We start from the raw sequence: 57671 nt of genomic DNA, 5'->3' as shown, positions 1-57671 counted from the left end.
TGCGTGCGCAACGGTACGGTCAGCTTGTCGACCGCGCCGGAACCGGGTTCCAAGTGCGAAGCCAAGCAGGTAGAAGACGATACGGCCAAGGTCCCCAACCTGTGGGGATCGATGGGCGTGTTCAGCGGCACTTTGTACCAGCGCGAACAGGACGGGCAACTGGTCTACGGCACGCGCAAGTTGCCGGGTTCCACCGTGTACCTGAAATTCACCGTGGAAACGCCGCCCGGCGAACCCGCGCATCCGGGATTGGGCAAAGTGGGCAAGCCGCGCCTGGACATGTACGCCAAGCAATTCAAGGCCGCAGCCAAATCCACCGGCGTGGAGGATGCGTGGTTGCGTTCGATCGCCCATGCCGAAAGCGGTTTCGACGCCAATGCGCTTTCACCGAAGGGCGCGCAGGGCGTGATGCAGTTGATGCCTGATGTGTCGAAGCAATACGGGGTGGTGGATCCATATTCGTCCGTCGAATCCATTAATGCCGGGGCCAGGCACCTGAAGTCGTTGCTCAAGCGTTACAAGAACGATCTGACCCTGGTCGCTGCTGCCTACAACGCCGGCATCGGGGCGGTCACGCGCTACAAAGGCGTGCCGCCGTATGCGGAAACGCAGGCTTACGTGGAAAAGGTGCAGGCGCTGCATCAGCGCTACCGGCTGGCGCTGGGGCCTGCGCCGTTGCGGCCGGCCGATGCGGTCCAGCAAAAGCTCAAGGCTTCGGTGCCGTAGGAGCAGGTAGAGGTGCGTAGGAGCGACGTAAGTCGCGAACCGGCGCGCCCTATTCGCGACTCACGTCGCTCCTACGTCTTTCCTGATGGACTGAGCTTCAGCAATCTTCCGCCCGAGCCGGGCTTCTCGTCCTCCAGCAACCACAGGTTGCCGTCGGGTCCTTGTTCGACTTCGCGGATGCGCTGGTCCATGTCGTAGCGCGCCGCCTCGTGCGCCTGGATGCCGTCGAATTCGATGCGCACCAGCGACTTGGACGAAAGTCCGCCGATGAAGGCATCCCCCTTCCAATCCGGGAACGCGGTGCCGGAATAGATCAGCAGGCCCGCGGGCGAAATCACCGGGTTCCAGCTGATCTTCGGCGCTTCGAATTCGGGACGGGTGGGGTGGTCGGGAATGTCGCGGCCATCGTAATGGTCGCCGTTGGAAACGATGGGATAACCGTAGTTCTTGCCGCGTTCGATCAGGTTCAACTCGTCGCCGCCCTTCGGACCCATCTCCTGTTCCCACAGACGCCCCTGCGCATCGAAAGCGATGCCCAGCGCGTTGCGATGCCCCAGCGACCATACCTGCGCCGCCACGCCGCCCTGTTTGGCGAAGGGATTGTCGGCCGGCACGCTGCCGTCGTCGTTGAGGCGGACGATCTTGCCCAGATTGGATTTCATGTCCTGGGCGGGAGTGAACTTCTGCCGCTCGCTCGAAGTAATCCATAACTTGCCGTCGGGACCGAAGGCGATGCGATGGCCGTAATGCCCATTGCCGGAAACCTTCGGCACCTGACGCCAGATCACCGACAGACCGGACAGCGTGCCGCCCCCTTTCTCATCCAGCACCAGCTTGGCGCGAGCGACCGCGCCGCCGCGCGCATCGCCTTCGCCGGCCTCGGCATAGCTCAGGTAGACCAGGCCGTTGCTGGCGAATTGCGGATGCAGTACGACATCGCCGAAACCGCCCTGGCCGCCATAGGCCACCGCCGGTACTCCGCTGATGTCGCCGATTCTGTTTTCGGCGGGCGTGGCGCCCAGGGCGACCAGTTTCAGCGCGCCTTTCTTCTCGCTGACCAGCAGGCGTCCGTCGGGCAGGAAGGTCATCGCCCACGGCTCATCGAATTGGCCCATCGGGGTCGACTTGAATGGCAACGGCGTTTTTTCCTGGGCGGCGCAGCCGGTCGAAAAGAGCGCGAGCATCGCAGTCGCGCAGGCGACGGTCAGCAGATTGCGGGGCATGCGGATTCTCCTGAAGGATTGACGGGTTATTGCATGGGTTGCGTAAAGGGCGCGTTTCGGTTCGTTACCCCAATACAACAAGTGACCTCTGGCACCTAGATTACCGTGGCGGCGGGCATACTCTGGATAGAGTCCACGCGAGATCCAGCCATGTCCGCCGCAGTCCTTCCCGCCCTCACTCCTTATCTCGCCACCGCCGGCATCGGCTGGCTTTACTACCGCCGCATCCGGCGCAGCTTCGGCCGTCAGCTTTGGCAGCCCAAGCGCACCATCGCCCGCTTGGTGCTGGTGTCGCTGGTGGCGGCCAGCCTGGTCTGCGCGGCTGTTTTCCTGCCGCATGTAGGCGCAGGTATTGCGGTCGGCGCGGTATTGGGAGCCGCGTTGGGCGTATTGGCACTGAAGCACACCCGCGCCCAAGCGACCGATGGGAAACGTTATTACACGCCCAACCCCTGGATCGGCGGCGGTCTGACCTTGCTGCTGTTGGGACGTTTGGCCTGGCGTTGGAGCCAGGGTGCCCTGACCGGGAGTTCGGCCCAGATGGGGCAACAAGTCAGCCCGCTGACGCTGGGCATTGCGGCGACGCTGATCGCTTACTCCCTGGTCTACAGCAGCGGCCTGCTGTTGCGCATGCGCAAGCTGGCGCCGGAACGGATCGCCGGCGATTAGGGCACGTGTTTTGAAGTCCGCGCGTTCAAGTCAACGCGGTGGTGCCCTCGTACGGTAGCCGCGCCGCGCCGATTCCCAGCAGGGCCGCTTCGGCGGCGGGCAGTTGCGGATCCTCGGCGTCCAGCACCACCAGAATGCGGCCCGCCTTTATCTCCTGCTCGAATTTGCGTCTGACCGGATCGTCCACCGTCGATCCCAGCAACGCCGACACCCAGGTGCCGATCGCCGCGCCGCCTATGGTCAGCAGTGCCACCCCGGCTGCGCTCACTCCCAACAGCGGGAACGCCATGGCCACCAGCCCGGCCACCAGGCCGACGGCGGCTCCGGTGCCCGCGCCGCGCAAGGCGGCCGGCATGAAATCGGTGGCCGCGTCCTTGAGCAGATCCGGGATCGAGTCCAGTTCTATGTCGGCACGCGCGATCAGGGACAGGTTGTCGTCGGTAAGTCCCGCCTCGCGCGCGACGCGAAGGGCATCCTGGGCGGCAGCCAGGTCGGGAACGCTGAATACATGACGGGTTTGCATGATTTCGCCCTCCTTCTAACGACCGTTGCTATTACCCTCCTAACAAGGTTAGCCATGCGTGACGGGTCGGAGGCGCAATGGTAGAACTGTGTCCCGCAACGGCAGATCATGGACAGCCATGCTTCCTTTCGAAACCATCCTGTGCCCTTATTGCGGCGAGCCCATCGATCTGTTCGTCGATGATTCGGTGGACCATCAGCAATATGTCGAGGACTGCCAGGTCTGCTGCCGTCCGATCAATGTGTCGGTAACGACGGGCGACGATGGTGAGGTGACCGTAGTGGCGCGTGCGGAAAACGACGTGTGACCTTTTCCAAACCGATCGCCTTCTCTCTGGATTTCCGCGTGCTCAACTCTGTTATGGCCGATATCTCGTCAAACCCGATGCGTCTTCCATGAACCTGCCGCTGCATCTTGGGTTTCTGGGCGCAATAGAAGCCGGCTTGATCGCTCTGCTGGTCGGAATACTTTCGTATGGCCTGTGGAGCTGGCTGATGCGGCGCGCGGGCGCGAGCGTAGGCCACGCGATCGGCTGGGCCTGCGTGACCGCAGCGGTAGTGGCGGGAGGCATCGATGCGTGGAATCTCTTCTACCTGGGCATCATGAAGCTGGAGTCGCCTCTGTACGCGCGTCTGGCGCTGCAGGGAATCCACGATGCCGAATCGCTAGGCGCACGCGTGGTCTGCGAAGCGGCCGGCGCGCTGACCGGCGTGGCGGTCGGTTGGCAATTGTTCAGCGGCGGATTTCGTGAAAAAAACGTTTCAAAACAAGACGAAAACACCGAGAAGTCCGATTGAAATCACAAGCCCATCACAAACAAAACGCCGGACTTACTCCGCATTCACGGCTCGCTAACCAAGTGGGTAACCGCTTCTGCCGGCCTTGTGGTTAACGCAGTGTGCAATGGCGGATTAGCCTGCCTATTCGATTCAGCAGCGCCTGTGCATGGTGTGGCCGTGCGACGAATACGCACCCATACCTACGGAGTAACGACGATGAAAAACACCAACCGCAAGCCCATGCTTGGTTTGATCGCTCTTTCCGCCGCTCTGGCGATGCCGATGGCTTATGCGCAGTCGCAGACGGAAGAACCCACCCCGCAGACCGAGCAGCCGACCCCCACCGAATCGGCAACCCCGACCGACAGCGCGCAGGGCGCGGCCACGCAGCCGACCGAGCAGGCTACCGGTGCCGCATCGAGCGGCAAGCAAGGCTGGAACGATGTCGACACCGATAAGGACGGTGCCATCAGCAAGCAGGAAGCCTCTTCCAACGCCGGTCTTTCGCAGATCTTCGATAAAGCCGACGCCGATACCGACGGCAAGTTGACGCCAGATGAGTACAAGGCGTTCGTGAGCAAGAACTACGGCGAGCCGAAGGCCGACAAGTAATCAATTAATCAATCACAATCCAGCAGTCGCTTGAACCGGTGCCCTTGCACCGGACTCTGGGAGGGGGCGGCGCGAGCCGCCCCTTCTCGTTTTGAATTCGCTCGTTTTTGAATCCGGGGAAGCGGCTGCCTCCGCACCGTCTCCCGCAAATAATGAGGAAAAAGCCATGAGTACCGAAAATCCCAAGACCGCCGGCCTCCCCCTGCGTACCGCATTGCTGCTGGCGCTGGCATTGCCGGGCGCCCTGCTGGTTTCCGGCTGCAACAAGCCCGCCGAGCCGCCGCCCGGCGAAACCGCGACGCCGGCGCCCGCCGAAACGCCGCCACCGGCCGCTGATACGCCGCCGCCTACCGATACGGCGCCGCCTACCGATACGGCGCCCGCACCGGCCACGGATCCTGCCAACACGCCGCCGGCGGACCCGAACTCACCTCCTGCGGCAGAACCGTCGACTCCGCCCACGCCGGCCGATAGCGACAGCGCGCCGAAGTCCGGCAACTGACCGGCGATCGCCTGTACGTGCGCAGGCAACAGCCAGAGGAGGGCGGCCGATCGGCCGCCCTCCGTTTTTTATGGGCGCTGGTATCCTTCGCCACGGACGATGGAGTAGCCGATGGCGCAGGCAATCAGGTGGGTGGGATTCGACGGCGACGACACGCTTTGGAAGAGCGAGGACTACTACCGTGCCGCGGAATTGGCCTTCGAGGAAATCATAGGCCAGTACATCGATCTCACCGATGCGCGCAGCCTGCATCATCTGCTGGAAGTGGAGCGCCGCAACCTGCGCATATTCGGCTACGGCGTGAAGGGCATGACCCTGTCGATGATCGAATCGGCCGTGCAACTGACCGGCGAGCGCATCAGCGCGCGCGACATCCACCGCGTGATCGAGATCGGCCGCGCCACCCTGCAGCATCCGGTGGAACTGATCGACGGCATCCGCGACGCGGTGGAAACCATCGCCTCCCGGCACGAGATCGTGTTGATCACCAAGGGCGATTTGTTCCACCAGGAATCCAAGATCGAAGAGTCGGGCCTGGCTGATTTGTTCCATCGCATCGAAGTGGTGTCGGAAAAGGACGCCAGGACCTACTCGCGCGTGCTCCGCGAACTCGACGTGCCCGCCGCCGGGTTCGCGATGATCGGAAACTCGCTGCGTTCGGATATCGAACCGGTGGTCGCGCTTGGAGGGTGGGGCATCCATGTGCCGTACCACATCACCTGGGCGCATGAGGCCGAGCATGCGATTGCCGAAGGCGAGCCGCGCATGCTGCAGGTCGAAAGCGCCCGCGACCTGCCCGATGCGCTGTTGCGGCTGTCCGCTGCGGCGGCCATCGGGCTCTGACCCGGCAGACTGACGCTTGCCGGACGACTGCGGCACAATCAAGCCATGACGCACCTAATATTCCGTCTACTGTTGACCGCTGCGTTGCTTCTGGGCTTTGCTGCGCCGGCTTTGGCGCAGCCTGCCGAATCCGCCTACCAGCCCCGCACCGGCGATGCATGGCTGGACCGGCAACTGGCCGATATCAACCGCTATGCCGCACGCTACCCGCGGAGCTTCGCCGATGAGGTCGCGCGTTATTACTCGGTGCCGCGCGATTATGTGGAAGCCATGCAGCAGCAGCCGGCATGGACGTCTGGCGATATCTTCATGGCCTGTGCGCTGGCCCAGCGGGTCGCACAGCCCTGCCGTGCCGTGGTGCGAGAATGGTCGCGCGATCACGCCGAAGGGTGGGCCGGCGTAGCTGCGCGCCTGCAGGCCAAGCCGGGCACCGCGCCTTACCGCGAACTGCGCGAGGACATCGAGCGGACCTACACGCGCTGGGCGCGCCCGCTGGCGAAGTAGCCGCGCGCTGCGTCCGGTTATCGGGCGCCTTTCTTGCGATAGGTGATCAGCAGCACCAAGTCCTCATCGCCGGTCTGGCGGATGGTGTGCGTGCTGCCGGGCCGGGTCAGCATGGCGTTGCCGGGACCTACGGCGTGTTCCTTGCCGTCCAGCGTGTAGACGCCGGTTCCGCTGACCACGTAGTAGATCTCGTCATGGTCGTGCTGGTGCAGGCCGATGCCGGCGCCGCGGTGCAGGGCACGCTTGCGGAACTCGAACGACATGTCCGGCGCATCCTTAAAGAAGGGATACGCCGTGGTTTCGCCGGAGCCGCCATGCGGCCCGGCTTGTGCGACCGCGATGTCGCGTTCGTGCGCGACCAGAGAAGGATGCGCTTGCGAGGCGCGGTCGGCCAGCGCCGTCGGGCGCGCGCCGCAATCGGTGTCGCGCGCCAGGTGCGGCTTCAAGGAAGGATCGATTTTTTCCCAGCCTCCCGCTACCAGGCAGGCCACGGCGAAGGCGCCCCTGCGTTGGAAGTGGGTGTCGTCGGCCTGGCCTTGTTCCGGCACGTGCATGTAGAAGGCCTTGGACGGTTCGTCGCCCAGGGCGCGCAGCCAATCCATGCTGGCGGCGTGCAGGTCGATCAAACCGATCCGCTCGCGCGCGGCCAGATCGCGCATGGCCTGAGGATAGAGCCCGTGCGTGTCCAGCAACTGGCCGTGATCGAACTTGCGCCGCGCCACCGGCGTGATGAGGATCGGCACGGCGCCGCGTCCGCGCGCCAGCGCCACATAGCGCATCAGCCATTGCGGATAGGCCTGCAGCGGTTCGTTGTAGCGCGTCGGATCCTCGATCTTCTCGTCGTTGTGGCCGAACTGGATCAGCAGCACATCGCCCTTGCGCAGATCCCTGGCGATACCGTCCAGCCAGCCCTGGTCGATGAAACTGCGCGCACTGCGTCCGCTCTGCGCGTGGTTGCGCACTTCCCAGGTTTTGTCCAGATACGTTTGCAGTACCTGTCCCCAGCCGGTGCGCGGCGCACGCTCCGGGCCGTACTCGCTGGCGGTGGAGTCGCCGGCTATGAAGACGCGGCGGATCGGCGAGCCTGCGGAAGCGGAAATCGCCGCCGTCATGCAGACCAGGAACAATAGCCACCTCAGCATATCGATTCGCCTCCAGATTTGAATCAGGATGTGAGCCGGGCGTGGGAGCGGCCTCCGGCCGCGAGCTCTTCCGGTGGTGGATGCAAAAGGCTCGCGGCCGGAGGCCGCTCCCACGAGTTCGCTAGCGGGCCAGCCAGCCGCCATCGACTGGAATCACCGCGCCGTTGACATAGTCCGATGCGCGCGAAGCCAGGAACACGGCGGTGCCGCCCAGATCCGCCGGCTCGCCCCAGCGGCTGGCCGGAATGCGGTCCAGGATCGCTTTGCTGCGCTCGGCGTCGGCGCGCAGCTGCGCGGTGTTGTCGGTGGCCATGTAGCCGGGCGCGATGGCGTTGATGTTGATGCCCTTGGCGGCCCATTCGTTGGCCAGCAAACGGGTGATGCCGGCGATGCCGGATTTGCTGGCGGTATACGAGGGCACGCGGATGCCGCCCTGGAACGACAGCATGGAAGCGATGTTGATGATCTTGCCGCTGCCCTGTGCGATGAAATGCTTGCCTGCGGCCTGCGACATGAAGAAGGCGCCCTTGATATTGACGTTCATCACGTCGTCCCAATCCTTTTCGCTGAACTCCACCGCATCGGCACGGCGGATCAGGCCGGCGTTGTTGACCAGGATGTGCAGGCCGCCGAGACCTTTCATGGTTTCGGCGACGATGCGTTCGACCGGCTCGATGCTGCTGAGGTTGGCTTCGATGTTGAGGAAGCGACGTCCCAGCGCCTTCACTTTTTCCTCGGTCTCGGTGGCGGCCACGATGCCTGCGCCAGCGATGTCGGCGCCCGCTTCGGCAAGCGCCAGTGCGATGCCCTGACCAAGACCGGTGTTGGCGCCGGTAACCAGTGCCACCTTGCCTTGCAGACTGAATGGGTTGCTTGCCATGGGTTGCCTCGATGAGTGGGTTGGTTTCGGCTGCGATTTTCCGCTGTGATTTATTTTGTAGAGCCGAGCTTGCTCGGCTGCTTCTGGCTTGCGGGTAAGGCTTCAGCCGAGCAAGCTCGGCTCTACAAAGACTAAGGTCTGCGTTACTTGAGCTGGCAGATGTCGAGCACGTTCATATCGGTGTAGTCCAGGTTTTCGCCGCCCATCGCCCAGATGAAGCAGTAGTTGCTGGTGCCCGATCCCATATGGATGGACCACGGCGGCGACACCACCGCCTCGCTATCGGCCACCACGATATGGCGCTGCGCGTCGGGTTCGCCCATGAAGTGGTAGATGCGGTCGTTGTCGCCCAGGTCGAAGTAGAAGTAGACCTCGCTGCGGCGGTCGTGCAGATGCGGCGGCATGGTGTTCCAGACGCTGCCGGTCTTGAGCACGGTCAGGCCCAGCAGCAACTGCGAGGATTGGCAGGTGGCCGGCACGATGTACTGGTAGATGGTGCGTTCGTTGCTGGTTTCCAGCGATCCGCGTTCCAGCGAAACCGCGTTGGCGATGGCCAGCGGCTTGGTCTCGAAGCGCGCATGCGCCGGCGTGGAGGTCAGGTAGTAGCGCGCAGGATTGGCGGCGTCGTCCGAGGCGAAAGACACGTCCGCGCTGCCCATGGCCACGTACAGGCCGTCCTTCGGTCCCAGCGTGTAGGTGGTGCCATCCACTGTGACCTTGCCCGTGCCTGCTCCGACATTGATCACCCCCAGTTCGCGGCGCTCCAGGAACGGTTTGCCCGCGGCCGAAGCCGGTTCGGTCTGACGCGGCAGGTCGATGGCTTTGGAAATGGGCGCGGCGCCGCCGATCACGAAGCGCTCGTTGTGCGAATAGTTGAGCTGCACGGTATCGGCCACGAACAGGCCGCTGATCAGGTAGCGGTCGCGCAGCTGGTCGTTGCTGGCGCCGTCCATCATGTCGGGGTGGGTGGCGTGGTAGGTCTTGCAGTACATGGTCGGCTCCGGGCATGAGGGCGGCAGGAGCTGCGCGCCGGCAGGGAAGACTGGATTCTAGTGGGTTTGGTAACCGGTGTCATTTCGCGGTGCGGCAGAGGATATACATGTGGAAACCGGCATCAGGGCTGTTGCTGTTGTTTTGCCCCCTTTGGAAAAGGGGGCTACGGGGGATTTGCTCTTGGCGCGAACAGCAAATCCCCCTCGATCCCCCTTTTCCAAAGGGGGAGGTAGACGTCGCCGCTGACGCTACCGCCTGGATTCATTCCGGCGGTTGGCAGGAGTCGCGGATGACCAGGTGCGGGCGCACGCTGGCGGCGAAAGGCAGTTGCTTTGCCCCCTTTGGAAAAGGGGGCTTACGGGGGATTTGCTCTTGGCGCGAACAGCAAATCCCCCTCGATCCCCCTTTTTCAAAGGGGGAGGTAGACGCCGCCGCTGACGCTACCGCCTGGATTCATTCCGGCGGTTGGCAGGAATCGCGGATAACCAGGTGCGGGCGCACGCTGGCGGCGGACAGGGTGGAGGTGGCGTCCGGCTGCACCAGCATGGAAGCGGCCAGCCGTCCCGTGTCGCGGGTGGGGCGACGCACGGAGGTCAGCGAAGGCCACAGGCGCGAGGCCAGGGGGCTGTCGTCGAAGCCCACCACCGACAGCTGTTGGGGAATATGGATGCCCGAACGCATGGCGACCTTGTACACGCCGGCGGCCATCTCGTCGTTGCCGGTGAAGATGGCGGTGGGGCGCTGCTTGCCGGCCAGCAGTTTTTCGGCGGCCGAGACGCCAGATTCGAAGGTATAGCCCGCCTCCACGATCCTGGATTTCGGCAGCTCCAAGCCGTAGCGGCCGAGTCCTTCGACGAAGCCGGCGGTGCGTTCCAGCGCCGAACGGTAGTTGCCGGGGCCGGTGATCAATGCGATGTCGCGGTGGCCCAGCATGTGCAGGTAATCGGCCGCTTCGGTGGCGCCGTCGCGGTCGTGGGTGACCACCATGCGCGACATGTCGTCCATCGCCACCGGCGCGATGCGCACGTAGCGGCAGCCGATCTCAAGCAGCATGTCGGCCAGCGCCTGGTCTTCGGAAACACGCGGAACCAGCATGATTCCATGCAGTTTCTGCTGCTGCGCGAAACGGCGCACGCCATCGATATAGTTGGGGCTGCGGCTGTCGCAGGGGTGCACCACCAATTCGAAACCCGAATCGCGGATGGCGTCCAGCGCGCCGTACTGCATGTTGACGATGTACTGCGCGGTCGGATTGTCGTAGACCATGCCGATCAGGAACGACTTGCGGAAGGCGAGTCCGCGCGCCATCGGATCGGGCGAATACCCGACCTCGCGCATCAGCGCTTCCACTTTCTCCCGCGTGTCCTTACGCACCAGCGGCGAGTGGTTGATGATGCGCGACACGGTTTTCTTGGAAACCCCGGACAGCCGCGCGATGTCGTTGATCGTCGATGCCTTGCCGGAACCGGTCGGCTTGGCGGGCATTTCGGGCTTCTTGCGCGCGGGCATGGACGTCACTGTCTGAAGGGAGGGTCTGAGTGGATTCTAGCCCGCGCCGTCAGTCCAGCGCGCGGTAGCGGAAATGGCGGAAACGCACCGCGCCATCGCCCGCGGCGTACAGCGACGGTTTCAGGGCCAGGAAGCCGCCGGCGACGTTGTGGTGGTAGCCGGAGACTTCCATCTGCACCGGGTACTTGGTCCAGGCGACGCCGTCGGGGCTGCTGTGGATGGTGAGGACATGGCGGTCGTTGGTGACCCGCAGCCATAGCCGGCCGCCTTTCGCGCTGGCCGCAAGCGTCGCCGGGCGTTCGGTTCCATAGCGGTGCATGATGAAGTTCTCGCCATTGCTGCCCACGCCCGCGTACAGCTTGTCGTTGTAGAACAGCAGGGCACCGCCCTGCGCCCCGGGCTCGATCTCCATTTCGACTTCGAACTGGTAAGCCAGGTCGCCGGCGATGAAGCCCAGCGGCGAGCTGTCGCGCGGAGAGGTCCCCTTTCCGCGCATGGTCATGGCTCCGTCGCCGAAACCCAGCCGCGCGTACTCATCGGTTGCCGGTTTGAAGAACGCCCATTGCGGACCGAGCTTGCCACCCGAGAAGTCGTCCGACAGCGGCATGCCATGGGCGCCCGACGCGGTGCCCGCGGGCTTGCGGATCGGTCGGCTCAGGTCGCCGCCCTTGGCGACGAACCAGCCGTCGTCGGTCCATTCGATGGGCTCCAGCAACGCCTGTCTGCCCAGCGTCCAGAAATCGTGCTCGTAGCCGTGGTAGATCATCCACCACTGGCCTGCGACATCTTCCACCAGGGTGGCGTGGCCGCGCGACCACCAGTATTCGTCCCTGGATTCGGTACGCACTACCGGATTGTTGGGCGCGTTCTGCCACGGGCCGTGGATCGAACGCGAGCGCGCGACGATGACCATGTGCCCGGTCGGCGGGCCTGCGGTGCCGCCGACCGCGGTGATCATGTAGTACCAGCCGTTGTGGCGGGTGATCTTGGGGCCTTCCTGCGCGTAGCCTTCCACGTCCCATGATTCGGGGTACTTCCAACCATCGTAGACGTGCTTGATTTCGCCGACGGTGCTCAGGCCGTCGTCGGCCAGCCGCACATAATCGCCGCCGCTGAGGAACAGATAGCGCTTGCCGTCTTCGCCCACGGCATGGCCGGGATCGATATGGCCGGACAGGCCGATGTCGATGGGTTCGCTCCAGGGTCCGCGGATGTCGTCTGCCCAGACCACGAAGTTGCTCCGCGTGCTGCCTTCGGTGCCGCCGCGGCGCGCGGGAAAATAAATGTAGTAACGCCCTTCGTGCTCGACCAGGTCGGGCGCCCAGATCGATCCGACATTGGTCTTGATGCCATGCCCGATCGGCTGCCAGTTGATCAGATCACGCGAATGCCAGATGGGCAGGCCGGGATAGGCTTCGAATGAAGACAGCGTCAGGTAATAGTCTTCGCCATCGCGCAGTACCGACGGATCCGGATGATCGCCGGACAGCACCGGGTTGAGGAAGTTGCCGTTGCCCAGGTCGGCCTGGCGCTGGTTTTCGATGCCGCGCTTCCACTGCGGCTCGTCCGCTGCGGATGCCAGCGCCGGCAGGACCAGCAGCGACAGCGTGGCCAGCAGCGCTCGTAGTCTTCCCCGACTCACGACTTCAGCACCGATGGCAACCACAGCGACAGCTCAGGCACGAACGCGACCACCAGCAGCACGGCCAGTGCGGACAGCCAGAACGGCCAGATGGTGCGCAGGCATTCGCCGATGCTGATCTTGCCGATGGCGGTGCCGACGAACAACACCGAGCCCAGCGGCGGCGTGATCAGGCTGATGCCGCCCTTCAGAATCAGGATCACACCGAAGTGGATGGGGTCGATGCCGATGGCCTTGGCCAGCGGCAGGAAGATCGGCGTGCAGATGATGATCATCGGCGCCAGATCCATGAACGTGCCCAGCACCAGCAGGATCAGGATCATCAACAGCAGCATCAGGTTCTTGTCGGTGGTCAGCCCCGTAAGCAATTCCACCGCTGCCGAAGGCACCTGCAGATAGGCCAGCAGCCAGCCGAAAGCGGCGGCCGAGGCGATCACCAGCAGGATCATGCCGGTGGTGCGCGCGGCATGGGCCATGGTGCCGAGGAAGTCCTGCCAGGCCAGGTTGCGGTAGATCACCGCGGTGACGAACAGCGCATAGACCACCGCGATCGCCGCGCTTTCCACCGCCGTGAAGATGCCCGCTTTGATGCCGACGAAGATCAGCGCGACCAACAACAGGCCGGGAAGCGCGGAAACGAAACGGCGTAGGACCACGCCGAAGCCCGGAAAAAGTTCCACCACATAACCGCGGCGTTTGGCGATGACATAGGTAGTGCCCATCAGGGTGAGCGTCATCAGCAGCGCGGGAAAGATGCCCGCCGCGAACAAGTCGGCGATGGAGATGCTGCCGCCGGCCGAAGCCGAATACAGGATCAGGTTGTGCGAGGGCGGCACCAGCAGCGCGACCAGCGCTGCGGTCATGGTCACGTTGACCGCGAAATCGCGGTCGAAGCCGCGCTTGACCATCTGCGGAATCATCGCCCCGCCCACCGCCGATACGTCGGCGATGGCCGAGCCGGAAACGCCGCCGAAGAACAGCGAAGACAACACGCTGACCTGCCCCAGACCGCCGCGCACATGGCCGACCAGGGAAGAGGCCAGTCCTATCAAGCGTTCCGATATGCCGCCGCGCAGCATGATTTCGCCGGCGAATATGAAAAGCGGTATCGCCAGTAGCGATGCGGAGGCCGCGCCGGTAGCGGTCTGTTGCGCCACCACTATCGCCGGCAGCCCAAGGTAGACGAGCGTCGCCAGCGAAGCGGTGAACAGGGAGAACGCCACCGGGACTCCCATGATCAGCAGTCCCAGGAAAACCAGGAAAAGGATTGCGATAGCCATTATTCGCTCCGTTCCGCGATGGCCGTGCTCGCGAACAGCGTGCCCGCGAACAGATGGTGGAGGGAAAACACTGCGATCAACACGCCGCCCAGGCACAGCGGCAGATAGAACGTACCTTCGGGAATGCGCGCACCGGCCATGGGCACTTCCCAACTGTCGGCGGTGAGTACCGCCCCCCACCAGGCCAGCAGCGCGCCTACGGTCGCGATCACCAGGTGGCTGAAGCCGCGCATCGCGCGCGCCACGCGCGGAGGCGCGGCGTCGCGCGCGATGAAAAAGCCGAAATGCGATTCCGCACGCACGCCGACCGCCGCGCCGAACATCATCGCGGTGTTGAGCAGCAGCAGCGCCACCGGCTCGGTCCAGTCCGGGGAGGCATTCAATACGTAACGCGCGAATACCTGCCACGCCTGCACCGCCGCCATGCTGACCAGCGCCAATCCGGCTATCCAGGTGGTGAGGCGCGCAAGCTTGTCCAGCCAGCCCGAAGGGGAATTCGTTTTTGTGTCGCTCATCGGTTCTCCCGGCGATGCAGGCGGTGTTTCGAAAGTTTTTTACGCAGTCACGCCGAGGCGCGCACGTATTCGTAAAGACGCGCCAGTTGGGGTTCGCGCAAGTATTCGCGGGTGATGCCGGCAGTGGCGGCGCGCATGGCTTCGCGGTCCACGGCATTGACCTTGACGCCGCCGGCGATGATCGCTTCGCGCGCCTTGCTCTCCGAGCTGTCCCACAAGCCGCGCGCGTAGGGCACCGAAGCCGCCGCAGCCTCGCGGATCAGATCGCGGTCCTTCGGTGCCATCCGCTCGTAGGCGGTGCGCGACATCAGCAGCACGTCCGGCGTAAAGGTGTGCTGGGACTCGGACCAGTAATGCGCCGCTTCGAACTGCCGACTCGAATGGAAGCTCTTGATGTTGTTCTCGGCGCCATCGATCAGATGCGTCTGCAGCGCGGAGAAAACTTCGCCATACGGCAATGGAGTCGCATTGGCGCCCAGTGCGTGGATAAGACGCACGAATATCTCCGACACCGGCACGCGCAGCTTGAGGCCGCGCAGATCGTCGGGGGTATGGATCGGCCGCTTGGTGTTGTAGATGCTGCGCGAGCCCGAATCGTAGAAGGCCAGCCCCACCAGATCGCGGCGTTCGAAACTACCCAGCAACGATTTGCCCAGCGCGCCGTCCAGCGTACGGCGCAGGTGCGGCGTCGAGTCGATCAGGAACGGCAGCGACAGGATGCGGGTGGCGGGCACGGAGTCGTTCATCGTGGCCAGGTACACGCGCGTCAGCGCCAGCGCGTTGAAACGCACCAGGTCGACGGTGACCGTTTCCCGGCCCAGTTGTCCGGAATGGTAGACCAGCGTATCCAAGCGCCCATCGGTCCGCTCGCTCAGATAGCGGCCGATCCAGCGCACCGCTTCCACGGTCGGATAGCCGTCCACATGGACGTCCGACGCGCGCAGCAACTGCGGCGAAGCGGTGGCGGCGTTGGCCGGCTTGCTGCCTGCCGTCAACGCGGCGATACCGGCGCCAATGCCGGTGGCCAGGAATCTGCGGCGATCGATCATGCCTGCCGGCCTCTGGACTCATTCGCATCGGCAGGCTTGGCCGCGTGCGCGCGGCAGGTGATATCGCCGAAGCCGGCGAAGCTGATGCGCGCCGACTGCCCCACGGCGATGTCGTGGATGCCGGTCGCATTGCCGGTGGCGATCAGGTCGCCGGCTTTGAGCGGGCGACCGCGCTTGGCCGAACGCGACAATGCGAATGCGTACGCCGCCCGCAATCCACCGGGCAGGGTGGTTGCGCCGCCGCTACCCACCAGGCGCTCTTCGATGAAGGTATGGCAAGTGAGTTCGGCTTCGGGTATCGCCAGCCATCCGGGAATCTCCCGCCCCAGGATCAGCCCATTGTTGTTGCCGAAATCGGAAACGACCACACGCGGCCCCAGAATATTGATGGTCGCCAGAGGACTGCTGGCGATTTCGACGCCGATATGCAGCGTGGCGGGCAGGGCAGCGGCTTCCGCGGGCGTCCATTCGGTTTTGTCGGCTGGCGCATCGGCCTGCAGACGCAATACGTACTCTGCCTCGACCGCCGCAAAGCCGCCAGCGAACACCGGAAACCCTACATTGCCACCGATAGCATCCAGAAGTCCCGCCGAGAAGATGGGACCCAGCAGGCGGTCGTCGCCGGAGCTGTCGCGCCTTTCGGCGGCGATGAAGCCGACTTTCCAGCCGACTACACGGTCCGGCCAGAGCGAAATCGCCAGATCCTGCACCTGATAGGCGGTAACCAGGTCGGCGGGGATGCTGCCGGGGAAATCGGGCAATGACGCCCCCCGTACCCGCGCTTCGACGAAGCTGCCGGCGATTTTCGCCAGATCCTGAGATCCGGGTGTCGTTTCCAGAACGCTGTCGCCGGTAGTCAAGCGGCCTCTCCCAATGGTCTTGTTTTGTTGCACTGCCGATGGACAGCAGGGGTCGGTGGCTTGTATATGGTAAACCGGTGTCATTTACAATACGCACCGCCGCAAAGCCGAACGGCGCGCGATAACCTGTCCACTCCTGGGAGGGAGCCGAATGAAGTTCACCCGCGCCATCCGCTTGGCCCTGTGCCGCCCCTTGGCCGTCGCCGCGACCGCCATTTCCCTGCTTGTGCCGCTGGCGGCCAGCGCGGCGGCCGCCGACGCGCCGCTGGCCTTCCCTGGCGCCCAGGGCTGGGCGGCGCACGCCACCGGCGGCCGGGGCGGCGAGATCCTCCGCGTCACCACGCTGTCCGGCGACGGCCCCGGTTCGTTCGCAGAAGCGGTCAACAGCAAAGGGCCGCGCATCGTGGTTTTCGAAGTGGGCGGGGTCATCGACCTGGGCGCCAAGACCCTGCGCATCGTCGAACCCGACCTGACCATCGCCGGCCAGACCGCGCCTTCGCCCGGCATCACCCTGATCCGCGGCGGCATCGACATCGCCGCCAGCAACGTCATCGTGCGCCACATCCGCGTGCGTCCCGGCTCCACCGGCGCGGCGCGCATGGCCGGCCTGGATTTCGACGCCATTTCCACCGTCGGTGCGCACGACGTGATCGTCGACCACTGCACGCTGACCTGGGCCACCGACGAAAACCTTTCCGCCTCCGGCAAGCGCTTCGCCGGCAACGATCCCGAAGAAAACGCCGCCGCCACTTCGCATCGCATCACCTTCAGCAACAACATCATCGCCGAAGGCCTGGCCCATTCCACCCACGCCAAGGGCGAACACTCCAAGGGTTCGCTGATCCACGACCATGTGCGCGACATTCTCATCGTCGGCAACCTGTACGCGCACAACTACGAACGCAATCCGCTGTTCAAGGGCGGCGTGCGCGGGCAGGTGATCAACAACCTGATCTACAACCCCGGCCAGCGCGCGGCGCATTACAACCTGATCGCCGAAGAATGGCAGGGCCACGATTACGAAACCGGGCAGATGGTGCTGCGCGGCAACGCGATGCGCGCCGGGCCTTCCACCCAGGATCTGGCTTTCTTCATGATCGGCGGTTCGGGCGATATCGATCTGTTCGCCCAGGACAACCTGCTGGTCGACCGCGTAGGCCGGCACAAGATCGATGCCGAAGGCAGCTACACCAACGCGCCGGTCAAAGTGAATGCGCTCAAGCGCGCGCCGGAACTGCCGTTCGGCGTGAACCTGCTGGCTTCTGCGCAAGTGCAGGACGCGGTGATCGCCAACGCGGGTGCGCGGCCTTGGGATCGCGACGATACCGATCGCCGCATCGTAGCCGACACCATCGAAGGACGCGGCGCCATCATCGACAACGAAAGCGAAGTGGGCGGCTATCCCAAGCAGAAAGAAACCCGCCAGGCTTTCGTAGAAGGCGATTGGGACTTAAGCACGATGGAGCCGCTGAAGCCGTTGCAGCGGCGCGAACCGCTGAAATAAGCCGCATGGAGGCGGGTCGAAGGGCTTTTCTGCAGCGGGCCGCGCTGATTGGCGCAGCGACAAGCACGCCGCTGTCGCTGGCCATGGCGGGGGAAGCGGCAACGCTGGCTAAAACGCGCAGCGGCCGCATCGCCGGCTATCGCGATCATGGCGTGCATGTGTTCAAGGGCGTTCCCTACGGCGCGGATACCGCGCCGCACCGGTTCAGGCCAGCGTTGCAGGAACCGGCCTGGCGCGGCGTGCGCGATGCTACGCAGCATGGCGCCAGCGCGCCGCAGCATGGCAGTGACGGGCCGGGCAACGACGGACCGGGCAGCGAGGATTGCCTGTTCCTCAACGTCTACACGCCGGGCCTGCGCGATGGCGGCAAGCGGCCGATCCTGTTCTACATTCATGGCGGCGGCTACAACAATGGTTCGGGCAGCAGCCCGCTGTATGACGGCGTCAATCTGTGCCGTCGTGGCGATGTAGTGGTGATCACGGTCAATCACCGCCTCAATGCATTCGGGTACCTGTATCTGGCGGAGCTCGGCGGCGAGGATCTTCAATGGTCGGGCAACGTCGGTCAGCTGGATCTGGTGCAGGCGCTGCACTGGGTCCGCGAGCATGCGCATGAATTCGGGGGCGACGCCGGCAATGTCACCGTGTTCGGCCAGTCCGGCGGCGGCGCCAAGATCGCCACGCTGATGGCGATGCCGGCGGCGCAGGGCCTGTTCCATCGCGCCATGACCATGAGCGGCCAGCAGGTCACGGCCGCCGGCCCGCGCGCGGCTACGCAGCGCACGCAGCTGTTTCTGGATGCGCTGAAAATCGCGCCGCACGAAATCGATAGGCTGCGCACCGTACCGGTGGAGAAGATCCTGGAGGCGGCACGCACGCGCGACCCTTCGCGAATCGAGGACACCAGCCTGTATCTGGGCCCGGTAATGGATGCGCGCAGCCTGCACCGGCATCCGTTCTATCCCGATGCGCCACCGCAATCGGCGCATGTTCCCATGATCATCGGCAATACCCATGACGAGACGCGCGCCTTCCTGGGCAACGATCCGGACAATTTCGCCCTGAGTTGGGAGCAATTGCCGAAGAAACTGCAGGCACAGCAGTACACGGACATCCTTCCGGAAGTGGTCATCGCCGAGTACCGGCGGATGTACCCGGATTACACGCCATCGCAAGTGTTCTTCGCCGCGACGACCGCAGGACGTTCCTGGCGCGGCGCCGTGGAAGAAGCAGAGGCGCGTGCGCGCCAGGGATCGCCGGCCTGGGTTTACCAGCTCGATTGGGGTTCGCCGCTGGACGGCGGCAAGTTCGGCGCCTTCCATACCCTGGATATTCCACTGGTGTTCGACAACATCGCCCAGCCCGGTTCGCGTACCGGCACCGGAGCGCAGGCGCAGCAGGTTGCCGCTCAGATGAGCCAGGCGCTGTTGGCCTTCGCGCGGCGAGGCGATCCCAATCATGCCGGCCTGCCGCGATGGCACCCCTATACGTTGGAAGCGCGCGAAACGATGGTATTCGACAGTCGGTCCAGATTGGAGAACGATCCGCGGGGCGGCGAACGCAAGCTTTACCAGCGCGCGCCTTTCATACAGCGTGGCACGATGTAGACGGCGTTGATCGCTGCACAAGCAAAGCCAAGCAGACGCCCACCTCTCATCGCTTCCGACGCATGCCGGAACGGATGGCGGGACCCGTCCCGACCGATGCGTCAGAAGCCGCGGCGCGCCATCGGCCCGGGCGCATGAAACAGATTTCGCATCGAAGGCCTGCTCACCTGAATGGCCCGGCGCCGCGAATCACGGCGACGGGGACTTTGCCGGCCGGAGTGATCGGACCATGCAGGCTAGGCGCCCAATCCACGTTTCCGATCAGGCTGTCGCCATTGGCAGCGTTGTAGGACGCGACTACATCGACCGCGCTGTTCTGCGAAACCCCGTTGAGCAGTGTGCCGGTGGCGAAGATGCGGGTGCCATTGAGCCGTTCGATGAACAGGTCGGGCGTCACAGCGTCGCCGACGCGGAAATGGTTCTGCTCGGCATAGATCTGGGATTCGATGCCGACGCCCCAGCTGTAGCCGTAGTTCGCTGCGCCTTCGTCGCTGAGCTTGTAATGGTTGCTGTACAGATGCACTTGGCCATAGCGCACCCGCGGTACCCGCTGACCGACGTCCTGGAAGAGATTGTGGTGCAGGGTGAGGCGGAGTTTGCCGCGGTCCGCCACCGCGCCGTCTGACGAACCGACCAGCATGGTCTTGTCGTGGTTGCTGAAACGGTTCCAGGAAATGGTGACCAGGTCCGATTCGTTGGTCACGTCCAGCAGGCCGTCGTGCACTTCATAGAGACGTCCGAAATGGGTAGGCAGCGTTTCGTTGGCGGTGGCGACGTCGCCGAAGCTGTTGTGGTCTATCCAGACATGGGTGGCATTGCGCACCGAAATGACGTCGTACAGCGAGTTCCAGTTGCCGGTACTGCCGTCGTTCGGCGCCCATTGCGGGAAGCAGTCGTAGGTGTCCTCGAATGCCAGATTGCGGATGATCACGTTCATCGGCGTGTTGCCGCTGGTGCTGCTGGGGCGCACGTCGAACCAGGCGCCCAGTACGCGCGCATCGCGGCCCACGCCGACGATCGTGGTGTTGGCCGGAATGCGGATGCGCACCCGCGATTGCTGCGCGGCCGCCGAAGCCGCCCGGGCGCGCTCCAGCGGGCCGCTGGGATTCACACGACCCCACGTGGCGGGATCGTATTCCTGCAGGAAGGCTGCCAGCGAATAGGGCGTGCCGGTCTGCGGGTCGTTGCGCTGGTAGTCGGCGCAGCTCAGCGGCCGATTGTCGATGTCGACGTTGGCATCTATGGTGCCTTCGATCTCGATGATCTTCGGCGTGGCGTCCGGGAAGGCCAGTGCCGCGACCAGTTCGTTGCGGTTGCGCACGCGATGCACGCGCGCCGGCGCCGCGGCGGAGCCGCCAGTGGTGCCATTGGGCAGCGCTGCCACAGGCAGAGAAGCCCAGCCATCGCCGGCGGGCAGCACCTGGCGGCCAAGATCGGTCGCCCGGGCGGCACTGGCCGACGCGCACATCAGCGCACCAAAAAGCAGGATCGTGTTTGCGTTTCTCATCGGTAGTCTCCGGATAAGCCACGTGGAAGAACGACGGATGCCGGGCGATGCTTGAAGACGTAGCGAGAGCGGCGGAACCGAACCGCTCGCGGGCGCGCGTCGGCGGAATTGCCAGGTACGGGAAACCGTGGAAGGAATCGAATCCCCGTTCCGGTCCGCAACAGCCGTGAGGCTGCCGCGGACCGGCTGTCGGACGTTATGGATTGCTCAGAACTTGTAACGCAGGCCCAGCAGGTACTGGCGGCCGGTTTCGCTGTAGTCCAGCGGCAGTTGACCGTTGGCGTTGGACACCCACGATTCCTGGACTTCGTCGGTCAGGTTGATGCCTTCCAGGCTCAGCTCCCACTGGTCGTCGATCTTCCAGCGCACCGATGCATCGATGGTGGTGGTGCCGGTCTGGCCATGCGTGTCGAAACCGGCCTCGGTGCCGGGCACCTGCAACAGATAGTCGTCGCGGTTGGTAGCCGAGACACGGCCAGAGAACCGCTTGCCTTCGTAGAACACGGTGGCGTTCCAGGAGTGCTTCGATAAGCCGGTCAGGTCGTCCTTGAACGAATTCGCGCCCGTGGACGTCACGTACTGGATCTGCGAATCGACATAGGTGTAATTCAACTGCACGCCCAGGTTGGACCACTTTCCGGGCAGGAAGGTGAAGGGTTGGATGTAGTTGGCTTCAAGCCCGGTCAGTTCGCCGCCTGGTGTGTTGAGCGGCGCGGTGAAGGTGAAGTCATCGGACACACTGGCGCCGGTGCCTTCCAGCAGGCTGGCCGGCAGGCCGCTGGCCGAATAGACCTGCACGAAGCGTGTGTTCTGGATGAAGCTTTCGATGTCCTTGTAGAACAAGCCGAGGCTGAGCATCGCACCTTCGTTGAAGTACCACTCCACACCCAGATCGACCGTCTTGGCACGGATGGGATCCAAGGCCGGATTGCCACCGCTGACCGTACGCGCGCCGCCGCTCACATTGACGGTGACACCCGGCGTCAGGCTGCCCAGGCCAGGACGCGTCATGACCTTGGCGGCCCCAAGGCGGATCAGCAGGTCGGGCATGACCTCGGCCACCAGGTTCATCGACGGCAACGTGTCGCTGTATTCGCGCGAGACCGTCGACGCCACCGGAACGCCGCTGGCGGTGGCTATGCCGGTCGATGATTGCTTGGTGCGCACATAGCGCACCCCGAAATTGCCGGACACGGGAATGGAGCCCAGATCCATTGAAAAATCACCTTGCAGGTAAACGCCGCGATCTTCCTCATCGACGCTGCGCGTGTTCACCGCACGCTCGGTCAAAGCGAAAGTCCCGGTATTGCTGTAGATGTCCAACAGGTTGGCGAACGCCTGGTAATCCGGGATCACCCAGGTGCCTGGCGATCCGTTGACGCCGCTCAGACTGGCCAGGGTGGTCAGGTCGGCTGGGATGATGAAGCCGCCACCGCTGAAGGCCGGTACGGACACTTCCGAAGCGCGGCGCAGTTCGCGGGTCGAGAACGAATAGTCCTTGGCCTGCACGCCACCTTTCAGCCGGAAGTTCGGGCTGATGTTCCAGTTGAAATCCAGCTGTCCGATGTCGAAGTCGTTCTGTACGTACTGTGGACGCAGGCGGATCTCGGCCAGCGTCCATCCCGTGCCATTGGTGGGGTCGATGCCGTAGTCGAGTACCGGTTTGTACGGATCGCCGCGGTAGTCGTAGCTGTAGTTATCGACGTTGTACTTGTCCATGATGATCGTCGTCTGGATCGGATTCTCATGCTTGGAGCTCGAGGTGCCGATCTTGCCCGATAGCTTGAAGTTGTCGGAAAACTCATGTTCGCCTTCAAGGCCGATCTGGGTGAAGACGGTGTTCCACTCGTCATGGCGGCTCTCCGAACGGATATCGACATTGTCGAACAGGCCATAGACCAGCGCGCCGTTCTCGACCACGCCATCGCGGACGATCGTTTCCGGCTTGCCGCCAGCGCCGGCGGCGCGGCAGGCGGCGCCGCTGGCACCGGTGGCGCAAGCGCCGCGGCTGAAGGAAATCGCTTCGATGTACTTCTCATCGCGCGAAGCGTCGATCTTGGAATAAAGCGCATCCAACGAAAATTGTGTGCGATCGGTCGGCTTGAACTGCAGCGATGCGGTCACGCCCAGGCGCTGCTGGTCGTGTTCCATCAGCGTGTAGCGCGGAAAACGAGGGTGGTACACGTCGGCCGCGCATGCGGCGGGAAACGGCGAGGTGGTAGGGGTGGTGGCGGGGTTGGCGGGACAGCCGTTGAATCTGCCGTTGCTGGTGCCGCCCGCCCAACGGCCGCTGCCGCTGCCTTCCTCAAGTGTCCGGCGCTCCGAGACGGCGAACGACATCAAGGCACCGAACTTGCCGTCTGCCCAGGTGTTGGACACCAGCGCGGCGATGCGGGGATCGGTCTTGCCGGCCATGTCGCCATGGGTGAGCTGCGTGCTGGCGGCGAAGGTGAAGCCGTCGTAATCGAACGGCCGCGCCGTGCGCAGATCGACGGTCGCACCCAGCGAGCCTTCCTCGACATCGGCCTGCGCGGTCTTGCGCACGATCAACTGCGAGAAAAGGTCGGAGGCGAACACGTTGAAGTCGAAACCGCGGCCGCGGTTCGTGCCGCCGTTCTGGTCGGTGGAGCCTACCGTAGTCAGTGCCTCCATACCGTTGACGCGCACGCGCGTGAAGTTGGAGTCCAGGCCGCGGACGGAGATATTCCGCCCTTCGCCGGCGTCGCGGGTGATGACCACGCCCGGGATGCGCTGCAGCGATTCGGCCAGGTTGAGATCCGGGAACTTGCCGATATCCTCGGCGACGATCGCATCCACCACCCCGGCTTCGCCGCGCTTGATGTCCAGCGCCTTTTCAAGGCTGGCCCTGTAACCTGTGACGGTGACGGTGCTCAGTGTGTCCACGTCTTCGGATTCGGACGTAGCCGGTACGGTCGTGGCCGGGCCGGCCGGGGTGGCTTCTTGCGCGAGTGCGTACATGGCATTCATCTGCAGCGCGAATCCGATGGATAGCGCGAGCACGGTAACCGGTGTCTTCCGGTGGTTGTTGCGAGTTTGCATGGGTTCCCCTCCTCAAGGGCACATGTATCGCTCTATGGCGGCTTTGGCAATGAAACGAATCGGGTTTTAGTACCTCGGAATGCTTTCCAGAGGTAAAATGACACCGCTGGTCAAAAAAACCGTAACAGAGTGTGCGGTGCAACAACAACTATTGGTTTCCGGGGGTTATGGTGTGTCCCGGGGACAATTCTTGCCGTGGTCCAATCAGGGCGCGGATCACTAGGTCATGGGAGCGTTTACATGCGGGGACACGTGGTCTGTTTTGGAGAGCTGCTGTTGCGCCTGGGTGCGCCGGCGCGACAGTTGCTGCTGCAATCCCCTTGCCTGGAAGTGCACACCGGCGGGGCGGAAGCCAACGTCGCCGTTTCGCTGGCCAGGATGGGCCACCGTGCGCGCATGGTTGGACTGGTTGCGGACAACACCCTGGGCGAGTCGGCGACCGGCGAACTGCGCCGCCATGGCGTGGATACGCGCGCGGTCGGCAAGGCCGAAGGACGCATGGGACTGTATTTCCTGACACCGGGAGCCATCCAGCGCCCGAGCGAGGTGCTCTACGACCGCGCCGACTCCGCTTTCGCACGGCACGGTGGCGGCGAACATGACTGGGAGGCGCTACTGCAGGGGGCCGACTGGCTGCACGTGTCGGGCGTCAGTCCGGCATTGGGGCAACTGGCCGCCGACCGCACCTTGCAGGCGGTGCGGGCCGCGCGCGCAGCCGGGGTGAAGGTGTCCTTCGATGGCAACTTCCGTCCCAAGCTGTGGGAGGCCTGGCAGGGCGACGCTGCCGGGATCCTGCGCACGATCATGGCCGAGGCCGACCTCATGTTCGCCAGCCATCGCGATATCCAGGTAGTGCTGGGGCAGGCGTTTTCGCAGGAGACTTCCCATGCGAGGTTTCTGGCAGGAGCGGAAGCTGCTTTCTCCGCATTTCCGCATTTGCGGCGCATGGCCGCCACCCAGCGCGTGCAGCACAGTGTCGACCACCATTCTCTGTCGGCCATCGATGTCCGCCGCGACGGCAGCAGTCACATTACGCCGGTGTACGAACTGGCCTCGATCGTGGACCGCATCGGCACCGGCGACGCATTCGCGGCCGGCGTGCTGCATGGTGCGATGGTCGGCATGGACGACGCGCAAGGGCTGCATTTCGGCTTGGCGGCGGCGTGCCTGAAGCATTCGCTGCCGGGGGATTTCAACTTGGTCGGCGTTGCGGAGATCGAGGCGTTGCTGGGGGAGGGCGGGTTCGACGTGAGGCGTTGAAGGAGTGCAGGAGCCTTCGCGGCCGCAGAATGCCGAACGCCCTCAGTCGTCATCCCAGCGAAAGCTGGGATCCATCTTGATCTTGCCGTTCGACGCGGCCCGACCCTCGTCCGCAAACGTCAAAGTCAAAATGGATCCCAGCTTTCGCTGGGATGACGCCATCGTTTCTATCTGATGCATCAGTCCGTAGGTCGGGGCTACGCCCCCGACGCACGGAACTATGGCCCTTAGATTGTTGGAAGCAGAAGCGTTTCGCGCTCTGCGCGAGTCACTTTTCTTTGAACGGCAAAGAAAAGTAACCAAAAGAAAGCCGCCCTACGGCGCGCCCAGCGATGAAGCCGCTGGGTCCGCAAATGGAGCGGGAATTTCCGGAAGGCGCCTCCTGCGCCTCCGAAAACGGCGCACATCCCTGTGCGCCGCCCCTGCGGGGTTTACCCACTCCATTTGCCGCTTCTCACGGGATATTGAAGCCAGAAGCAAAGGCCAGAGCCAATGGCCAGAACCAAAGGTCAGTTGGTCTCTCATCTCGCTACCGCAATGAAATGTTTCTTCTGAATATGCCGCCGAAGACTTTTCTTTGCTTCCGTTTCCCGCACACTGCGCGCCATGAAGAGCATGGTCGATGCGTAGCAAGCTGTTCGTCCCTGGGGTGCGTCCGGAGTTGTTCGCCAAGGCGCTGGCGGGCGATGCCGATGCGTTGAGCTTCGACCTGGAGGATTCGGTACCCGAAGCGCGCAAGGGCGAAGCCCGCGAGTCGGTGTCCGCCTTGCTGCAGTCGGCCCCGCTGCTGGCCACGGCCAAGATCGTCGTGGTGCGGGTCAACGCTTTGGACACGCCGCACCTGGCGGCCGACCTGGCCGCAGTCGCGCGCACGGGTGTGGACCTGATCAACCTGCCCAAAGTCGAATCGGCGCAGGACGTGCTGGCTGCCGTCGCCCTGCTGGAAAAGGCCGAGGCGACCAATGGCGTTGCCCAACCGGTCGGGCTGCTGGCCAATATCGAAACCCCGCGCGGTCTGCGCCTTGCCGCTGAAATCGCATCCGCCCATCCACGCGTGGCCGGATTGCAGCTGGGCCTGGCCGATCTGTTCCAGCCCTTGGGCATCGATCGCCGCGATCCGGCCAACGTCCACGCCACTTTGTATGCGATGCGCATGGCGGCGGCCGAAGCAGCTGTATTCGCCTGGGACGCGGCCTTCGCCGACATCGGCGATGCCGATGGCTTTCGCGCCGAAGCCGGCATGGCGCGTCGCCTGGGCTACGTGGGCAAGAGCTGCATCCATCCCAGTCAGGTGGCCTTGGCCAACCAAGCGTTCCAGCCCGACGCCGAAGAAATCGCAGCGGCGCGACGCATCGTCGCGGCGGCGCGCGAGGCCGGCGCGGCGGGGCGCGGCGCATTCCTCGTCGATGGTCGCATGGTCGATCTTCCTTTCCTGAAGCGTGCCGAAGCGATCCTGGCTTCGGCCGACGCCAACACGAGCGCGTCTTGATGAGCCATTCCCCTTTGTCGATGCGCGCCTTGCTGGCGGCACTGCTGTTGCTGGCCACGGCGTGGTCGCCGCAGGGCCATGCTGAAAGCCTGTCCAAGGTAAAGACCACTGCACTACCCACGCTCGCCACAGACCAGCCTCTGATCGGCCTGGTGGCGGTGGAGGGCAGGCCGCTGGCGATCGGCGCGGACCAGGCCTGGATGTTGGACAGCCGCGGCGGAAGCTGGATGGCGCTGAACTGGAAGCCTGCGGCGGCGAGCGGCGAACTGAAAAGCGTGGTCGGCAACGGCCGGCTCGCTTTCCTGTTGCGCGGGCCCGCGCAATCCAGCGCGATCTCTTCCATCGAGCGCCTCGGCTTGGTCAATGGCCAGCCGACCGCCACGCCGCTGCCGCCGTTGCCTGTCGTTGTCGAAGGCGCGCGCGCGGCGGCCAACGCCGACAATGTATATGTCGCCGGCATCGATGCGAATGGGCAGGCGGTGCTGCTGTCGCTGGTATCGACCGCGACGAAACAGGAATGGAAAAAGAGCGCCGGCTGGCCCGGCAATGCGCTGCCGAGTTCGCTGGTCGCACAGACTTCGGCGGTATTCGTCACCGTGCCCGCGGCCGATGGCGAGCGCATCCTGCGCTGGGCGGCCGATAGCGGCTGGCAGGACAAGGGCCTGGTTCCCGGCAAGATCGTACCCGGATCGGCACGCGCCATCGGCCAGGCGCATGTGATCTATCTGGTCGCCGATGGTAGCGCCGCGCCGCAGATGCGGACCTTCCAGACCATCACCGGATCGTGGGCGACGCTGCCCGATTCCGATGCGGCTGGCGTCTTCTCGACCGCGGCATTGGACAACGGGGTGCTGTGGGCGCGGCCCGCAGCGGACGGCAAGGGAATCGCTTTCGAGTCCACCCAGATCCAGTCCGGCAAGCTGCTGTTGCGCTGGCTGGACTGGATAGTGATCGTGGTCTACCTGGGCGCGATGCTCGGCATGGGTTTCTATTTCTACATCCGCGAAAAGCGCAACTCGACCTCGGATTTCTTCGTCGGCGGCCGCACCATTCCGTTCTGGGCGGCCGGCGTCAGCCTGTACGCGGCCAACACCAGTTCGATCAGTTTCATCGCCATTCCGGCCAAGGCCTTCGAAACCAACTGGCAGTACCTCACCAACAACCTGGTTGCGGTGCTGGGGCTGATGTTCGTGGCGGTCTGGATCGTGCCGTTGCTGCGACGGCTCAATCTGATGTCGGTATTCTCGTACCTGGAAACCCGTTTCCATCCCACCATCCGCATGCTGGCCAGCGCGCTGTGCATCATCATGCAGATCGGCAGCCGCATGAGTGTGGTGCTGTTCCTGCCGGCGCTGGCCATCGCCACCATCACCGGCATCCGGGTGGAGTGGAGCATCCTGATGATGGGCGGCTTCACCATCATCTACACCGCCATGGGCGGCATGAAAGCGGTGATCTGGACCGACTTCGTGCAGGTCATCGTCAAGATGGGCGGTGCGATCTTCGCCATCCTCTTCATCGTCTGGACCTTGAAGGGCGGCTTCGGCGAATTCCACGACATCGCGCAGGCCGCCGACAAGACCAAGCTGCTGGATTTCAGCTTCGATCTGACCAAGGCCACGGTGTGGGGCTTCATCTTCCTGGTGCTGTTCGACGTGGTGCTGACTTTCCCCAAGGACCAGGTGCTGATGCAGCGCACGCTGTCGACCAAGTCCGACAAGGAAGCCGGCCGGTCGATCTGGGCGTTCGCCCTGATCATGATTCCCGGCGGCTTCATCTTCTATTCCATCGGTACCGCGCTGTTCGTCTACTACAAGAACAATCCGGAACGCATGAACCCGCTGCTGCCGATCGATGCGACGTTTCCGTTGTTCATCGCCGCCGAACTGCCGATGGGCGTGACCGGGCTGATCATCGCCGGCATCTTCGCCGCGGCCATGGCCACGCTTTCCAGCATCATGAACAGTGTGGCCACACTGGCTTCGGTCGATTTCTACGAGAAGCTTTCCAAGAATCCCACGCCGAAGAAGAGCGTGCTGTTCGCCGAAATCGCCACGGTCGCCACCGGTCTGCTGGGCATCGGCGTGGCGCTGCTGCTGTCGCGCTTCGATATCCACTCGCTGTTCGACGTTTCCATCGAGCTGGCCGGCCTGCTGGGCGGCGGTTTCGCCGGCGCCTATACCCTGGGCATGTTCACGCGCCGCGCCAATTCGGCCGGTGTGGCCATCGGCGTGGCTTCCAGCATCGCTCTGACCCTGGTCGCCTGGTCGATGGATCTGGTGCATCCGTACTTCTATCTGGCCATCTCGATCATGCTGTGCATCGTGATCGGTTACCTGGCCAGCCTGCTGTTTCCGGCGCCGACCCGCGACCTGGATGGGCTGACCATCTGGGTGAAGTCGGACAGCAATTACGTCAAGCCGGAACCTGTCCGCCAATAGCGCTTGTTGTGGAGAGCTGTGAAGAAGCCGTTCCGCAGCGGTTTGTCGGGGAATCGGTTCGTGGTGAGCCTGTCGAAGATTCCGTTCGTGGTGAGCCTGTCGAACCACGCTCTTGGCGCAGAAGCAAAGTCCCCTGAATCCCGTCTCCACAGGGACGACGACATCAATGAACTTGTCGAGCCACGCCTTTAGCGCGGAATCCGGGTTATCGTAAACACCCGGCATGACGCCGACAGCGTGGTTCGACAGGCTCACCACGAACGGAATCTTGTTCAAGCCTGCTGCAGAGACGAGACGTGGATACCCAATTCCTCAAGACCTTCGTGGCAGTGGTAGACCGCGGTTCCATGGCCGCAGCCGCGCGCCTGCTCAACATCACCCCGGCGGCGGTGGCGCAGCAGATCCGCACGCTGGAGCGCGAGATCGGCGTGCCGTTGATCGCGCGGGTGGGGCGCACCGTCAGCGTGACCGAAGAAGGCTCGCGCATCCTGCAGCGCAGCCGCGATCTGTTGCGCGACGTGGCCGACCTACGCAGCTTGGCCAACGACAACGCTATCTCCGGCGAACTGCGCCTGGGTGCCTGTCCCACCGCGCTGGCCGGCATGCTGCCGGACATCCTGGCGCGGATGGTGGAGAAATTTCCCGAAATCAACGTATTCATCAAGCCGGGCTACTCGGCCGACCTCTATCGCGCGGTGGAGGGCGGCGAACTGGATGCGGCGATCGTGCTGCACGCGCCCTACACCCTGCCCAAGACCTGCAACTGGCAGCTTTTGCGCGAAGAACCGCTGGTGGTGTTGGCGCCGGAAAGCATGGCCGGCCGCGATCCGCACGAACTGCTCGCCACCCAGCCGCTGATCCGCTACGACCGCAACCACTGGGGCGGGCGCCAGGCCGAGGAATACCTGCAGCGCGTCGGCATCACCCCGCATGAGCGCTTCGAACTCAATGCGCTCAACGCGATCGCGGTGATGGTGGACCGTGGCCTTGGTGTTTCGCTGGTGCCGGACTGGGCCAAGCCGTGGCCGGAAGGATTGAAGCTGGCGCGCCTGCCGCTGCCGGAAGAAAGCGTGCCGCGGCAGATCGGCATCGTGTGGTCGCGCTCGACCATCCGCATCCGCCTGGTGACCGTGTTCCTGGAAGAGAGCAGGGCGGCGATGAAGACCGTCAACGCCTGAAGGCGAGTGGTCGCTTTTTACTCTCTCCCTCTTCATCAAGCGCCGTAATGAATCCGTTCGTGGCGAGCTTGTCGAAGATCCCGTTCGTGGTGAGCCTGTCGAACCACGCCTTTCGCGGAATGCTTCCAGGTTCTGGAGCCCTGTTGGTATCCACCAAGAGCGTGGTTCGACAAGCTCACCACGAACGGTTATCCAAATAAGTGCGTAATTTATGTTGCGGCGCGGCATGAATTGTTGATCGGTAAGCAACAAAAACTAGACTCTGAACATAGTTCGCCCCGGTTCTATTCCCTTTCGCCAACGCCTAGTCTCCCGTCCATTGTCGGGGCTGTACGTAAGCGTCTTGGAGGGGATGCTTGGCACGCAGATCGCATCCGCGCGAACTGCCGACGCGCATACGCAAACGGGGGAGCCGCGCATTCGCCGCGTCTCTTGATAAGTACAAAAACCTAGAGACCAAACACCATGAAGCACGTACCGGCCACATTCGGCGTTTTCCTGCTGGCGGCTGCCGTCAGCGCCAGCGTCCATGCGCAACAGGCGGCCGCGGCGGCCGAACCGGCTCCCGCGGCCGATAGCCAGCCAGCCGACGCGACCGATCTGGATGCGGTGATCGTCACCGGCTCGCGCAGCCCCAAGGCGATCGACAAGATCCCGGGCGCGATCACGCTGGTCTCGAAAGAGGAAATCAAAAACACCCTTGCGGTGACCGAGGACGCCACCGCCGTGCTGGCGCGTACCGTGCCCGGTTATGCCGAATCCTCGCAGGCCATGAGCAACTCGGGCGAAACCCTGCGCGGCCGCATCGCGCTGCGCCTGTTCGACGGCGTTCCGCAGGGCTCGCCGCTGCGCGAGGGCAACCGCAACGCGACTTTCACCGACATGGGTATCGTGGACCGCATTGAGGTCATCAATGGTCCTTCCGCGTCGGAAGGCATCGGCGCAGCGGGCGGCATCATCAACTACATCTCCAGCGTGCCGCAGAAGGAAGGCAACGAGTTCCGCATCCTTACCCGCTATTCGACCCAGTTCGGCAACGACAGCAGCGGTTGGAAGGTGGGCGCCAACTGGCTGCACAAGCAGGAAAACTATGATTTTGTAGTCGGACTGTCCGCCATCGATCGCGGCATTTCCTACGATGCTGACGGCCGCCGCGTGGGCATGAACACCAGCGGCTCGGTCTCAGACTCCATGGCCAATAACCTGTTCCTGAAAGGCGGCATCAACTTCGGCGAAGACGGGATGCAGCGGTTGCAGGCCAGCTACAGCCATTTCAAGATCGAGGGCAACGGCGACTACATCCAGGTCGAGGGTTGCCGCCCGGGCACCTGCGAGAATCCGGTCACCAACACTTCCGAACGCGGGCACATCTTCGGCAGCAAGGCCGAGTTCAACGATTTCGAGCAGTTGAACCTGCTCTATTCGCATGGGGATTTCCTCGGCGGTACGCTGATGATGAATGCGTACTGGGCCGATCAGGCGATGCGCTACCTGCCGGAGAACGGCGACGACAAGCAGCTGGTGAAGGTGGACGACGACTTCGACGAAGCCGACCGCATCTACGACCAGTCCGAGATCGACAGCAAGAAGTACGGGTTCCGTCCGTCGTGGACGCGCGGTTCATTGTTCGGAGTGGAAGGCCTTGAGCTGCGTGCCGGTGTGGATTTCGTCAAGGACGAGGCGCAACAGCGCCTGGCGCTCACCAATCGTGTGTGGGTGCCGCCCATGAAATACACCAGCACCGCGCCCTACGCGCAGTTGAGTTACGACCTGGGTCCGGTCACGTTCAGCGGCGGTTTCCGGCGCGAAGACGGCGAACTCAAGGTCGATAGCTATACCACCACGGCGTTCCGCAACAGCGTGTTCGTACAAGGCGGCGGTGTGGAATACACGGAGAATCTGGTCAATTTCGGCAGTATCTGGCGCATTACCGACGAGTGGTCGGTATTCGCTTCCTATGGCGAAGGCTTCAGCCTGCCCAACATCGGCATCCCGCTGCGCAACATCAACGTGCCGGGCCAGTCGGTGGACCGCATCCGCGATATCCAGCCCATCATCGTCGACAACCGCGAGTACGGGTTCAACTGGCGCGGCGACCGCGGTTCGTTCGGCGGTTCGTATTACGACTCCAGATCGCCCTTCGGCACGTCCCTGTCGGTGGACCCGGAGACCAACGACTACGTCCTCAATCGCGCGCCGACCCGCATCAAGGGCGTCGAGTTGAGCGGCGAATGGAGGTTCAACGATCAATGGAAGGCGAGCGCGCTGTACTCGCGCATCCGCGGCAAGACCGCCTTCTGGAATGCTGACCTGGAGGGCCGCTACCCCGCCGGCGGATTGAACAAGCCGATCGGCGTGTCGGATATCAATCCGGACAAGATAGGCGCTTCGGTCACCTGGAAATTCAACCCCAACGGCGACGTCACACTGAACGCGACCAAATTGATGTCGCGCGATTTGTCCGGTGAAGACGTGCGCGAGTTCGATGGCGCTACATATTCGTTCGAAGAGCATACCGACGGCTACACTCTGTTCGATCTGAGCGTGAACTACAGGATCGAGAACGTCGGGCGCTTCACCGTGGGCATCGAGAACCTGACCGACAAGCAGTACATCCTGAGCTGGTCGCAGGTGGACTTCTTCAAGAACTACTTCGCCGGCCGTGGCCGCATGGTCTCGCTGACCTATGAGTACACTTTCTGAATGTCCTCATCCGCGCACCAGATCAAGTTTTGATTGCTGAGTTGTCGATGGCGTACGTCTGCCTGCCTGTCGGGTTCGAGTTGGCCTGCCCGGCGGCAGGCGGCCGACATCGATGGTGGAATTCCATGCGTCGGGGTCCCGCGTGCTGACGCGCTTTTTCCCATTGCTGTGCGGCATCGTGCTCGGCCTGGCTTCGGCGGCCGTTGCCGCTTCCTCTTCGCCAGCCAACGCTGCAGGTGCGGGCGCCGACTCTCCTCGGATCCCGGCAGAACGCCTGCAGCGGTTGGATGGTTTTCTGGAGCACGCGACCGATGCGCAGGGTTACCTGGGCGCGGTCAGCCTGGTTTGGAAAGATGGCGCGATAGTCCAGTCGCAGGCCTACGGCAATCGCGATCTGGCCCGCAGCTCGCCCATGCGCAAGGACTCCATTTTCCGCATCTATTCCATGACCAAGACGGTGACCACGGTCGCTGCGCTGATGTTGATGGAAGAGGGCAAGCTTTCCTTGGACGATCCGGTCGAGAAGTACCTGCCGGAATTCGCCGGCATGCAGATCTTTGCCGGCGGTAGCGCCGACAAGCCCGACCTACGCCCGGCGACCGCCAAGATCACCCTGCGTCAGTTGCTGACCCATACCGCCGGTTTCGCCACTGCAGGCAACGAAGAAGCGACCAAGCTGCTGGAGCGCGCCGACCTGCATGGTTCGGCCGATCTGGCCGAATTCTCCAAGCGCCTGTCCAAAGTACCCCTGGCGGTTGAGCCGGGCACGCGGTTCCGTTACGACGGCACCCAGATGGAAGTAGTCGCACGCATCGTGGAAGTCGTGAGCGGACAGCGCTTCGATGATTTCGTGCAACAACGAATCCTCGCTCCGCTGCGCATGGAAGACACCGGCTTCAGCATTCCGCCAGCCAAGCGCGACCGCATCGTCGACATCACAGCCATGGACGCGGACGGGAAATTGCGTTTGGACCAAGGCCCGAGCGCGCTGCATCCGGGTGAAATGCTCAATCCTTACCCCAGCGGCGCGGGTGGTCTGTATTCCACCGCAGCGGATTTCATGCGCCTGTGCCGGATGCTGCTCGACGGCGGCACGCTGGAAGGCGTAGCCATCCTCGACCGCAAGACGGTCGAGCAGATGATGGTCAACCAGCTGACTTTCCTGGAACGGCCGGTGACCCAGTTCAGCGATGCGGAAGGCTTCGGGCTGGGTGGCTCGGTGCTGCTGGATCCGGCGGGCAAGGGCCGCCTGGGTTCGGCCGGGCAATTCGGCTGGTCCGGCGCGGCTTCCACTTATTTCTCCATCGATCCCAGGGAACGGACGATCTCGATCCTGTTGTTGCAGCACCTTCCCAACGGCGCGGCCAACGATCTGCCGCGGATCGGCACGCCCTTCTACAACCTGATCCATCAGGCGCTGACCCCATGAACGCGCGCAAGACCTTGCTGGTGGCCGGTTCGGCCAACCTGGATTTCGTGGTGCGCGCTTCGCACGTGCCGGCGCCCGGGGAAACCGTGCTCGGGCGCGAATTCGCTACGTTCCCGGGCGGCAAGGGCGCCAATCAGGCGGTGGCCTGCGCGCGGGCGGGCGGCGTCGATACGGGCATGCTGCTGGCATTGGGCAACGACCCGTTCGCCAAGACCATCGAAGACTCCCTGGCCGATGCGGGCGTAGCCGTGCAGGTGGTGCGTAGCGCGCAGCCGACCGGCACCGCTTTCATCTGCCTGTCCGACGATGCCGAGAACGCGATCACCGTCGCCCCGGGCGCCAATGGCGCATTGTGCGGCGACGAGCTTCCGTCGCTGCAAGCGGTGAGCCATCTGCTACTGCAGCTGGAGACACCCATAGAGGCGGTGACCGCTTTCGCGCTTGCGGCGCGCGCGGCCGGCGTGCAGGTGGTGTTGAACGCCGCACCGGCGCAGACGCTGCCCACCGAGTTGTTGCTGTCGGTCGACGTGCTGATCGTCAACGAGGGCGAACTGGCCACCGTCACCGGGCATCGCGGCAGCGTGGCCGAATGCCTGGCGCTGTTGGACGTGCCCTGCGTAGTGGTTACCCTGGGCGCGCGCGGTTGCTGCGCGCGGCAGGGCGCGGAATTTTTCCTGCAGTCCGGTTTCAAGGTCCAGGCGGTCGATACCACTGCCGCCGGGGACACTTTCTGCGGCGCCCTGGTCGCTGCGCTGAACCTGGGCGATCCGCTTCCCGCGGCGCTGCGCTACGCATGCGCGGCGTCGGCGTTGGCCTGCACGAGATTGGGCGCACAATCCAGCATCCCGCAACGCATCGAAGTGGAAGCGATGCTGCGTTCGAACGACCGCCACGCGCCACGCGCCGACCGCAGCCTCGCCGCTTATTGCGGCCTTGTGTGACACTCGCTTCCAATCGATCCGGAACCCCCCAAAGACCATGACCGCAAGCCCGGAAAACACAGCGCCTCCGACCGACTCTCGCAACGACGGGGAGCGGCCGGAGATCAGGACCGAATACAAGTTCTCCCACGTCACCACCCAGCGCTACCTGCCCACGCCGGGCAAGGCGCCGGGCTGGCCCTTCGCCGAGATCGGCCATTGGAAGATGGACGTCAACGGCACCGCCGGCGACTGGCTGCGCGAACTGCGCGACTGGCGCCGCGAGCACCTGACCCGCATCGGCTACGACGACGCCAACTACCGGCGTCCGCAACTGCAGTGGGCGCAGCGCAACTTCGTGCATGCGCAGATGATGATCGAGGACCGCTATTTCTACGATGCGGCGATGGGCAAGTACACCGTCGACCGTTATCTCGACGACTTGGAAGAGCGCTTCGGCGGACTGGACAGCGTGCTGCTCTGGTACATCTATCCCAACATCGGTATCGACGACCGCAACCAGTTCGATCTCATCCACGATCTGCCGGGCGGGGTGGAAGGCATCCGCGGCGTGGTCGCCGATTTCCACCGGCGTGGAGTGAAGGTGTTCCTGCCGACCATGCCGTGGGACAACGGCACCCGCGAGCAGGGCGAACCCGATTGGCTGGCGATCGCGCGCCTGGTCAAGGAAACCGGCGCCGACGGCATCAACGGCGACACCTACAACGGCGTGCCGCGCGCCTTCTTCGACGCCTGCGACGCGCTGGGCCGTCCGGTGGTGGTGCAGCCGGAGTCCACGATCAGCGCCGAGGAGCACCTGATCTGGAACGTGCAGAGCTGGGGCAAGAAAGTGCCGACGGACGTGATTCCCTCGGTGGCAAAATTCAAGTGGCTGGAACCGCGCCACATGATCAATTACGAAAACCGCTGGGGTCGCGACCGCAGCAACGATCTGCAGTACATCTTCTTCAACGGCGTGGGCTACAACGCGTGGGAGAACATCTGGGGCATCTGGAACCAGTTCACCCCGCGCGATGCGGCCACTCTGCGCCGCATCGCCGCGGTCGAGCGCAAATTCGCGCCGTTGATGGTCAGCATGGACTGGCAGCCGTATGCCGCTACTCTGCAGGCCGGCGTGTTCGCCAGCCGTTTCCCGGGCGACGGCATGACCTTGTGGAATATCGTCAACCGCAACGAATACGAAGTGGACGGCGAGCAGATCGCGGTGGATCACATCGAGGGCACGCGTTACTTCGATGCATGGAACGGCGTCGCTTTGCAGCCGCGCCTGGCCGACGGCAAGGCGACGTTGACAACGACCCTGGAAGGGAAGGGTTACGGCGCCGTGCTGGCATTGGAAGCGGGCACGCAGGATCCGGACCTGGAGGCCTTCCTGGGACTGATGAAGGGCTTCGCCAAGACGCCATTGCAGTCGCTGTCGAACCAGTGGAAGTCGATTCCCCAGACCCTGGTCGAGATCGCCCGCACCGCGCTGGCGGCCAAGCCCGCCGAGGGCATGGTCGCCATTCCCGCCGACGAATTCGATTTCGTGGTCGGCGGCATCGAGATCGAAGGCCAGACCTGGGACGGCGTCGATTTCCAGTATCCCTGGGAAAACAGCGCACGCCGCGGACATCGCCGGCGCCTGCGGATGCGTGCCTTCCATATCGACCGCACTCCGGTCACCAACGAGCAGTTCAAGCGCTTCATCGACCAAAGCGGTTACCGGCCGCGCGACAGCCACAATTTCCTGCGCCACTGGGTGGAAGGCGCACCTGCGGCAGGTTGGGAGAACAAGCCGGTGACCTGGGTGTCGATCGAGGACGCGCGCGCCTACGCACGATGGGCCGGCAAGCGTCTGCCGCACGAGTGGGAGTGGCAGTACGCCGCGCAAGGCAACGACGGACGCGCCTATCCGTGGGGCGATGCCTGGAATGCAGCGGCGGTGCCGGCGCCGAACCGCGGGCGCCGGCTGCTGCCGCCGGCCGATGTGGACGCGCATCCCGCCGGCGCCAGCCCGTTCGGCGTCCTGGATCTGGTCGGCAACGTCTGGCAATGGACCGACGAATACTTCGACGACCACACTCGTGCCGCGGTGCTGCGCGGCGGCAGCGCCTATCGTCCGCAGACCTCGCACTGGTATTTCCCGCAGGCTTACCGCTTGGATCAGCACGGCAAATACCTGCTGATGGCGCCTTGCAAGGATCGCTCGGGCAGCGTGGGCTTCCGTTGCGTCGTGGATGCGGAATGAAACCGGACATGGACAACGCGATGGCATCGCCTTCTCCGGTGGAAGTACGGCTCGGCGGTTTGCTGGGCGAGGCGCTCGCCGCGAACCGGTCGGGCCGTCTGTCGCATTTCATCGTCGATGAAACCAGTCCGGCCATTGCGATTTTCGATCCGGAGCTCGCCGCCAAGAACCAGGAAGGCGACTGGTACGGCGAACATGCGGGCAAATGGCTGTACGCCGCCGCCAAAGCCGCCGCACGTAGCCAGGACCCTGCGCTGATCGCCAACTTGCGGCGAGTAGCCGACTATCTGGTAAGCGTGCAGGAAGACGATGGCTACCTGGGCACGTACGCGCCGGACCACCGCTTCATGCGCAAGCAGCCGCCCAAGCCGGGCACCTGGGACGGCGCGCCCAGCGTGCGCACCTGGGACATCTGGACGCACAGTTATCTGATCCTTGGCCTGTTGGAAACGCACAGGCATTTCCCCAAGCCCGAATACCTGCAGGCCGCGCGCAAGATCGGCGATCTGTGCTGGCATACGCTTACCGAAGGCGGCATAAACATCACCGAGTTGGGCAACCATCACGGCATGTCGGCCACCGTGCTGATGGACCCGGCGACCGAACTGTATTTCGCCACCGGAGAAGCGCGCTATCTCGAACTGGCGCAACTGGTGCTGCGGCAAGCCGACGACAATCCGGACCTGGCCCTGCTGAAGCGCGCGCTGGCCGGCGCCGATGCGTCGGAGATCGCCACCGGCAAGGCATATCAGCTGGCCTGGAATCTGGTGGGGCTGGCGAAGCTGCACAAGGCCACTGGCACTGCCGCCTATCGCGAAGCGGTTGATCATGTGTGGGAAAGCATCCGCAGCCAGCATCTCACGCTCGGCGGCGGCCCCTGGGGCGGTGTGGCGCACCGCTCGCGCGAGGTGTTCAATCCGGCGGGTGTGTTCAGTACACACGGTTACGTGGAAACCTGTTCCATCCTGGCCTGGGTGCAGCTCAACCGCGAACTGCTGGCGCTCAGCGGCGAGGCTAAATACGCCGAAGAAGTAGAACGCACCGCCTACAACGATCTGCTCGGCGCCATGGCGCCCGACGGCAACGACTGGTGCTACTACTCCTTCGCCAACGGCCGCCGCGTGCACACCACTTATTGGCGCTGCTGCAAGTCCAGCGGAGCGATGGCGATCGAAGAGCTGCCCGCGCTGGCCTATACGCAATCGCTGGCCGGCGACCTCATGGTCAACCTGTTGGGTCCCGGCGAAGCGGCCTTCGACCATCCGCAGGCCGGCAAGGTGATATTGAAGCAAGCCACCGCCTATCCGTTCGACGGCAGCATCGGACTGCAGGTGTCCTGCGAGCATCCCGCGCGCTTCGCCATTTCCATACGCATTCCGCAATGGGCCGAAGACGCGACCGTCGCCCTCAACGACGACAGCGCACCGGCGCAAGCCGAGCCCGGCACCTACGCCGTCATCGAACGCGAATGGCGATCCGGCGATGTAGTGAGCCTGGAGTTGCCGATGCCGCCGGTAGCGCATCGCCAGGTGCAGCAGAACACCCAGGAATCGCGCGCACCGGACGGCTCGCCGGTGCGCCAGCAGGTGATGCATTACCAATATCTGGCGGTGACGCGCGGGCCGCTGGTTTACGCCAGCGACTTGATCGACGGCTTCAAGACCGAAGAAACGCTGCGTCTTGCCGATGCGCCGATCGACGACTGGCTGCACCCTGCGCCGGGCGAAAGCGGCGAGGACGCCGCTCTGCATCTGCACAGCCTGGGCCGCCCGCCGTTGACGCTGGTGCCGTATTACCGGGCCGGAGGCCGCAACCATGGGGCATGGCGGCTGACCTGGTTCTCGCTGGCGCCCGGGCCGGCGCCGCCGCCACCGGAATGAGGCCCGGCCCTCAAGCAAGAAATTGTGCCGTCAGAAGCTAGCAAGCCAACCTGTTAAAGCGGACGATCATGCAGCAGACTTTTCGTCAGCGTTATTGGATGAAGTAGAGGAAAAGGACCGTATGGCGACTGATTCACCGTTCGCGTTCGCAGGCCGTACCGGCGCGCCCGGTCCGTTGAGCGGCGTGCGCGTGCTAGACCTCAGCGCCTACATCGCAGGGCCCTACGGCTGCACGCTGCTGGCCGACCAGGGCGCCGACGTGCTCAAGATCGAGCCGCCCGACGGCGACAACCTGCGCAAGTATCCGTCCACGCTGCAGGCCGAGAGCCGCGCCTTCCTGGGCGTCAACCGCAGCAAGCAGGGCATGACCCTGGACCTGAAGAAGCCGCACGGTTTCGCCACGTTGCTGAAACTGGTGCGCGAAGCGGACGTGCTGGTGCACAACTTCCGTCCCAGCGTGCCCAAGCGCCTGGGCATAAGCTACGAACAGCTGAGCTTCGTCAATCCGCGCCTGATCTATTGCGCGGTGACCGGCTACGGTGAAACCGGCCCGATGAAGGACAAGGCCGGCTACGACCAGGTGCTGCAGACCATGACCGGCATGTGCGCGCTGCAGGGCAAGCGCGGCGGCGCGCCGGAAATCATCTACGGCTCGGTAGTGGACTACTACGCGGCCGCGCTGCTCGCTGCGGGTGTGTCTTCCGCGCTGTACGAACGCGAACGCAGCGGGCTGGGCCAGTTCGTCGGCGTATCGCTGTTGCGCAGCGCGCTGACCATGCAGTCGGCGCGCATGATCTGGGCCGAAGGCGAATCGCTGGATATCGGACGCGACATGCGTTCGGGCGGCGTCACCGGCATCCACCCCACCCGCGAAGGCCATATCTACATCTCCGCCAACACGCCGCGCTTCTGGAAGGCGCTGTGCGACAAGACCGGCCTGCACATGCTGGAGCAGAACGAACGCTACGACACCGTGCGCAAGCGCGCCGATCACGCCAATGAGATCGTTCCGCACCTGCACGCCGCCTTGACCCGGCATAGCGCGCTGGAGTGGGAAGAAATTTTCGGCGACGAAGTGCCTTGCGCCGCCGCGCTTCGCGTCGAGGACATGTTCGACCATCCGCAGGTGCTGGCGGAGGAGATAGTGGGGGACATCGAACACCCCGTCATCGGCCGCTACCGCGGCGTGACCCGGCCGATCAAGTTCAGCCGTACGCCGGGACCGGATCCGTTCGCGGCGCCGGTATTCCAGGAAGCCGAGCCGTCGCAGGAAGCTCGCAAGGCCTGAATATATAGGTCGTCGTCCCCGCGAAGGCGGGGATCCAGCGACTTTCAGCCGTGAAGAACAAAGGCACTGGATCCCCGCCTTCGCGGGGACGACGATTCTTTTTATTCCCTGGCCTCAATTCTTTACGCTGAATTTACGGCCATGCTCCGCGCGCGAATGGAGCCTTTACGCTTCCCAGGCAGACACTGCGCTCCTCGAAATACCTGAGGAATGCGCGATGCCTGGCTGGTTGTCCCTGTTGTGCGGAATCGTAGTGATCGTCGCGGCGGCTTATCTGCTGCTGGTGGTCCTGCGCCCGGAAAAGTTCTGAGCGGATTACCGACATGACCGAAATCCTGCTCGTCTTCGCGCTCGCCATCGGCTTGGCCTGGCCCTTGGGTCATTACCTCGCAAAGGTGATGCGCGGCGCCCCCATGCGTGGCGACCGCCTGTTCGGCTGGCTCGAGAAGCCGCTCTACCGGCTGCTCGGCACCGATCCGCAACGCGGCATGAGCTGGCGGGGTTACGCGAAGGCGTTCCTGCTCAGCAACTTGGTGGTCGGCGTGCTGGTGTGGGTGCTGTTCATGACCCAGGCCTGGCTGCCGCTCAATCCCGATGCCATCCCCAACATGCGCTGGGATCTGGCGCTGCATACCATGGTGTCGTTCCTCACCAACACCAACCAGCAGCACTATTCCGGCCAGGCGCAGTTGTCCTATCTGTCGCAGATGGTCGGCATCGTCGGTCTGCAAGTGGTCACGCCGATGATGGGCCTGGCGCTGGTGGTGGCTACTTTGCGCGCCCTGTTCGGCGGCAAGGAAAAGAACGCCCATGAAACCGGCGAGGCCGATGTCGGCAACTACTGGGCCGACGTCACCCGCGCCACCGTGCGCTTCATGCTGCCGCTGTGCCTGCTGTGGTCGGCGCTGCTGACCTCGCAGGGCGTGCCTTCGACGCTGGCCGCGGGACCGACGGTAACGCCGGTGGACGCAAGCGCGCAGATGGCGGAACAGAAAATTCCGCTGGGCCCGGTCGCGGCGATGGTCGCCGCGAAACAGCTGGGCACCAATGGCGGCGGCTGGTACGGCCCCAACAGCGCGGTGCCGCTGGAGAACCCGACGCCGTTCTCCAACTTCCTGGAAGTCGTAGGCATCATTCTCATTCCGCTGGCCGTGGTCTTCATGGTCGGCCCGCTGGTCGGCCGCAGGAAACTCACCGCGATGATCTTCGGCAGCATGCTGCTGATGTCGGCTGCCTCCACCGGCTTCGCGGTGTGGTCGGAAGCGTATTCGCCCACCGCCTCCGACGCCGCGCTGATGGAAGGCAAGGAAGTGCGATTCGGCGCCGATGCTTCCGCCCTGTGGGCATCGGTGACCACGCAGACCTCCAACGGTTCGGTGAACGCGATGCACGACTCGCTGGCGCCGCTGACCGGGCTGGACACGCTGGTCAACATGCTGGTCAACGCCATCTGGGGCGGCATCGGCTGCGGCATGCAGCAGTTCCTGGTGTACCTGCTGTTGAGCGTGTTCCTGGCCGGACTGATGACGGGCCGCACTCCGGAATTGTTCGGCCGCAAGATCGAGGCGCCGGAAGTGAAGCTGCTGGCGCTGCTGATACTGCTGCAGCCGCTGGTGGTGCTGGGATTCACCGCGCTGACCTTGGCGATCCCGTCGATCACCGCCAATTCGAATCCGGGCTTCCACGGCATCAGCCAGGTGTTCTACGAGTACACCTCGGCCTACGCCAACAACGGCTCCGGATTCGAAGGGCTGGGCGACGCCACGTACTGGTGGAACCTGAGCTGCTCGCTGGTGCTGGCGCTGGGGCGCTATCCGGCCCTGATCGTACCGTTGGCGGTGGCCGCGCTGATGGCGCGCAAGCGTCCGGCGCCGGAAAGCGCGGGCAGCCTGCATATCGAAACGCCGACCTTCGCCCTGACCCTGATCGCGGTAGTGGTCATCATCACCGTGCTGCAGTTCATGCCCGCGCTGGTGCTGGGCCCGATCGCCGATCACCTGTCGCTGACCGCGGCAGCGCACTGAGAGCAATGAAATGAGCGAAACAACTTCCCATAGCCATCCGCGCAAACCCGCCCTGGTCGATGCGGCGGCGATGCGCAGCGCACTGCGCGATTCCTTCGTCAAGCTGTCGCCACGCCACCTGGTCAAGAGCCCGGTAATGGCCATCGTGATGCTGGGCACGCTGTTGTCGGCCGTCATCACGCTGGCCGGCGTAGCCACGCCCGGTTTCGGCTGGTCGGTCACCGTCATCCTGTTGGTCACCGTGCTGTTCGGCAACTTCGCCGAAGCCATCGCCGAAGCGCGTGGCCGCGGGCAGGCCGCGTCGCTGCGCCGCGCACGCAAGGACCTGGTGGCGCGAAAGGTCGGCACCGACCTGGGCGGTGCCGAAAAACGTCTGCCCGCCGCCGAGCTGCGGCCCGGCGACTACGTCATCGTCAGCGCCGGGGAACAGATCCCGGCCGATGGCGAAATCGTCCGCGGCCTGGCCACCATCAACGAATCGGCCGTCACCGGCGAATCCGCACCGGTACTGCGCGAAGCCGGCACCGATCGCTCCGGCGTGATCGGCGGCACCAAGGTGCTGTCCGACGAGATCATCGTCCGCATCACCGCCGAACCCGGCCACAGTTTCCTGGACCGCATGATCGCGCTGGTCGAGGGCGCCAACCGCCAGAAGACGCCCAACGAGATCGCACTGACCATGTTGCTGGCGGCGATGACGCTCACCTTCCTGATCGTGGTCGCCACGTTGCCGGCCATCGGCGCCTTCGTCGGCGTGCAGGTCGCGCCGTTGCTGCTGATCGCATTGCTGGTGTGCCTGATTCCCACCACCATCGGCGGCCTGCTGCCGGCCATCGGCATCGCCGGCATGAACCGCGCATTGTCGGCCAACGTGCTGGCCAAATCCGGCAAGGCCGTCGAAGTGGCGGGCGATGTGGACGTATTGCTGCTCGACAAGACCGGCACCATCACCCACGGTGACCGCCAGGCGACGGTATTCCATCCGCTGGCAGGCGTCGATGCCTCGCTGCTGCGCGAAGCGGCGCTGCTGGCGTCGCTTGCCGACCCGACTCCGGAAGGCAAGTCGATCGTGAAACTGGCGCGGGAGCAAGGCTGCACGACGCCCGAACCCGATCGCGCCAACTACCTGCAGTTCACCGCGCAGACGCGCATGTCCGGCGTCGACCTGGAGGACGGCCGTTCGATCCGCAAGGGCGCAGGCGATGCCATCAAGCGCCATGTGGAAGCGCAGGGCAGCCTGGTGCCGAACGAACTCACCGCGCGCGTCGAACAGGTCGCCCGCGGCGGCGCCACGCCGCTGGTGGTCAGCGTCGGCAAGCACGTGCTCGGCGTGGTCGAACTCTCCGACGTGGTCAAGCACGGCGTGAAGGACAAGTTCGCCCGCTTGCGCGCGATGGGCGTGCGCACGGTGATGATCACGGGCGACAACCCGCTCACCGCCGCCGCCATCGCCGCCGAGGCGGGCGTGGACGACTACATCGCCGAAGCCACGCCGGAAGACAAGCTGGCGCGCATCCGCAGTGAGCAGGCCAAGGGCAGCCTGGTAGCGATGGTCGGCGATGGCACCAACGACGCGCCGGCGCTGGCGCAGGCCGACGTGGGTCTGGCCATGAACTCGGGCACCCAGGCGGCCAAGGAAGCCGGCAACATGGTCGATCTGGATTCGGATCCGGCCAAGCTGCTGGCCGTGGTGGAAGTGGGCAAGCAGCAGCTGATCACCCGCGGCGCGCTGACCACCTTCTCGCTTGCCAACGATGTGTCGAAATACTTCGCCATCCTGCCGGCACTGTTCGCCGCCGCGATTCCTTCGATGGCGGTCTTGAACGTGATGCACCTGTCCAGCCCGACCAATGCGGTGCTTGCGGCGCTGATCTTCAATGCGCTGATCATCCCGGCATTGATTCCGCTGGCCTTGCGCGGCGTGCGCTTCAAACCCGCCAGCGCCACCGCATTGTTGCGCCGGAACATGCTGATCTACGGCATGGGCGGCGTGCTGCTGCCGTTTATCGCGATCAAGTTGATCGACCTGGCGCTGGCGGCAACGATCGGCGCATGACCTGACTGCTCCCATGCAGAACATGGGAGCTGCAAGGAATACGCAAAGGAAAAGATGCCATTTCGTAATGAGTCTGAAGAAAGCCCGTTCGTGGTGAGCCTGTCGAACCACGCCGTTGGCGAAATGCTTCAGCTATCGGGATTTTGATTTTCTCGCGGAAAGCGTGGTTCGACAGGCTCACCACGAACGGTTTCATCAAATACAAGCTTCAACCGGAGATTCATTCAATGAGCAACCAGATCACCCTCGATGACAAGGGCAGCCTAAGGGGTTCGCTAACCTTCGCCTTCGTCATCCTCCTGGGCATGGGCCTGCTGTACTCGCTGGCCGGCACCGCCATCGGCCGCAGCCTGTTCCCGCAGCAGGCCACCGGCAGCCTGGTGACGCACGACGGCAAGCAGGTCGGCTCCGCGCTCGTCGCACAGCCATTCGCCGATGCGCGCTATTTCCAGCCGCGTCCTTCCGCTGCCGGCTACAACCCCATGTCCGCTGCCGGCAGCAACCAGGCCCGCACCAATCCGGACCTGCGCAAGCGCATCGCCGAGACCACCGCAGCGGTAGCCGCACGCGACGGCATCGCCGCGCGTGACGTGCCCGGCGAACTCGTTACCCAGTCCGGCGGCGGCCTGGATCCGGACCTCAGTCCGGCTGGTGCGCAGGTGCAGATCGCGCGCGTTGCCGCGGCTCGGAACCTGGCTCCTGAAAAGGTCGCCGAGTTGGTGGCCGCGCATACGCAGGGTCCTCAGTTCGGCCTGCTCGGCGAGCCGCGCGTGAACGTGCTGGAACTCAATCTGGCGCTGGACGCGAAACAGTGAAACCGCGCGAGAAGAAAAGAGATCGTCATCCCCGCGCAGGCGGGGACCCAGCGACTTTCGCTCCTCGCGGCAGAAGCAAAGTCACTGGGTTCCCGCCTGCGCGGGAATGACGGCTTCACGATAAGAGGCAGTAGCGCACAATAAGCCAATGACCGACCCCCGCACCCACCAAGCCGATGCCCTGATCGGCGAACTCCGTCGCGAAGGCAGCGGTCGGCTGACCATCTTCCTGGGCGCCGCCCCGGGCGTGGGCAAGACCTACACCATGCTGCTGCGCGCGCGCGAACTGCGCAAACAGAATGTGGACGTGGTGGTGGGCATTGTCGAAACCCACGGCCGCAGCGAAACCGCCGCGCTCATCGATGGCCTGGAGCTGATGCCGCGCGCGCGCCTGGAATACCGCGAACGCATCTTCGAGGAAATGGATCTGGATGCCATCCTCGCCCGCAAACCGGCCATCGTGCTGGTCGATGAACTGGCGCACCGCAATGCCGTCGGCAGCCGCCACGAACGCCGCTGGCAGGACGTGGTGGAACTGCTGGACGCCGGCATCGACGTCTACACCACCATCAACATCCAGCACCTGGAAAGCCTCAACGATGTGGTGTTCCGCATCACTGGCGTGCGCGTCAGCGAAACCGTTCCGGATCTGGTCTTCGACCGCCTGCGCGACATCGTGCTGGTCGACCTGCCGCCGCGCGAACTGATCGAGCGCCTGCGCCAGGGCAAGGTCTACGTGCCGGACCAGGCCGCGCAGGCGCTGCAGACCTTCTTCTCGCCTTCCAACCTGATCGCGCTGCGCGAACTGGCCATGCAGACCGCCGCCGACCGCGTCGACAGCGATCTGCGCGAAACCCAGGCCGCGCGCGGCATTTCCGGCATGAACGTGCGCCGGCGCGTGCTGGTGGCCATCGACGGCCTGGGCCAATCCGAATACCTGGTGCGGGTGGCCCGGCGGCTGGCCGAGCGGCGCGATGCGCCCTGGACCGTGGTCACCGTGCAGACCGGTGTCGCCGATGAAGCACGGCAGCAGGAACTGGACCAGGCTTTCGCCCTGGCGCGCAAACTCGGCGCCGAGACCGAAGTGCTGCGCGGCGCGAGCATCGCCGATGCGCTGCTGGACCATGCGGGTCGCAGCGGAGTATCCGCCATCGTGCTCGGACGCACGCGCGAACGCCCGGTGGCGCGCATGTTCAACCGCACGCTCACCCAGCAGCTGCTGCAGCGCGGCGCGCACTTCGAACTGACCATCGTCAACACGCCCGAAGCGCGCGCGCGTTCGCGCCGCCAGTCGCATGGGCCCCGCCTTTCGCTCACCCGCTACGACAGCGCGCTGGTGCTGGTCGCTACCGCATTGGCGGTCGCCATTTCCTGGCTGGCCGAACGCTGGGTAGGGCTGGACGATCTGTCCATGGTCTTCATCGTCGCCGTGGTGCTGGTCGCCGCGCGCACGCGCATGACCGCCGCAGTGGCCACCGCCGGGCTCTGCTTCCTGGCCTACAACTTCTTCTTCATAGAACCCCGCTTCACCCTGCATATCAGCGCGCGCCAGGGCGTGACCACGGTGCTCCTGTTCCTGGTCGCCGCACTGGTCGCCGGACGGCTCGCCTCCCGGCTGCGCATGCAGGTGGTGGCATTGCGTGCGGCCAATACCCATGCCACCGCCCTGCAGGAGCTGGGGCGGCAACTGGCCAGCGCCGCCGATCTGGGACAAGTCCTCACGGCCGGGCGCAGCGCCTTGCAGGCGGCGTTCGGCAGCCCGGCCTGGGTCCGCATCGGCGACGATGTCGCAGTTTCCGAAGGCGCCAGACTCACCGACACCGATCTGGGCGCGGCCGAATGGGCGCAGCGCCACGGCCAGGCCACCGGCCGTTTCACCGACACGCTGGCCGGTTCGTCCTGGTGGTTCCTGCCGTTGCGCAACGACCGCGGCACGCTGGGCGTGGCGGGTTTGCGCTTCGACGCGGACAACACGCGCCTGGCCTTCGAGCAACGCCGTCTGGCCGAAGCCATGGCCGACGATATCGGCCAGGCCGCATTGCGCACGCGGTTGGTGTCCGACCTGGAAACCGCGCGTGTCAGCGGCGAAACCGAACGCCTGCGTTCGGCGCTGCTCTCGTCCGTCTCGCACGATCTGCGTTCGCCGCTGTCCTCGATGATCGGTTCGGCCAGCAGCCTGGCCAACTATTCCGAAGCGATGAGCGCCGAAGACCGCAAGAGCTTGCTCGAGACCATCCAGCTGGAAGGCGAGCGCCTGGACCGCTACATCCAGAACCTGCTCGACATGACCCGGCTCGGCCACACCGGCCTGACTTTGAATCGCGACTGGATCGGCGTGGACGAATTGATCGGTTCGGCGACCAGCCGACTCATTCGCTACCAGCCGCAGGTGAAGCTGGAGATACGCATCGAACCGGACATGAAACCCATCTGGGTGCATCCGGCGCTGGTGGAGCAGGCGTTCTTCAACGTGCTGGAGAACGCGGCCAAGTTCTCGCCCCCCGACCGGCCTGTCGAAGTCGACGCGCGTCTGGTCGAAGGCAAGCTGCGCATCGATGTACGCGATCATGGACCGGGCATACCGGAAGAGGAGCGCGCGCGCATCTTCGACATGTTCTACAGCGTGGAGCGCGGCGACCGCGGACGGCACGGCACCGGACTTGGCCTGACCATCAGCCAGGGCATGATCGGCGCGCACGGCGGTAGTGTGGAGGCCCTGCCGGGCGAGGATGGCCGCGGTACCATCATCCGGATTACCCTGCCGCTCATAGAACCGCTGCCTCAGAAGAGCGATGCCCAATCCGACTGACCAGACCGATCCGATTTCCCGGATTTCCGCGCCTCCGGCACGGGTGCTGGTGATCGACGACGAACCGCAGATCCGCAAGTTCCTCGACATCAGCCTGCGCGCCCAGGGCTATCAGGTGGGGCTGGCGGCCAACGGTGAAGAAGGTCTGGTTTCGCTGGCCACGCAGGGCGCCGATCTGGTCATCCTGGACATAGGCCTGCCGGACAAGGATGGGCACGAGGTGCTGCGCGAACTGCGCCAGTGGTCGCAGGCGCCGGTCATCATGCTCACGGTGCGCGCGGGCGAGGCGGAGAAAGTCGCTGCGCTGGACGCCGGCGCCAACGACTACGTCACCAAACCTTTCGGCGTGCAGGAATTGATGGCACGCGTGCGCGCGCTGCTGCGCCAGCATGCGGCGGAGGGCAATGAAACGCTGCCGGTGTTCGACGATGGGAACCTGCGCATCGACCTGTCGCGCCGCGAAGTCCATCTGGCCGGCGAACCGGTGTCGCTGACCCGCAAGGAATACACGCTGCTCGCCTTGCTGCTGCACCACGCCGGCCGCGTGGTCACCCAGCCGCAATTGCTGAAGGAAGTGTGGGGCCCCACCCATCAGCACGACACGCATTACCTGCGCATCCTGGTCGGCAAGCTGCGGCAGAAGCTGGGCGACGAGGCCGCGACACCGAAATATATCGCCACCGAGCCAGGGGTAGGCCTGCGATTCCTGTCGGCCGGGCACTAGGGTTTGCCGGAAAATTTGTCGTAGGTCGGGACTACGCCCCCGACGGGCGCGGCGTTGAACCCTCTCCGCTGTGCACGCGAAGCATTTTTCCTCTCTATTTGAAAAGGAGAGAGGCAATCGCAATGCGCAGACAGGTCATGATCGTGAGCACGTAGACCCTGCCCGCTCCCGTCGGGGGCGTAGTCCCGACCTACTTCTCTATTCGCCAAGCGCCCATGCCGTTGGAAGTCATGCCGTTAGAAGTCATGCCGTTAGAAGTTTTGTTCGAGCTTGACCCTGGCGGCAGCTACAGCCAGCTTCACGCGATTTTCACTAAAGCGCGATCAGCTTGCGCGCCAACGGATGGACCCGGTTCTGAACGGAGCGCCGACTTTGGCCGGGCAGTGCGCCGATAACCGTTGTTTGCACTATTGGGGTCTGCGCGCGACTTGCGCCTGCTGGAGATCGAATGATCATCGACTACCTTGACAGGTCTAGTCCGGAAGACTTTATCGCCGATGTTTGCATCATCGGCGCAGGACCTGCGGGAATATCGATCGCGCGCAGTTTCATTGGCACCTCGCGCAGGGTGTGCCTGGTCGAAAGCGGCGGGCTTGCCGGCGAGGACAGGAACCAACGGCTTTACGAAGGCACTTCCATCGGGTTGCCCGAACTGGATCCGGCCACGTCGCGGATGCGTGCGTTCGGAGGAAGCTGCAACGTCTGGGGCGGTGGCTGCATCCCGCTGAGCAATCTGGACCTGGGGCCGCGCGATTGGGTCCCGCATAGCGGATGGCCTTTGAACTACGAAGACCTGGAGCCGTACTACCGGCGCGCGCGCGAAGTCTGCGGCATCGAAGCGCATGAGTTCGTGGAAGGAAGTTTCCTGACCCCGCCGGCGCGCACGCCGATGGTCTTCGACGCCGGCAAGCTGATCAACCAGAATTTCGTGCTGAGCCCGGTCTTCTTCGGTGAAGCCTATCGCGCGGAATTCGAGCAGGCCGAGAACATCACCGTGCTGTTGCATGCCAACCTGCTGGAGTTGGAGGCGGTCGAATCGGGAAGCTCGGTGCGCCGCGCGCGCATCGGCGCACTCGACGGGCGCCGCGGAACGATCCGCGCGCGCAACTATGTGCTGGCCTGCGGCGGCATCGAAAACGCGCGGTTGTTGTTGCTTTCCAATTCGACCATGCCCAACGGCCTTGGCAACGACCACGATCTGGTCGGGCGCTATTTCATGGACCATCCCAGCGGCAAGCTGGGCACGCTGTTCACCGACGTGCCCGATCCGCTCACCCGTCCCTACGACCGCAGCGGCGGCAAGGGACCCGTGCCCGCTTTTCCGGAACTATGCCTGTCTGATCGGGCCGTGCAGACGCATCAGTTGCTCAGCGGACGCGTGCGCCCGGTGGCGGTGGAAGCGCCCGTGCCCAAGGGCGTGCAGGCGTTGCGCGATCTCAAGAGGGCAATCCGCCCGGCGCAAGACGAAACGCGCGCTCTGGAAGGAATAGCGCGTGTCGCGATGACCGGAGACGCCTGCGACGGCCAGCAGGGAGCCCCGCGCAAGCAGAACCTGGGCAAGCTGGGTTTGCGTGTCGGCCTGGGCAGCTGGGACATCGCCCATGCGGTTTGGCGCAAGTGGGCGAACAAGCCCACGGTCAAAAGCGACCACGTCGATGTGATCGGCTACTTCGAACAGGCGCCCAACCCTGACAGCCGGGTCACGCTGGGCGATGAAGTCGATGCACTGGGGCAACGCAAGATCTGCATCGACTGGCGGTTGACCGAACTGGACTGGCACACCTACCGCACCGCGGCGAATCTGTTCGGGGCCGAACTGGCCAATTCGTGCGCTGGCAAATTCCAGATCGAGCCCTGGTTGCAGGAAGGCGCCGGTGCGACACCGCAGGTTCGCGGCACCGCCCATCATCTGGGAACTACGCGCATGTCGGACGATCCGCAACAGGGCGTGGTGGATCGCCAGTGCCGCGTGCATGGCGTGGACAATCTCTATGTCGTCGGCAGCTCGGTGTTTCCGACCGGGGGTTGGGCGTTTCCGACCTTCACCATCGTTGCCTTGAGCATGCGCCTGGCAGAACACCTGCGAGCGTTGGCCGATGTGGCGATCATGCTCTGAGCACCCGACACCCGACTAGAGGTCGCCATCCCGGCGAACGCCGGGAGCCGACTTTCAGCAAGTAGGGCGGGCATTGTCCGCCGGCTCTCTCGCACAGAGCCGCGGGCAGTGTCCGCCCTACGCCGGCCCCATCCTGATCGGCGATGGCGACGACTAATCCTGTCGGGGAGACAGCAAGTCTTCCAGGCCGATGCGATGCAGGAACTCCGACCGAATCCGGTCACCCACATTGCTCACTTCCTCGCAACCATCCTGCGAGGGATCTATATGCACACGGAAGGGGCGCTTGCCGAATTCCGTATCGACCAACTGCACGATTGCATCGGCCACCGACGCCGCATCCGCATCGGCCGGTTCCAGCGAAGCCAGCGCTTTCAACGACTGCTCGGAAAGCCCGGCGTAGGGACCGCTGTCGTACTCGGCCGATCGCGCCGCATCGTCGGGCTTGCCGGAGTGGGCGAAGTGATTGGTGCCCTTGGTGAAGGCGCCGGGCATGACGATGCTGGTTTCGATGCCCCAGCGCGCCAGCTCGCCGGCGTAGGATACGGCCAGCGAATCCATCGCCGCCTTGGCCGCGAAGTACGGCGCCAGGAATGGCGGAGTACCGCCGCGCACGCTGCTGGACGACACCCACACCACCAGTCCCTGGCGTTGTTTGCGCAACTGCGGCAATGCGGCGCGATTGACGCGTTGCGCGCTGAGCACATTGATGTCGTAGAGCTGGGCGAATTGCTCCGGCGTGAACGCTTCGGCCGGACCGTAGGACATGTGCCCGGCGTTGTGCACGATTGCGTCCACGCGTCCGGTTGCGGCGATGACCTGGGCGATGCCGGCCCCGACCGACGTTTCCGATTGCACGTCCAGCTCGACCGTTCGCAAATCCACTTGGTGGTCGCGTGCGAATTGTTCGGCGGCGGCGACCTGCGGTGCATTGCGCGTGGCGGTATCGCGGATGCCGGCATAGACGATGTGGCCGGCACGGGCCAGGGCGCGGGCGGTAAGCGCGCCGAAGCCGCTGGACGCGCCGGTGACGACGATGACTTTTGCATTGTTCATGGCAGTACTCCGGTATCGGCGCATCCGTGGCGGATGCGCCTGGTTGATGAAGCGAAGAGGTCGGTTGGGAACGAGTTGTCGGAGGTGAATCGTTAGAGGCAAGCGGTGTCGCGTCGGAACTTCAGACCATGCCGCCGTTGGCGCGCAGCACCTGGCCGTTGATCCAGCCGCCGTCCGGGCCGACCAGGAACGCAACCACCGAAGCGATGTCTTCCGGCGTGCCCAGGCGTTCCAGCGGATTCATCTTGGCCAAGCGCTGCACCAGTTCGTCGGACTTGCCGTCCAGGAACAGATCGGTCGCGGTCGGGCCCGGTGCCACCGCATTGACGGTGATGTTGCGGCCGCGCAGCTCCTTGGACTGGATCGCCGTCAGCGTTTCGACCGCCGCTTTGGTGGCGGCGTACACCCCGTAGTTTTCCATCTTGGTGCCCACCACGCTGGTGGAGAAATTGACGATGCGTCCGCCGTCTCGCATGCGCCTGGAGGCTTCGCGCAGCGTGTTGAAGGTGCCTTTCAGGTTGACGGCGATCTGGCTGTCGAACAGCGCGTCGTCGCTGGCGCCGATGGCGCCCAGCTTGAGAATGCCGGCATTGTTGACCAGCACGTCGATGCCGCCGAAAGCCGCTTCGGCCGAATCGAACATCCGCGCCACGGCCGTGGCGTCGGCCACATCGGCCTGCGCGGCCAGGGCCTTGCCGCCGGCCGCTTCGATGCTGCGGACCACCTGTTCGGCCGCCGCGGCGTTGCCGGAGTAGTTGACGATGACGGCGTGGCCGTCGCGGGCCAGACGTTGGGCGATAGCGGCGCCGATGCCGCGGGAAGCGCCGGTGACCAGGGCGATGCGGGGAGTAGTGGGAGTGCTCATGGCGATGTCCTTGGGAGGGGTGTTGGAAGCCGGCAGCAGCCGGTGAGGGAACGATGCGCCTTTCCTTCAGCCGGATAATCCACCAATATTCGGAATCATCTGGCGGATAAAGCGAACAATACGTGGATCGATTCGACGCGATGCGGGTCTTCATCCGGGTAGTGGAGCAGCGCAGCTTCACCCAGGCCGCGCAGGACCTGGGCCTGCCGCGCTCCACCGCCACCGACGCCATCAAACAGCTGGAAACCCGGCTGGGTGTGCGTCTGCTACAGCGGACCACGCGCACGGTCAGCCCGACCCTGGACGGCGAGGCCTATTACCGGCGCTGCCTGGCGATCCTGGGCGACATCGAGGATGCCGAAGCCGCCTTCGCGGGAGCCAAGCCACGCGGTCTTCTGCGCGTCGATGTGCAGGGCACGCTGGCGCGCCGCTTCGTGCTGCCGGGTTTGCCCGCGTTCCTGGCCCGTTATCCGGATCTGGAATTGTTCATGGGCGAAGGCGACCGCTGGGTGGATCTGGTGCGCGAAGGCGTCGATTGCGTACTGCGCGTCGGCGAACCCCGCGACACCGACATGGTGGCGCGGCGCGTGGCGACACTGGCGGAAGTGACTTGCGCTTCGCCGGCCTATCTCGCCGAGTTCGGCATGCCGGCCAGCATCGAGGCGTTGGCCGGGCACCGCATGGTCGGTTTCCGTTCCTCGGCGACCGGCGCATTGCTGCCTCTGGAATTCGTCAGGGGCGGCATCGCACGCAACGTGACCTTGCCGGCCACGCTTTCGGTAACGGGGGCCGAGAGCTACTCCGCCGCAGCGCGGCTGGGGCTGGGATTGATCCAGGCGCCGCGCTACAACCTGGAAGCGGATCTGCAGCGCGGCACGCTGGTGGAAGTATTGCCCGAGTATCCGCCTGCGCCTTCGCCGGTATCGCTGCTGTATCCGCGCAACCGCCAGCTGTCGCCGCGCGTACGGGTGTTCATCGACTGGCTGGTGGAAACGTTCGCCGAAGCCGGACGCGGCGCATGACACAATCGCCGGCCATGGGAAACGATGCTATGCAGACAACGGGCTCGATCGCGGCGCTGGTCGAGCGCGGCTTGGCGAGCCTGCGCGCGCGTTCGGCCGATGCGGCCGCTTTGCTGGACGACACCGCATTCGCCGGACGCGTGGGCAAGGTGATCGCCGCCAGCGATTTCGCACTGGAGACGCTGCGCAAGCAGCCCGTATTGCTGGCCACGTTCAAGCGCGACGACGGCGCCGAAACGCTCGCCCCGCCGCTGCTATCGACAGATGATTCGGCGACATGGCCGGAGCAACTGCGCCTTTATCGCGCCGCCGAATCCACCCGCATGGTCTGGCGCGACGTGCTGGGGCTCGACGAGGTGGACGCGATCCTCGCCGGCAGCACGCGGCTGGCGGAGAACTGCATGCGCACGGCGCTGGAGGCGCTGGAAACCGAATTCGCGCAACGGCATGGTCTGGTGCGCGCAGCCGACGGCAGCGTGCAAAGGCTGGTCGTGTTCGGCTTGGGGAAACTGGGCGGCGGCGAACTCAATTTCTCCTCCGATATCGATCTGGTCTACGCCTACCCGCAAGGCGGCGAATCCGATGGCGCGCGTCCGCTGGCGGCCGAAGACTATTTCGCACGGCTGGGCCAGCGCCTGGCCAAGCTGCTGGACGAACCGACCGTCGACGGCTTCAGCCATCGCGTCGATCTGCGCCTGCGGCCGTTCGGCAATGCAGGCAGGGTGGCGCTTTCCTTCGCCGGCATGGACCAGTACTTCCAGCGCGAAGGCCGCGATTGGGAACGCTATGCGTGGCTGAAGGCGCGCGCGGTGGCTGGCGATACAGAAGCGGGCGAACAATGGCTGCAGACGCTGCGGCCGTTCGTGTATCGCCGCTATCTGGATTTCACCGCGCTCGATGGTCTGCGCGACATGAAGGCCGCCATTGCCGCGGAAGTCGCGCGCCGCGAGCTTGCCGACGACATCAAACGCGGCCCGGGCGGCATTCGCGAGATCGAATTCCTGGCCCAGGCGCTGCAGCTGATCCATGGCGGGCGGGAAGCGGCATTGCGCGAGCGCCGCCTGCTTCCGGCACTGCGCGCGCTGATGGAAGCGCGGCAGATATCGCAGGAGGACGGAGACGCGCTGATCCACGCCTACCGTTTTCTGCGCAAACTGGAGAACCGGCTGCAGATGCTGCGCGACGCGCAGACCCATGCTTTGCCGGAAAACGCGTTGGACCGCGCGCGCATCGCACGGGGCCTTGGCTATCAGGATTGGAGCGCATTGAACGCGGCGCTTGCGGTGCAACGCGAGCGGGTCGCTGCGGAATTCAGCCAGTTGCTGGCACCGCGCCAGCGCGATGCGACGCCGGATGTGCTGACCGCTTACTGGCGCGCGCTGCCGGGGGCGGGCGATGCGGAGGCATTGGCGGCGGCGGGATTCGTCGATCCGGCCAGCGCCGATGCGGCCCTGCGCGACTTCGCCAATTCCAGTGGGGTGCTAGGTCTTTCCGATGGCGCACGCGCGCGGCTGGATCGCGTGCTGCCGGCGTTGCTCGAAGGCGCCGCGCGATCCTCGCAACCCGATGCGGCGGTCAAGCGCCTGCTGGTGCTGCTGCGCGCGATCCTCCGCCGGGCCAGTTATCTGGCCTTGCTCGACGAGCAGCCCAGCGCCCTGAACCGGTTGGTGGACGTGGTCGCGCGCAGCGCGCTGCTGGCCGAACGACTGGCGTTGTATCCGTTGCTACTGGACGAATTATTGGACACGCGCGTCGGCGGGCCCATGCCGGACCGCCCAGTCATGCGCCGTCAATGCGAGCCGGCGCTGCAGGAAGAAGATCCCGAAACCGCTTTGCGCGCGCTCAACGAGCAGCGCCTTGCGCTGAGCTTCCGTATCGCGCTGGCGGCGTTGGACGGCCGCCAGAATGCGCGCGACAGCGCCCGGCAGCTGGCGTGGCTGGCCGAGGAAGTGGTGCGCGTGGTGTTGCGCATGGCGCAAGCCGAAGTGGTGGCGGCGCATGGCGAAGTCGCTGGCGGACGTTTCGCGGTGATCGGTTACGGCAGCCTGGGCGGCGAAGAGCTCGGCTTCGGTTCCGACCTGGACCTGGTGTTCCTGTTCGACGCAGATGCTGCCGCCGTTTCCAGCGGCGCCCGTTCCTTGGAAGCCGGACGCTGGTACGCGCGCCTGGCCCAGAAGCTGGTGGCCTTGTTGGGCGCGGCCACCGGCGCCGGACGCCTGTACGAGGTGGACGTGCGCCTGCGGCCGGACGGCGCGAAAGGACTGTTGGTCTCTTCGCTGTCCAGTTACCGCGACTATCAACGCGAACGCGCCTGGACCTGGGAGCACCAGGCGCTGGTGCGCGCACGCGGCGTCGCCGGCGACGCATCGTTGCTGGAGGAGTTCGAGGCGATCCGCGCGCAGACTCTGGCGCGAGCGCGCGATGTCGGCAAGCTTCGGGAAGAAGTAGGGAGCATGCGCTTGAAGATGCGCGCCGAACTGGACCGCAGCGACGCGGCGCGCTTCGACCTCAAGCAAGGCGCCGGCGGCCTGGTCGATCTGGAATTCCTGCTGCAGTTCCTGGTGCTGCGGGATTCTTCCTCGCATGCGGCATTGCTGGGTCCGCGCGATACGCAAGGATTGATCGACGCGCTGCGGGCGGCCGGCACGATGGACGAAACGCAGGCGGAGTCGTTGTTGCGCGTCCACGGATATTTCGTGTCAGAAGGGCTGAATTGCACTCTGGACCGGCGTCCGCGGCTGCTGCCTGAGAACGAGGCCACTCTTTCCGCGCGCGCGGTGGTGCGAGAGGAGGTATCGCGCCATGGCCTGGGGTTCGACTTGGCAGCGGACAGCCAACCGATTCAGTAATCCGTTCGTGGTGAGCCTGTCGAACCACGCTTTTCGCGGAGCGAATGACTTGCCACGAACTGAAACCATGCGCCAAGAGCGTGGTTCGACAGGCTCACCACGAACGGAATAAAGAGAGCAATTAAAGGGACAGACGCTCGCGCACCAGCGCCGCCACGCGCGCGGTTTCGCGCAGCGGTTCGGCCTCGAATGGCGCCAGCTGCGTATCCATCGCGCGGATGCGGCCATGGGCCAGCAGCGAATCCAGGAACCTGCGTGGCCTTCCGCTGACGCGCACCGGATCGAATACGAACACCGGCGCCTTCGTCGCGCAGGCTTCGGACACCATGTTCACCGAATCCGGTGAGCATACGATGCGGTCGGCCCACGCCAGCAGGCCCTCGTAGGGATTGGCGCCATCGTCTTCCCCGCACCAGACCACGCCGGGCGTTTCCACGTAGCGGTGGCGCAGGGCGGCGATCAGATCGGCAGGCGTACGCCGCGAAGTAGTGATCATCACGCTGCCGCCTTCGCGCGCCAGGGCGACTTCAAGCTTCGAGGCCAGCACTTCGAATGCGCTGCGATCGA

At 64.6% G+C, this 57671-nt stretch carries 45 protein-coding genes (2 of these 45 cut by a window edge); 29 read left to right on the top strand and 16 right to left on the bottom strand.

Annotated elements, in window-relative coordinates:
* On the top strand, nucleotides 1–726 hold the 3' portion of the coding sequence (locus BLR66_RS08995; RefSeq protein WP_093283679.1) for a lytic transglycosylase domain-containing protein. The gene continues 93 nt to the left of window position 1, outside the view; 726 of the gene's 819 nt are visible here — the last part of the coding sequence; its start codon lies beyond the left edge, outside the window; the stop codon is at nucleotides 724–726.
* A gap of 71 nt (nucleotides 727–797) precedes the next feature.
* Here BLR66_RS08995 and BLR66_RS08990 read toward each other — a convergent pair whose 3' ends face one another.
* Nucleotides 798–1910, bottom strand: coding sequence for a PQQ-dependent sugar dehydrogenase (locus tag BLR66_RS08990; RefSeq protein WP_255402391.1), 1113 nt, complete (start codon nucleotides 1908–1910; stop codon nucleotides 798–800).
* A 189-nt stretch (nucleotides 1911–2099) separates the two neighbouring features.
* Here BLR66_RS08990 and BLR66_RS08985 point away from each other — a divergent pair, with 189 nt between their 5' ends.
* Nucleotides 2100–2618, top strand: a complete 519-nt coding sequence (locus tag BLR66_RS08985; RefSeq protein WP_093283669.1) for a CcdC protein domain-containing protein — start codon at nucleotides 2100–2102, stop codon at nucleotides 2616–2618.
* Nucleotides 2619–2643: 25 nt separating this feature from the next.
* On the opposite strand, the gene BLR66_RS08980 is transcribed toward BLR66_RS08985, so the two are convergent.
* Nucleotides 2644–3141 carry a hypothetical protein gene (locus tag BLR66_RS08980; protein WP_093283664.1) on the bottom strand — a complete coding sequence of 166 codons (498 nt, stop codon included), beginning with the start codon at nucleotides 3139–3141 and terminating at the stop codon, nucleotides 2644–2646.
* A gap of 118 nt (nucleotides 3142–3259) precedes the next feature.
* Between BLR66_RS08980 and BLR66_RS08975 the strand changes: the two genes are divergently transcribed.
* From BLR66_RS08975 to BLR66_RS08950, 6 genes are all read left to right on the top strand, one after another.
* A complete protein-coding gene (locus BLR66_RS08975; RefSeq protein WP_093283659.1) occupies nucleotides 3260–3448 on the top strand; it encodes a CPXCG motif-containing cysteine-rich protein in 189 nt (62 codons plus the stop codon).
* Nucleotides 3449–3536: 88 nt separating this feature from the next.
* Nucleotides 3537–3938, top strand: a complete 402-nt coding sequence (locus BLR66_RS08970) for a hypothetical protein (protein WP_093283655.1) — start codon at nucleotides 3537–3539, stop codon at nucleotides 3936–3938.
* 198 nt (nucleotides 3939–4136) lie between these two features.
* The gene (locus BLR66_RS08965; RefSeq protein WP_093283650.1) at nucleotides 4137–4532 is read left to right on the top strand and encodes an EF-hand domain-containing protein; all 396 of its coding nucleotides are present in this window, start codon (nucleotides 4137–4139) and stop codon (nucleotides 4530–4532) included.
* 166 nt (nucleotides 4533–4698) lie between these two features.
* Complete coding sequence (locus tag BLR66_RS08960; RefSeq protein ID WP_093283645.1) at nucleotides 4699–5034, top strand: hypothetical protein; 336 nt, start codon at nucleotides 4699–4701, stop codon at nucleotides 5032–5034.
* Between the two features lie 111 nt (nucleotides 5035–5145).
* Nucleotides 5146–5877: an HAD family hydrolase gene (locus tag BLR66_RS08955; protein WP_093283640.1), complete on the top strand. Its 732-nt coding sequence runs from the start codon at nucleotides 5146–5148 to the stop codon at nucleotides 5875–5877.
* 45 nt (nucleotides 5878–5922) lie between these two features.
* Nucleotides 5923–6381 carry a hypothetical protein gene (locus BLR66_RS08950; RefSeq protein ID WP_093283636.1) on the top strand — a complete coding sequence of 153 codons (459 nt, stop codon included), beginning with the start codon at nucleotides 5923–5925 and terminating at the stop codon, nucleotides 6379–6381.
* Nucleotides 6382–6398: 17 nt separating this feature from the next.
* On the opposite strand, the gene BLR66_RS08945 is transcribed toward BLR66_RS08950, so the two are convergent.
* From BLR66_RS08945 to BLR66_RS08905, 9 genes are all read right to left on the bottom strand, one after another.
* The gene (locus BLR66_RS08945) at nucleotides 6399–7493 is read right to left on the bottom strand and encodes a cupin domain-containing protein (RefSeq protein ID WP_255402390.1); all 1095 of its coding nucleotides are present in this window, start codon (nucleotides 7491–7493) and stop codon (nucleotides 6399–6401) included.
* Nucleotides 7494–7644: 151 nt separating this feature from the next.
* A complete protein-coding gene (gene kduD, locus BLR66_RS08940; RefSeq protein ID WP_093283627.1) occupies nucleotides 7645–8403 on the bottom strand; it encodes a 2-dehydro-3-deoxy-D-gluconate 5-dehydrogenase KduD in 759 nt (252 codons plus the stop codon).
* 143 nt (nucleotides 8404–8546) lie between these two features.
* Nucleotides 8547–9395: a 5-dehydro-4-deoxy-D-glucuronate isomerase gene (gene kduI / locus BLR66_RS08935; protein ID WP_093283623.1), complete on the bottom strand. Its 849-nt coding sequence runs from the start codon at nucleotides 9393–9395 to the stop codon at nucleotides 8547–8549.
* A gap of 454 nt (nucleotides 9396–9849) precedes the next feature.
* Nucleotides 9850–10881 carry a LacI family DNA-binding transcriptional regulator gene (locus BLR66_RS08930; protein WP_343123920.1) on the bottom strand — a complete coding sequence of 344 codons (1032 nt, stop codon included), beginning with the start codon at nucleotides 10879–10881 and terminating at the stop codon, nucleotides 9850–9852.
* Between the two features lie 73 nt (nucleotides 10882–10954).
* Nucleotides 10955–12505 carry a family 43 glycosylhydrolase gene (locus BLR66_RS08925; RefSeq protein WP_093284628.1) on the bottom strand — a complete coding sequence of 517 codons (1551 nt, stop codon included), beginning with the start codon at nucleotides 12503–12505 and terminating at the stop codon, nucleotides 10955–10957.
* Nucleotides 12506–12543: 38 nt separating this feature from the next.
* Entirely contained in the window at nucleotides 12544–13827 is a 1284-nt protein-coding gene (locus BLR66_RS08920; protein ID WP_093283614.1) for a TRAP transporter large permease, read from the bottom strand.
* Nucleotides 13827–14342 carry a TRAP transporter small permease gene (locus BLR66_RS08915; protein WP_093283610.1) on the bottom strand — a complete coding sequence of 172 codons (516 nt, stop codon included), beginning with the start codon at nucleotides 14340–14342 and terminating at the stop codon, nucleotides 13827–13829. The genes BLR66_RS08920 and BLR66_RS08915 overlap by 1 nt, the downstream gene beginning before the upstream one ends.
* A 47-nt stretch (nucleotides 14343–14389) precedes the next feature.
* Nucleotides 14390–15391, bottom strand: a complete 1002-nt coding sequence (locus BLR66_RS08910; protein WP_093283606.1) for a TRAP transporter substrate-binding protein — start codon at nucleotides 15389–15391, stop codon at nucleotides 14390–14392.
* On the bottom strand, nucleotides 15388–16230 hold the full coding sequence (locus BLR66_RS08905) for a 2-keto-4-pentenoate hydratase (protein ID WP_093284623.1): 843 nt from the start codon (nucleotides 16228–16230) through the stop codon (nucleotides 15388–15390). The genes BLR66_RS08910 and BLR66_RS08905 overlap by 4 nt, the downstream gene beginning before the upstream one ends.
* Before the next feature lie 172 nt (nucleotides 16231–16402).
* Between BLR66_RS08905 and BLR66_RS08900 the strand changes: the two genes are divergently transcribed.
* Nucleotides 16403–17755 carry a pectate lyase family protein gene (locus BLR66_RS08900; RefSeq protein ID WP_093283601.1) on the top strand — a complete coding sequence of 451 codons (1353 nt, stop codon included), beginning with the start codon at nucleotides 16403–16405 and terminating at the stop codon, nucleotides 17753–17755.
* Between the two features lie 83 nt (nucleotides 17756–17838).
* Complete coding sequence (locus BLR66_RS08895; protein WP_255402389.1) at nucleotides 17839–19362, top strand: carboxylesterase/lipase family protein; 1524 nt, start codon at nucleotides 17839–17841, stop codon at nucleotides 19360–19362.
* Between the two features lie 163 nt (nucleotides 19363–19525).
* Here the strand turns inward: BLR66_RS08895 and BLR66_RS08890 are convergent, their stop codons facing one another.
* Both BLR66_RS08890 and BLR66_RS08885 read right to left on the bottom strand, forming a co-directional pair.
* Entirely contained in the window at nucleotides 19526–20869 is a 1344-nt protein-coding gene (locus BLR66_RS08890) for a pectate lyase family protein (protein ID WP_093283590.1), read from the bottom strand.
* A gap of 207 nt (nucleotides 20870–21076) precedes the next feature.
* Nucleotides 21077–23929 (bottom strand): TonB-dependent receptor, encoded by a 2853-nt coding sequence (locus BLR66_RS08885; RefSeq protein WP_093283585.1) that lies wholly within the window; start codon nucleotides 23927–23929, stop codon nucleotides 21077–21079.
* A gap of 240 nt (nucleotides 23930–24169) precedes the next feature.
* Here BLR66_RS08885 and BLR66_RS08880 point away from each other — a divergent pair, with 240 nt between their 5' ends.
* From BLR66_RS08880 to BLR66_RS08800, 17 genes are all read left to right on the top strand, one after another.
* Nucleotides 24170–25189: a sugar kinase gene (locus tag BLR66_RS08880; RefSeq protein WP_093283581.1), complete on the top strand. Its 1020-nt coding sequence runs from the start codon at nucleotides 24170–24172 to the stop codon at nucleotides 25187–25189.
* Nucleotides 25190–25811: 622 nt separating this feature from the next.
* Entirely contained in the window at nucleotides 25812–26678 is an 867-nt protein-coding gene (locus tag BLR66_RS08875) for an HpcH/HpaI aldolase/citrate lyase family protein (RefSeq protein ID WP_093283577.1), read from the top strand.
* Nucleotides 26678–29119 carry a sodium:solute symporter family protein gene (locus tag BLR66_RS08870; RefSeq protein WP_093283572.1) on the top strand — a complete coding sequence of 814 codons (2442 nt, stop codon included), beginning with the start codon at nucleotides 26678–26680 and terminating at the stop codon, nucleotides 29117–29119. The genes BLR66_RS08875 and BLR66_RS08870 overlap by 1 nt, the downstream gene beginning before the upstream one ends.
* Nucleotides 29120–29415: 296 nt before the next feature.
* A complete protein-coding gene (locus tag BLR66_RS08865) occupies nucleotides 29416–30297 on the top strand; it encodes a LysR family transcriptional regulator (RefSeq protein WP_093283568.1) in 882 nt (293 codons plus the stop codon).
* A gap of 465 nt (nucleotides 30298–30762) precedes the next feature.
* Nucleotides 30763–33000: a TonB-dependent receptor gene (locus BLR66_RS08860; RefSeq protein WP_093283565.1), complete on the top strand. Its 2238-nt coding sequence runs from the start codon at nucleotides 30763–30765 to the stop codon at nucleotides 32998–33000.
* 142 nt (nucleotides 33001–33142) lie between these two features.
* Complete coding sequence (locus BLR66_RS08855) at nucleotides 33143–34429, top strand: serine hydrolase domain-containing protein (protein WP_176943804.1); 1287 nt, start codon at nucleotides 33143–33145, stop codon at nucleotides 34427–34429.
* A complete protein-coding gene (locus BLR66_RS08850) occupies nucleotides 34426–35370 on the top strand; it encodes a ribokinase (protein WP_093283558.1) in 945 nt (314 codons plus the stop codon). Before BLR66_RS08855 ends, BLR66_RS08850 begins: the two co-directional genes overlap by 4 nt.
* A 37-nt stretch (nucleotides 35371–35407) precedes the next feature.
* On the top strand, nucleotides 35408–37600 hold the full coding sequence (locus BLR66_RS08845) for a formylglycine-generating enzyme family protein (protein ID WP_093283554.1): 2193 nt from the start codon (nucleotides 35408–35410) through the stop codon (nucleotides 37598–37600).
* Entirely contained in the window at nucleotides 37597–39480 is a 1884-nt protein-coding gene (locus BLR66_RS08840; protein ID WP_255402350.1) for a glycoside hydrolase family 127 protein, read from the top strand. Before BLR66_RS08845 ends, BLR66_RS08840 begins: the two co-directional genes overlap by 4 nt.
* A gap of 121 nt (nucleotides 39481–39601) precedes the next feature.
* Nucleotides 39602–40768: a CaiB/BaiF CoA transferase family protein gene (locus tag BLR66_RS08835; RefSeq protein ID WP_093283549.1), complete on the top strand. Its 1167-nt coding sequence runs from the start codon at nucleotides 39602–39604 to the stop codon at nucleotides 40766–40768.
* A gap of 217 nt (nucleotides 40769–40985) precedes the next feature.
* Nucleotides 40986–41078 (top strand): potassium-transporting ATPase subunit F, encoded by a 93-nt coding sequence (locus BLR66_RS08830; protein ID WP_093283544.1) that lies wholly within the window; start codon nucleotides 40986–40988, stop codon nucleotides 41076–41078.
* A gap of 13 nt (nucleotides 41079–41091) precedes the next feature.
* Nucleotides 41092–42792: a potassium-transporting ATPase subunit KdpA gene (kdpA, locus tag BLR66_RS08825; RefSeq protein WP_093283539.1), complete on the top strand. Its 1701-nt coding sequence runs from the start codon at nucleotides 41092–41094 to the stop codon at nucleotides 42790–42792.
* A 10-nt stretch (nucleotides 42793–42802) separates the two neighbouring features.
* Nucleotides 42803–44848, top strand: a complete 2046-nt coding sequence (kdpB, locus tag BLR66_RS08820; RefSeq protein WP_093283534.1) for a potassium-transporting ATPase subunit KdpB — start codon at nucleotides 42803–42805, stop codon at nucleotides 44846–44848.
* Between the two features lie 227 nt (nucleotides 44849–45075).
* Nucleotides 45076–45663: a potassium-transporting ATPase subunit KdpC gene (kdpC, locus tag BLR66_RS08815; protein WP_093283529.1), complete on the top strand. Its 588-nt coding sequence runs from the start codon at nucleotides 45076–45078 to the stop codon at nucleotides 45661–45663.
* A gap of 148 nt (nucleotides 45664–45811) precedes the next feature.
* Nucleotides 45812–48472: a sensor histidine kinase gene (locus BLR66_RS08810; protein WP_093283524.1), complete on the top strand. Its 2661-nt coding sequence runs from the start codon at nucleotides 45812–45814 to the stop codon at nucleotides 48470–48472.
* Nucleotides 48456–49196 (top strand): response regulator, encoded by a 741-nt coding sequence (locus BLR66_RS08805; RefSeq protein WP_093283521.1) that lies wholly within the window; start codon nucleotides 48456–48458, stop codon nucleotides 49194–49196. The genes BLR66_RS08810 and BLR66_RS08805 overlap by 17 nt, the downstream gene beginning before the upstream one ends.
* 448 nt (nucleotides 49197–49644) lie before the next feature.
* Nucleotides 49645–51312 carry a GMC oxidoreductase gene (locus BLR66_RS08800; protein WP_093283516.1) on the top strand — a complete coding sequence of 556 codons (1668 nt, stop codon included), beginning with the start codon at nucleotides 49645–49647 and terminating at the stop codon, nucleotides 51310–51312.
* 153 nt (nucleotides 51313–51465) lie between these two features.
* On the opposite strand, the gene BLR66_RS08795 is transcribed toward BLR66_RS08800, so the two are convergent.
* Nucleotides 51466–52368 carry an SDR family NAD(P)-dependent oxidoreductase gene (locus BLR66_RS08795; RefSeq protein ID WP_093283510.1) on the bottom strand — a complete coding sequence of 301 codons (903 nt, stop codon included), beginning with the start codon at nucleotides 52366–52368 and terminating at the stop codon, nucleotides 51466–51468.
* Between the two features lie 121 nt (nucleotides 52369–52489).
* Nucleotides 52490–53233 (bottom strand): SDR family oxidoreductase, encoded by a 744-nt coding sequence (locus BLR66_RS08790; protein ID WP_093283506.1) that lies wholly within the window; start codon nucleotides 53231–53233, stop codon nucleotides 52490–52492.
* A gap of 122 nt (nucleotides 53234–53355) precedes the next feature.
* On the opposite strand from BLR66_RS08790, the gene BLR66_RS08785 reads away from it, so the two are divergent.
* Nucleotides 53356–54255, top strand: coding sequence for a LysR family transcriptional regulator (locus tag BLR66_RS08785; RefSeq protein WP_093283502.1), 900 nt, complete (start codon nucleotides 53356–53358; stop codon nucleotides 54253–54255).
* Nucleotides 54256–54284: 29 nt separating this feature from the next.
* On the top strand, nucleotides 54285–57104 hold the full coding sequence (glnE, locus tag BLR66_RS08780; RefSeq protein WP_093283499.1) for a bifunctional [glutamate--ammonia ligase]-adenylyl-L-tyrosine phosphorylase/[glutamate--ammonia-ligase] adenylyltransferase: 2820 nt from the start codon (nucleotides 54285–54287) through the stop codon (nucleotides 57102–57104).
* Nucleotides 57105–57225: 121 nt separating this feature from the next.
* On the opposite strand, the gene BLR66_RS08775 is transcribed toward glnE, so the two are convergent.
* A protein-coding gene (locus BLR66_RS08775; protein WP_093283494.1) for a mitochondrial fission ELM1 family protein crosses the window boundary here: on the bottom strand, nucleotides 57226–57671 show its 3' portion. Its footprint extends 505 nt past the window's final position; only the last 446 of its 951 coding nucleotides appear in the window; its start codon lies off the right edge, out of view; it ends in the stop codon at nucleotides 57226–57228.

This window comes from Pseudoxanthomonas sp. CF125, from assembly GCF_900104085.1.
In the GTDB taxonomy this organism is placed as follows: Bacteria; Pseudomonadota; Gammaproteobacteria; order Xanthomonadales; family Xanthomonadaceae; genus Pseudoxanthomonas_A.
Note: the sequence above shows the minus strand (reverse complement) of the source record. Positions and strands in the feature narration are given on the sequence as shown.

Excerpts from the sequence above, each read along its gene's own strand:
- BLR66_RS08990 (WP_255402391.1), bottom strand. The coding sequence starts at position 1,910 with ATGCTCGCGCTCTTTTCGACCGGCTGCGCCGCCCAGGAAAAAACGCCG.
- BLR66_RS08985 (WP_093283669.1), top strand. The coding sequence starts at position 2,100 with ATGTCCGCCGCAGTCCTTCCCGCCCTCACTCCTTATCTCGCCACCGCC.
- BLR66_RS08980 (WP_093283664.1), bottom strand. The coding sequence starts at position 3,141 with ATGCAAACCCGTCATGTATTCAGCGTTCCCGACCTGGCTGCCGCCCAG.
- BLR66_RS08975 (WP_093283659.1), top strand. The coding sequence starts at position 3,260 with ATGCTTCCTTTCGAAACCATCCTGTGCCCTTATTGCGGCGAGCCCATC.
- BLR66_RS08970 (WP_093283655.1), top strand. The coding sequence starts at position 3,537 with ATGAACCTGCCGCTGCATCTTGGGTTTCTGGGCGCAATAGAAGCCGGC.
- BLR66_RS08965 (WP_093283650.1), top strand. The coding sequence starts at position 4,137 with ATGAAAAACACCAACCGCAAGCCCATGCTTGGTTTGATCGCTCTTTCC.
- BLR66_RS08960 (WP_093283645.1), top strand. The coding sequence starts at position 4,699 with ATGAGTACCGAAAATCCCAAGACCGCCGGCCTCCCCCTGCGTACCGCA.
- BLR66_RS08955 (WP_093283640.1), top strand. The coding sequence starts at position 5,146 with ATGGCGCAGGCAATCAGGTGGGTGGGATTCGACGGCGACGACACGCTT.
- BLR66_RS08950 (WP_093283636.1), top strand. The coding sequence starts at position 5,923 with ATGACGCACCTAATATTCCGTCTACTGTTGACCGCTGCGTTGCTTCTG.
- BLR66_RS08945 (WP_255402390.1), bottom strand. The coding sequence starts at position 7,493 with ATGACGGCGGCGATTTCCGCTTCCGCAGGCTCGCCGATCCGCCGCGTC.
- kduD (WP_093283627.1), bottom strand. The coding sequence starts at position 8,403 with ATGGCAAGCAACCCATTCAGTCTGCAAGGCAAGGTGGCACTGGTTACC.
- kduI (WP_093283623.1), bottom strand. The coding sequence starts at position 9,395 with ATGTACTGCAAGACCTACCACGCCACCCACCCCGACATGATGGACGGC.
- BLR66_RS08930 (WP_343123920.1), bottom strand. The coding sequence starts at position 10,881 with ATGCCCGCCAAGCCGACCGGTTCCGGCAAGGCATCGACGATCAACGAC.
- BLR66_RS08920 (WP_093283614.1), bottom strand. The coding sequence starts at position 13,827 with ATGGCTATCGCAATCCTTTTCCTGGTTTTCCTGGGACTGCTGATCATG.
- BLR66_RS08915 (WP_093283610.1), bottom strand. The coding sequence starts at position 14,342 with ATGAGCGACACAAAAACGAATTCCCCTTCGGGCTGGCTGGACAAGCTT.
- BLR66_RS08910 (WP_093283606.1), bottom strand. The coding sequence starts at position 15,391 with ATGATCGATCGCCGCAGATTCCTGGCCACCGGCATTGGCGCCGGTATC.
- BLR66_RS08900 (WP_093283601.1), top strand. The coding sequence starts at position 16,403 with ATGAAGTTCACCCGCGCCATCCGCTTGGCCCTGTGCCGCCCCTTGGCC.
- BLR66_RS08895 (WP_255402389.1), top strand. The coding sequence starts at position 17,839 with ATGGCGGGGGAAGCGGCAACGCTGGCTAAAACGCGCAGCGGCCGCATC.
- BLR66_RS08890 (WP_093283590.1), bottom strand. The coding sequence starts at position 20,869 with ATGAGAAACGCAAACACGATCCTGCTTTTTGGTGCGCTGATGTGCGCG.
- BLR66_RS08885 (WP_093283585.1), bottom strand. The coding sequence starts at position 23,929 with ATGCAAACTCGCAACAACCACCGGAAGACACCGGTTACCGTGCTCGCG.
- BLR66_RS08880 (WP_093283581.1), top strand. The coding sequence starts at position 24,170 with ATGCGGGGACACGTGGTCTGTTTTGGAGAGCTGCTGTTGCGCCTGGGT.
- BLR66_RS08875 (WP_093283577.1), top strand. The coding sequence starts at position 25,812 with ATGCGTAGCAAGCTGTTCGTCCCTGGGGTGCGTCCGGAGTTGTTCGCC.
- BLR66_RS08870 (WP_093283572.1), top strand. The coding sequence starts at position 26,678 with ATGAGCCATTCCCCTTTGTCGATGCGCGCCTTGCTGGCGGCACTGCTG.
- BLR66_RS08860 (WP_093283565.1), top strand. The coding sequence starts at position 30,763 with ATGAAGCACGTACCGGCCACATTCGGCGTTTTCCTGCTGGCGGCTGCC.
- BLR66_RS08850 (WP_093283558.1), top strand. The coding sequence starts at position 34,426 with ATGAACGCGCGCAAGACCTTGCTGGTGGCCGGTTCGGCCAACCTGGAT.
- BLR66_RS08845 (WP_093283554.1), top strand. The coding sequence starts at position 35,408 with ATGACCGCAAGCCCGGAAAACACAGCGCCTCCGACCGACTCTCGCAAC.
- BLR66_RS08840 (WP_255402350.1), top strand. The coding sequence starts at position 37,597 with ATGAAACCGGACATGGACAACGCGATGGCATCGCCTTCTCCGGTGGAA.
- BLR66_RS08835 (WP_093283549.1), top strand. The coding sequence starts at position 39,602 with ATGGCGACTGATTCACCGTTCGCGTTCGCAGGCCGTACCGGCGCGCCC.
- BLR66_RS08830 (WP_093283544.1), top strand. The coding sequence starts at position 40,986 with ATGCCTGGCTGGTTGTCCCTGTTGTGCGGAATCGTAGTGATCGTCGCG.
- kdpA (WP_093283539.1), top strand. The coding sequence starts at position 41,092 with ATGACCGAAATCCTGCTCGTCTTCGCGCTCGCCATCGGCTTGGCCTGG.
- kdpB (WP_093283534.1), top strand. The coding sequence starts at position 42,803 with ATGAGCGAAACAACTTCCCATAGCCATCCGCGCAAACCCGCCCTGGTC.
- kdpC (WP_093283529.1), top strand. The coding sequence starts at position 45,076 with ATGAGCAACCAGATCACCCTCGATGACAAGGGCAGCCTAAGGGGTTCG.
- BLR66_RS08810 (WP_093283524.1), top strand. The coding sequence starts at position 45,812 with ATGACCGACCCCCGCACCCACCAAGCCGATGCCCTGATCGGCGAACTC.
- BLR66_RS08805 (WP_093283521.1), top strand. The coding sequence starts at position 48,456 with ATGCCCAATCCGACTGACCAGACCGATCCGATTTCCCGGATTTCCGCG.
- BLR66_RS08800 (WP_093283516.1), top strand. The coding sequence starts at position 49,645 with ATGATCATCGACTACCTTGACAGGTCTAGTCCGGAAGACTTTATCGCC.
- BLR66_RS08795 (WP_093283510.1), bottom strand. The coding sequence starts at position 52,368 with ATGAACAATGCAAAAGTCATCGTCGTCACCGGCGCGTCCAGCGGCTTC.
- BLR66_RS08790 (WP_093283506.1), bottom strand. The coding sequence starts at position 53,233 with ATGAGCACTCCCACTACTCCCCGCATCGCCCTGGTCACCGGCGCTTCC.
- glnE (WP_093283499.1), top strand. The coding sequence starts at position 54,285 with ATGCAGACAACGGGCTCGATCGCGGCGCTGGTCGAGCGCGGCTTGGCG.